Origin of the sequence: Campylobacter concisus, from assembly GCF_902460895.1 — a bacterium.
GTDB lineage: Bacteria > Campylobacterota > Campylobacteria > Campylobacterales > Campylobacteraceae > Campylobacter_A > Campylobacter_A concisus_BC.
On sequence record NZ_CABPVL010000002.1, the window covers coordinates 869,675 to 927,345 of the forward strand.

Genomic DNA, 57,671 nt, shown 5'->3' on the forward strand with positions numbered 1-57,671 from the left:
GGCGAAGAGACAAAAGTTGGTGAAATTTTACTAAAAAGTGGTGAAATTTTAAACACAAGAAGCGTGATGATGCTTGCAGCTCAGGGCATAAGCTTTATAGATGTAAAAAAGCAGCCAAGTATAGCAGTTTATTCAAGCGGAAACGAGATCATCGAGCCTTGGCAAAGAGCGAGCGAGGATGAAATTTACAATGCAAATGCCTTTGGCATCGCTGCACTTCTTAGCTCAATCGGTCAAAAAAGCTCATATCTTGGTATCATAAAAGATGAGCTAAATGCTGTAAAACAGGCATTTTTAAACGCTGCAAACTACGACATCGTTATCTGCTCTGGTGGAGCAAGCGCTGGTGAGGCTGATTTTATGAAGATAGCCCTAAGCGAGCTTGGATACAACGAAATTTTCTCGCACCTTGACATAAGACCTGGCAGACCTTGCAAGGCTTATGAAAAAGATGGCAGGCTTGTTTTTATCTTGCCTGGCAACCCTATGGCTGCTTATCTTTGCACGATGATGCTTGTTTTGCCACTTCTAAAAAGTGAGTGTTTTGTGACGCAAAAAGCTATAAATAGCGAAAATTTAAAGGTAAAATCGGGCAGAGCAAATGCGGTTTTTGGCAATGTAGCTGATGGCAAATTTATAGCAACTGACGGCGGAAAATATGGCTCAGGCATGATAAATCATATATTAAAGAGTGATTTTGTGTTGATAACTAGCCCTGATCAAGGTGAAATTTTACAAAATAGTGAAATTTCACTTATAAAACTTCCATAATCCTTGACAAATGAAAAACAATCTGATAAAATGCGGACTTCATTTTGGTTGCGGGAATAGCTCAGGGGTAGAGCACAACCTTGCCAAGGTTGGGGTCGCGAGTTCGAATCTCGTTTCCCGCTCCATCTTTTTTATACTCATTTTTTTATTTTCCACAAAACTTTTTGCAAATGAAGTCAGCATCTATCCGATGTATTGCGTCGTAAATGATCAAATTTCACTTAGCACTTTTGGCTTTGAAGGCGAAGACAATGAAATTTTAAACTTAGAGGGCAAAAGAGCTGCCAAGATAGATAGTAAAAAACTCTATGAAATTCTAACAGCAAATTTTAAAACATACAATGACAAAAGCGGCGGCAGCGTTGCTTTTGTGAAAAACTGCTCTATCATGGATGAAATTCAGATGCAATTTCTAAGAGAGATCAGCAACGAATATCCAGGCATCAGTGTGAGCGATCTTAGCATCAGTCCGCAAAACAAACTCCCTGCAAATTTTAAAGACTTAGTTTTTAAAAATATATTTTTAAGCGATCAAAATAGCCAAAAAGGCGTTTTTAGAGCCTCATTTGAGGACGTTGATCTAAGTCTTAAAAGCCTTTATTTTAAATTTAGCTTTAACGCCAAAATGCCAGTTTTTATCGCTATAAACTCAATGAATACAAACCACATTTTAAGCTTGCTTGACTACCAACCAACGATGATTGAGTTTAGCAAATGGCCACGTGACGCACTCTTTGGACTTAGCGCCTCAACTCTTGTCACAAAAGTGCAGATAAGAAGCGGAGAAATTTTAACAAAACGTCAGTTTAACGCCATTAGTTTAGTCAAAAAAGGTCAAATGCTAAACGCAGTTTTAAGCGAAGGTGGCGTTAAGATAATCGCCGAGGTAAAGGCGCTTGAAGATGGAAATTTAGGCGATATGATAAAGATAAGAACAAGAGAAAATAAAATTTTACAGGCCACAGTTTCAGGCAAAGATGAGGCAGTTATAAGATGAAAAAGGTAGTTTTTGCAGCCACTGGAGCAAGCGGGACTGGGCTTTTTCTAAAGCTAGTAAATGCCGCCAAAGATAGCTGTGAGGTGCACGTCATAGTTAGTAAAAATGCTATGAAAGTTTTAGAGGCTGAAGAAAATTTGAGGCTAAATTTAGATGATCTTGGCGTGAAAATTTATGATGATCAAGACCTTGGTGCAGGCCCAGCTTCTGGCTCGTTTGGCGTTGAAGCAATGATAATAGCGCCCTGCTCTACTAACACGCTAGCAAAAGTTGCAAACGGCATAAGTGATACGCTCATCACAAGGGCTGCAAGTGTCGCACTAAAAGAGAGGCGAACCTTAGTTTTAGGCGTTAGAGAGATGCCATTTTCTGCGATCGCGCTTTCACAGATGCAGCTACTCTCATCTCTTGGAGCTACCATCGCTCCGCCAGTTTTAGGCTACTACGCAGGCATAAAGAGCCTTCAGGATATGGAAAATTTTATCATCGGCAAGTGGCTTGATGCCTTAAAAATCGAAAATAATCTTTACAAAAGGTGGCAAATTTGAAAAAATCTTGCATCTATCCAGGGACCTTTGATCCCATAACAAACGGCCATTTAGACGTTATCATAAGGGCTACGAAAATTTTTAATAAGGTAATCGTCGCAGTTGCAAAAAGTGATAGCAAACAGCCGATGTTCGCACACGAAAAGCGCATAGAGATGGCAAAAGAGGCAGTTTGCGAGCTAAAAAACGTAAGCGTGCTTGGCTTTGATAACTTGCTTGTTGATTTTGCTAAATCGCATGGCATAAACACCGTTATCAGGGGGCTTCGCGCAGTTAGTGACTTCGAGTATGAGCTACAAATCGGCTACGCAAACGCTGCACTCTGGGACGAATTTGAGACGGTTTATCTTATGCCAAGCTTAAATAATGCCTTCATCTCAAGCTCGATCGTCCGCTCAGTTTTGCGCCATGACGGCGACGTGAGCAACCTAGTGCCAGCAAAAATTCTAAAAAATTTAAAGGCGTAAAATGTATGTTTTGTTTGAAGGCATTGACGGCGTTGGCAAGAGCACGCAGATAGAAATTTTAGCTTCTAAATTTAGTGATGCCATCGTCACAAAAGAGCCAGGCGGCACAAAGCTTGGTGAAAATTTACGTGAAATTTTACTAAATTCGAGCATAAAAATAGGCAAAAGAGCTGAAATTTTACTTTTTTTGGCTGATAGGGCTGAGCATTTTGAAAAGCTGGTTGCTCCAAATTTAGGCAAATTGATTTTAAGCGACAGAGGCTTTATCTCAGGCATCGCCTACGCTTTGGCAAATGATGAAAGCTTAGATGAAAACGTGCTTTTAGAACTTAATAAATTTGCACTAAATGATAAATTTGCAGATAAGATCATCTTTTTTGAAGCAAGCCATGAGCTTATAAGCTCGCGCTTAAAAAATAGAGGCACCAGCGATAAGATCGAGGCTAGAGGGCTAGAGTATCTTTTAAAAGTGCAAAGTCTGATGAAGCAAATTCTCATCAAAAATGGCTTTGAAACGCTTTTTATAGACGCATCTAAAAGCATAGAGCTAATTTCAAAAGAGATAGAAAATTTTATAAATTTTAAGTAAAATCACAAAAAAATAAAAAGGATAATGCGATGATAACGGCACTTCGTGGCATGAAAGATATGCTTCCAGCTCGCGCAAAACTTTATGCACAGATAATAAAAACCTGCGAGGAAGTCGCAAAAAACTACGGATATGAGCAAATTTTAACCCCGCACCTCGAGGAGACGGCGCTTTTTAAAAGAAGTGTCGGCGAGAGCAGCGACATCGTGGGCAAAGAGATGTATCAGTTTGAAGACAAAGGCGGAAACGACGTTTGCTTGCGTCCTGAGGGCACGGCTGGCGTGGTTAGAGCCTTTATCGAGGCAAAACTTGACAGGGCAAATGTGACAAAACGCTGCTTTTATCACGGCTCGATGTTTCGCTACGAGCGCCCACAAAAAGGCCGCTTAAGGGAGTTTCACCAGTTTGGCTGTGAGTGCTTTGGCGAGGGCAGCGTCTATGAAGATGCGAGCATTATCTTAATGGTGAGCGAAATTTTTAACAGACTAAATATCAAAACAACCCTAAAAATAAACTCGCTTGGCGACGAGAGCTCGATGAAGTCTTACAAAGCAAAGCTTGTCAAATTTCTAGATGAAAACGATGATAAAATTTGCGAAGACTGCAAAAGACGCAAACTTTTAAACCCTATCCGCGTGCTTGACTGCAAGATAGAAAGCTGTCAAGAAATTTACAAAAATGCTCCAGTTATCACTGATAGCCTAAGCGATGAGGCGCAGGCTGATTTTGCAAAACTGCAAGAAATTTTAACGGCAAATGGCGTTAAATTTGAGATAGACACTAAGCTAGTTCGTGGGCTAGACTACTACTGCAAGACGGCGTTTGAGTTTATAAGCAATGAGATCGGCTCACAAAGTGCAGTCGCAGGTGGCGGCAGATACGACAGGCTCGTTGAATATCTTGGCGGTAGAGCAAGTTATGGCGTTGGCTTTGCGATGGGCGTTGAGAGGATAATGGAAATTTTAGGAGAAGCCAAGGATGAGCGAGAGGGAGTTTATCTTTGCGCGCTTGATGCGGCGAATGTTGATTTTATCTATAATCTTGGCTCAAAGCTTCGCAAAAAATATCAGGTTGAAATTTCTTATGAAGCTAAAAAACTTCAAAAACATCTGCAAAATGCCGACAATAAAAATGCAAAAATTTTCCTTTGCGTGGGCGAAAACGAGATGAAAGAGAATAAAATTTGGTATAAAAATTTAGAAACCAAAGATGAAAAAACGATAAATTTAGATGAGCTTGAAAAGGAGCTGGGATGAATGATTTTGGACTTAGCATTTGGGGCAATTCAAATTTTGTGATAGAAGATGGCAAAGTCTGCATAAACGAAGCTAGTAAGCCAGCGATCATCGACATCGTGCGTGATATTAGGGACGACGGATATAGAGGGCCGCTACTACTTCGCTTTCCGCACCTTATCCAAAAGCAGATCGAGCAGATCCACGCAAGTTTTGCAAAGGCAAAGAAAGAGTTTGCCTACAAAGGCAGCTTTAACGCCGTTTTCCCGCTTAAAGTCAATCAATACCCTGGCTTTGTAAAAAACCTAGTACGCCTTGGCAAGCCCTATAACTACGGCCTTGAGGCTGGTAGCAAGGCTGAGCTACTTTTAACTATGGCTTATAACAACGACAAAGCGCCTATAACGGTAAATGGCTTTAAAGATAAAGAGATGATAAACATAGGCTTTATCGCCGCTGAAATGGGGCATAATATCACTCTAACGATCGAGGGCTTAAACGAGCTTGAAGCGATAATCGCCATCGCAAAAGAGCGCTTTAAACCAAAACCAAAGATCGGACTTAGGGTAAGACTGCACTCGACAGGCTCAGGACTCTGGGCAAAAAGTGGAGGCATACACTCTAAATTTGGCCTAACATCAACCGAGCTAATAGAAGCTGTAAAGATGCTAAAAAAGGCAAATTTACTTGAAAACTTCACGATGATACACTTTCACATCGGCTCTCAAATAAGCGAAATCCATCCGCTCAAAAAAGCACTCATCGAGGCTGGCAACATCTACGCTGAGCTTAGAAAAATGGGCGCAACAAATTTAAAAGCTATAAATTTAGGTGGTGGCCTTGCGATAGAATACTCGCAGTTTAAAGAAGAAAGCAGCAGAAACTACACACTAAACGAATATGCAAACGACGTTGTTTATATGCTCAAAACCATAAGCGAGCAAAAAAAGGAGATCGAGCCAGATATCTTCATAGAGTCAGGTCGCTACATCGCCGCTTCTCACGCGCTTTTAGTCGCTCCTGTGCTTGAGCTATTTTCTCAAGAATACACCGAAGAGAAGCTAAATTTAAAGAAAAACAATCCAAATTTAATAACCGAGCTAGTTGATCTTTACAAGTCAATCAAGCCTTCAAACGCCCTAGAGTACCTGCACGACGCCATCCACCACACAGAAAGCATCCTCACGCTCTTTGATCTAGGCTATGTCGATCTGCAAGATAGATCAAACGCAGAGGTGCTTTTAAGGCTCATTAGCAAAAAGGCTGTTGTGATGCTTGGCAACAAGAGCAACTCAAGCGATCTAACTAAAATTCAAAAAGAGGTTCAAGAGAGATACCTGCTAAATTTTTCGATCTTTCAAAGCTTACCAGACTTTTGGGGACTAAAGCAAAATTTCCCTATCATGCCGCTTGATAGGCTCGATGAGCGCCCTACCCTGCCAGCTTCGATCTGGGATATCACTTGCGATAGCGACGGTGAGATCAGCTATGATGACGAGAAAAACCCACTGCTTTTACACGACGTGGACGTGGAGAAGGAGGATTATTTCTTGGGGTTTTTCCTAGTTGGCGCATATCAAGAGGTGATCGGCATGAAGCACAACCTCTTCACTCATCCAACAGAAGCTACCGTGGAGATAACAAGCGATGACTACAAGATCACAAATTTACTAGAGAGCCAGTCGATCCTTGATATCATGGAGGACATGGACTACGATATCTACGAGATCCAAGACACTCTAAATGAGCGCTTGGAGAAATCAACTCTGATAAACGAAACACAAAAGAAGCAAATTTTGGGCGAACTTTATCTATTTTTAAATGATAATAGCTACTTAAAGACAATCAACTAAAAAGGACGAAAATGCAACTAGCAAACAGAATGCAAACATTAAGCGAATCAATCACAATCGCGATCAGCACAAAGGCCAAAGAGATGAAGGCTGCTGGCATCGACGTGATCTCGCTTTCAGCTGGTGAGCCTGACTTTATGACTCCAAAAAAGATAAGAGAAACTGTAAAAAACGCACTTGATAACGATAGCAAAAGCGGCAAATACACGCCAGTGCCGGGCCTGCCTGAGGTCATTGATGCCATTAGAGCAAAGCTAAAAAGAGATAACGGACTTGACTACAAAGCAAATCAAATCGTCACAAACATCGGCGCAAAACACTCACTTTTTAATGTATTTCAAGCGCTTATCAACCCAGGTGATGAAGTCATCATCCCATCTCCATACTGGGTGAGCTACCCTGAGATAGTTAAATTTTGTGGCGGCGTGCCTGTCTTTATCGAAGCAGACGAGAGTACAAATTTTAAAGTCACAGCCGAGCAGCTAAAAAAAGCGATCACGCCAAAAACGAAAGTCTTTTCACTAAATCACCCGACAAACCCAACTGGAGCTGTCTATACAAAAGATGAGATTGCGGCATTTGGCGAGGTTTTAAAGGGTACTGACATCATCATCACAAGCGATGAAATTTATGAAAAAGTGATCTACGGCAAAGAATTTCACGCAGTAGCCTCAGTGAGCGAAGATCTTTTTAAAAGAACGGTCACGATAAATGGACTAAGCAAGTGTGGAGCGATGCCTGGCTGGAGATTTGGCTACATAGCAAGCTCGATGGACTGGCTAATTGCTGGCATCAAAAAACTTCAAAGCCAAAGCACAAGTAACATCAGCTCGATCGTGCAAATAGGCGCTATCCCGTCACTTCTTGGCGAAACTGACGACGATATCGAAAACATGAGAAAAGAGTATGAAAAAAGACGCGACGTGGCAGTAGAAATGATAAATGCTATCCCTGGGCTAAGCGTAGTTAAGCCTGATGGCGCGTTTTATCTATTTGTAAAATGCAAAGAGGTAGATGGCGACTCACTTAGATTTTGCAAAAAGATGCTTGAAGAGGCAAATGTAGCGACCGTGCCAGGCGTGGGTTTTGGCATGGAGGGATATTTTAGAATTTCTTTTGCGACAGACATCGAGAGCATAAAAAAAGCGATCGAGAGGATCGCAAATTTTGTAAAAAGCTACAAAATTTAATGATCAAATTTAGAGTAAATGGCAAAATTTTCGAGCTTGAAAACGATATAAATGTTTATGATTTTTTAGCTCAAAATGGCTATGAGCTTAAATTTATAGCTCTTGAGCGAGACGGAGAAATTTTGCCAAAAAAGCTTTGGCGTGAGCGCTTCATGAGCGAGGGCAAAGCTTATGAGATCGTCACTTTAGTTGGCGGTGGATGAGGAGAAAATGATAGAGATTGTATTAAATGGCGCAAAATTTAAGGTGCCAGTAAAAAGCCTTAGCAAGCTAAAAGAGCTTGCGCTTGGCGATAAAGAGAGTGAAATTTATAAATTTTTAGAGAAATTTAACGCGACAAAGCCAGATATTTTTATCGTTGATGGCTTTGCTATAAAAGAAGATAGCGAGCTAAAAGATGGCTCAAACGTCGTATTTATAAGGCGCGGCGTGATGCCTGAGCGTGAAGTTTTACGCGCGATGATCGCTTCACGAAACAGCCCTGAGCTAAATTTAGCTCTAAGCAAAGCAGTAATCGGCGTGGCTGGACTTGGCGGTCTTGGCTCAAATATCGCGCTAAGCCTAGCAAGAGTTGGCGTAAAAAAGCTAGTGCTTGCTGACTTTGACGTCGTTGAGCCAAGTAATTTAAACCGCCAGCAGTATTTCGTCCGCCACATCGGCTTAAAAAAGACGCAGGCGCTTAAAGAGCTGATAAATGACGTCAATCCCTTTGTTGAGGTCGAAACTCACGATATATTTTTAGATGAAAAAAACGTGGCTAGCGTCTTTGGCGAGTGTGAAATTTTATGCGAAGCCTTTGATAACGTCGCTGGCAAGGCGATGATACTAAACGAAGCTGGTGCAAGCTTAAAAGAGAAAAAGATTATCGGCGCCTCTGGCATGGCAGGATGCTTTAGCTCAAATCTCATAAAAACCATAAAATTTGCCAAAAATGTCTATCTTTGTGGTGACCTCACAAACGAAGCAAAGATCGGTCAAGGGCTCATGGCGCCGCGCGTGGCGATTTGTGCAAACCACCAAGCAAATTTGGCCATTAGACTACTTATGGGCTTGGAGGCGTAAGTTGCAAAATGATAGTTTGATCCTTGGCGGCAAGGAGTTTCAAAGTCGCTTTATCCTTGGCTCTGGCAAGTACTCGCACGAGCTCATCGACTCAGCCATAAACGAGGCTGGCGCGCAGATCCTAACCCTTGCTCTTAGACGCATAAACGAGAGCAAAGAGCGCAATATACTTGACTTTATCCCAAAAGGCGTGACGCTCTTGCCAAACACAAGTGGCGCTAGGAACGCCAAAGAGGCTGTTCGTATCGCCCAGCTCGCACGTGAGCTTGGATGTGGCGAGCTTGTTAAGATAGAGATCATAACTGATTCTAAATTTCTCTTTCCAGACAACGCTGAAACCATAAAAGCCTGCGAAGCACTGGCAAATGACGGCTTTGTGCCGATGCCATATATGTTTCCTGATCTAAACGCCGCAAGAGCGATGCTAAGCGCAGGAGCTAGCTGCATAATGCCTCTAGCTGCGCCAATCGGCTCAAATCAGGGGCTAGTTTTTAAAGATATCATTGAAATTTTGATAAACGAGCTTGATACGCAGATCATAGTTGATGCTGGCATAGGCAGGCCATCACAAGCGTGCGAAGCGATGGAGATGGGAGCAGCTGCAATCATGGCAAACACAGCTATCGCCTCATCTAAAAATATCCCACTCATGGCAAGAGCCTTCAAAGAGGCTATCATCGCTGGTCGCAACGCCTATCTAGCAGGTCTTGGCGCAAAGAGCAAAAGCGCAAATGCCTCATCTCCACTCACTGGATTTTTAGACTGATGAAATTTACTAGAACCGACCACATGCAGCTACTGCCTCACATGCAGGATGTTGGCAGCGAGATAATGAATGAAATTTTAAAAGAGCGCGCGAGCTATAAGCCAGAAATTTACACCGAAGCTGACGTAAAAGCAGCTCTTAATGCAAAGCACTGCTCGCTTGAAAATCTAAAAGCCCTACTCTCGCCTGCTGCAGCGCCATTTTTAGAGCAGATCGCCCAGCTCGCTCAGGCAAAGACAAGGGCAAATTTTGGCTCAAACATCACGCTTTTTACCCCGCTTTACATAGCAAACTACTGCGACAATCTCTGCGTTTATTGCGGTTTTAACGCTAACAATAAAATAAAAAGGGCAAAACTAAGCGACGAGGAGATCACAAGGGAGCTAAGAGAAATTTCAAAGAGCGGCTTAGAAGAAATTTTGATCCTAACAGGCGAGAGCGAGACCAACTCAAGTGTGGCCTATATCGCAAACGCCTGCGCTTTGGCAAAGAAATTTTTTAAAGTCGTTGGCGTTGAAATTTATCCATTAAACTCAGACGGCTACGCCCTGCTTCACAAAAGTGGCGCAGACTACGTGACCGTCTTTCAAGAGACCTATAATCCCGCAAAATACGAGAAGATCCACCTTGGAGGCAACAAAAGGATCTTCCCATACCGCTTAAATGCGCAAGAGCGAGCACTTCTTGGAGGCATGAGAGGAGTTGGCTTTGCCGCACTTCTTGGCATAGACGACTTTAGACTTGATGCCTTTGCGACCGCACTGCACGCAAGCTTGGTTCAAAAAAAATATCCGCATGCCGAGATCGCATTTTCATGCCCAAGACTTCGCCCTATCATAAACAACGACCGTATAAATCCTCGTGACGTGGGCGAGCGCGAGCTTTTGCAAGTGATCTGCGCTTATAGAATTTTCATGCCAACAGCTAGTATAACGATATCAACTAGAGAAAAGGCGAAATTTCGCGACAACGCCGTAAAGATCGCCACAAACAAAATAAGTGCTGGCGTAAAAGTAAGCATCGGAGCTCACGGCGAAGAGAAAAAGGGTGACGAGCAGTTTGAGATAAGCGACGATAGAAGCGTGGATGAGATCAAGGCTATGATAAAAGCAAACGGACTAGAGCCCTTGATGAGCGAGTATGTCTATGTTTAAAATTCTCTGCGTGGCTGACTTTGAAAGCTATGAGGGCGATGACTTTTTAAAAAGGATTCAGCTACTTTGTAAGGCTGGCGTGGATGAAATTTTACTTCGTGCAAAGGGGCTAGACGAGGCTCAATTTTACGACCTTGCTAGGGTTGTGGCTCAAATTTGCGAAAACTATCGCAAGAAATTTATCATTAATCAATTTTTTGACGTAGCTTGCAAGCTAAATAGCGACTTTTGGCTCACTTCGGCACAGCTTGATTTTTTTAAAAATCACGCCGTTTTTTTAGATGAATTTAGAAAAACAGCTAAAATTTACGCCCCAGCTCACGACCTAGAGCAAGCTAAAATTTCAGCCTCTATCGCTGACGTGCTCGTTGCTTCTCATATATTTGCCACATCTTGCAAGGCGGGTTTAGAGCCAAAAGGGCTAAATTTTATAAGCGAGCTAAAAAGCTTTGATAGAGAAATTTACGCACTTGGCGGACTAGATAGTGGGAACTACAAAGAGGCCATAAAAGCTGGTGCAAGTGGCGTTTGCTTTATGGGCCTAGCGATGAGCGGCGATATAGAGCTTATAAAAAAGATAGCAGAGAGCAAAAACGAGCAAATTTAGCTCTTTTTGCATAAAATTTTACATATTAGTTTATATATAAAACTACATAAAATTAAATTTATAGACTATTCTTGCTCCTCTTGCGAGAACTAATATGAGTTTTACAACAGATCAACTTGCACGCCGTCTTGGATCTCGATAAAAACAGTGTGTGTTGATGGTATCAGTCTTCCATTGATAGTTTCTTGGCGATTAAAGGTTGCTTTATAGACTTGATTTACCGCGTCTCCATCGCTTGTGACATCTACTTTGTTATAAGTGTCGCCAACAACGCTATGTTTATTATTTAGCGTGGTGATATCTGCTTTTGTAGCTTTTACAAAATCATGCGTAAGCTGCACCAGGTCTTTACTATCGCCTATAACCTTTAGCACGGTATTTACGCTCTCGCTGGCTGCGCTATTGCTCGCATCTCTTGTATTTCTACTATCTACGATGTCAAATATACCATTTGGGCTAAATTTTATAGAAACAGCCTGATCTGCACTGCCAAGTTGTACTTTTTCAAAGTTATTTATCTTTTTAACATTGTCTAAATTTGAAAAATCCACATCATCAACCACTATAAGCGTATCTACTCCGCCCTTGCCGTCTATCGCCCTGCCCTTACTATAAACAAAAGCATCATCTAGGTTGCCGCCCTTTACGTCACCTTCTTGCTTTAGATATACAGGGTCGCCAAAATTTGCCTCGCTATATTTGCTAGTGTTTATCTCGTAAGAATTTGTAGTGCCTATCTTTTTTATAAAATCATTTTGAATGAGCGCTTCAACGTAGTTGTTGCTAAAGAGGCGAGTACCGCTATGCTCTGAACCCACTAAAGCATCTAGTGGATAAGGACCATTTGGCGCACTAGCTTTTGGCATTATGTATAAAGATAAATTCATCTCGCCAGTTCCGTCCATATACTCTAAATCAAATTTATAAAAACCTGCCTTATTAAAAGTATAATCAGTGCTATACCACTGACCATTTTTGCCATATGATACTTCTGTGGATGGTTGTATAAATGTTGTTGCACTTCCAAATTTTAGCGTATTGCCATTTATGGTAAGCTCTGCGTAGTTGTGTAGGTCGGCTGCTCTTACTGAGTATGTTCCAGGAGCATTTACATATATCCAACCATCCATTTTCATGACAAGATCAGAGCCAACAGGGTTTGACTCTCCAAGCGTGTAGTTGCCAGGCTTTCCTTTTAATGTGCCGTTTGCAAAGCTTATATTTTCTCCTGTACCAGCAGTCGTATCTACACCGTTTCTAAATTTCTTTGGTGCGTATGGGTTAGATGCGTCATATAAGGCATCACTGCCATATCTACCCACTCTTGCTAGATCTTCTGCATGCATGTTGCCTTGGTCACGTAATGTCTTGTAGTGCGTCCCAGAGGCAAACTGCACAACGTCATATGTAGTAGAGGCGCTTGGAGAGTAAATTTTGATATAGTCCTTATAGATAGACTTTCCACCTCGCTGTGTATAAACACCGGAGTTGCCACCAACTCTAGCCGTCCAAGATGGATCTACATAGTTATAAAACCACATATCAGCATCAAGACCGCTATTGCCGATAAAAGTTACTGTGCTAACAGAGACGTTTCCTGCGGTGTCGGCATTTTTTATCATGAAATTTGCTCCGGTGCTGTTTGCTGGCAGGGCAAAATTTTCAGAGTAGCTGTGCGTATCATCAAGGGCTGAGCTTTTGTGAACGGAATTTAGCAGATCATAAAGATCTACTTTGTTTATGGTGTTTTTATTTAGCGTGTTGTTGCCACTAGCATCGGTGCCAACACTGCCTGAGATATCTACACTAGTGACGTGAGAAGTTGCCGTTGGAGTGCCGATCGCATCAGGGGTGGCGTCTAGATCTACGTGAACTATCAGATCATCATCCTTTGTGTCATCGCTCTTTAAAACGGTCGCTCTTATGTTTGAATATCTCTCATCTAGCTTTATACCAAGGGCCTCAAAGTCCATATTTACACGCTTATCTGCACCGACTGTTAGATCTATATATGTTTGTCCGCTTGGTAAAATTTTGGCATTACCATGATCATCCTCAAGTGCTAAACGAAGCTTTGTACCAGGGTCGCGGTCCACGCCAAATATAATATTTGGCTGTTCGTCGTTAGTAAGTGAGATGTTGTACTCTTTTATGGTTTTTGTCTCATCATCAAAGTTATTTTTCTGGATAACCTTCTCGTAGTCCTCTACCCTAAGGTATTTAGCGATATTTATAGCTCCGCCATCTATCTGCGTGGCAAGCTTGACGTCATCTATGTAGCTTAAAATTCCAAAGTCAAATAGCCTACCGCGAACGCCATCAGTTGTAGTGACCTCGTTTGGTGTCGTGATAGTGGCTCTAACAGGCGTAGAGTGATCGACCGAGATAGGGACATTTGGTATGCTAAATTTACCATCCACGATAGGAAGTGGCGCTGAGCCGTCACTTGGCAAGGCAGTTAGTCCATCGTCGCTTATTGTGTATTTGACCGTTGTGGTTACAGCTGGTATGGTCGGAGTTGAGATAGTGACGCTTACATTGCTTCCTGGTTTTGCGTTGCTAGGCACGTAGATATCAAGGTCGCTTTGGGTTGAAGGTGAGCCAGAAGGGGTTGTGATGCTATCTATTAGCCCGTCTCCGTCATTATCTCTTGCAAACTGCACTTTTATGCTGTTATCTACGGTGATCTCGTCTGTGACCGGGTCTGCTTTGTTGCCAGCTTTGTCGGTAAATGTGGTCGTGAAATTTGTCGTAACGCCATAAAGTTTTGTCGTGGTCTCTATGGTGCCATTATTTACACTAATAGCTACACCATCATCTCTTGTGGCACTATATGTGCCGGATGCGTTTTGAGAAATTTTAATGGTTATCTTATCTGTCTTGCCGTCGCTTCCTGCGATATCTATCTCAAATTTATCGCCATCTCTTGCGTCGTTTGGAATTTTCATCTTTATAGAGGTTTTCGCACCATCAGGGCTAAAACCGCTCTCTTTACTAGTTAGCACGCCGTCTTTATCGCTATCTTTTGCAAACTGCACGTGCGGAGACCTAACAGGTGCGACCGTATCGCTTGAAATTTCACTCACACTTGAAGCTTTTGTAGCTCCAGTCGTGCCGTCAATGATCGTCGTGCTTAGCTTTTTTCTGCTTGGATCGGTTGAACTTGTAGGGTCAGTAACTGTGATCTTGCCGTTTTGGATAGAGATAGTCTCGCTACCTCCATCAAGCGTGGCAGTAAGTCCGTCAGGTGCGATAGTATAGGTCTTTGTAACGCTTGTTGGTGTGCTAGCTGGATCATCGACCTTTATGCGGATCTTGTCGCCAACTGCGGCATTGTTTGGTACGTAGATATCGATAAGCGACGCCGTGCCGCCACTTTTAGCTAGTTCGGCTGCATTTATAATGCCGTCTTTGTTCTCATCAAGGGTAAAAACAGCGATCGGATCGTTATTATTTGCGATAGTTACCATATCTGTCGCACCTGGGTTGCCCGACTTGCTTATCATTTGGATATTTACATTTGTTGGCGTTGATGATGAAATTTTAACAGCACTTGCCACGTTAAAGCCGACATTTCCGCCGCTCTCACTTGTGAGTGGATAGCTCTCGCCACTATCTTTATCTACAAGCGTGCCACTAGATGTTTTAACAAGCGTTTTTTCATGCAAAGTGCCGTCTGGATCGGTGGTGGTGAGCTTTATCTTATCGCCTATTTTCATATTTGGCGATAAAACGATCTTTGCATCGTCACTTGGCGTACTGCTAGCTGGATTAAAGCCATTTTCGCTAGCGTCTATCACGCCGTCGCTGTTTAGGTCTTTGCCTAAAAGCACCTTTGTAAAGCTAAGAGCTGGCGTAACGGTATCAACGCTTGCGGCTGCCTTTGCTGGAGCCGAGCTAGCACCATTTGCTAGCGTGATGCTAGAGCTTACATTAAACGGGGCATTTGGCGTTATAGCAACGCTTGGGATGATAAATTCTTTTTGATCTGGGTTTGTTGCATTTGGCGTGATAGGCAAAATTTCGCTTGGATTGTTTTCATTTATCACGCTTGTGCCTGCAGGATCTACTTTGTAAGAAAGTGTGGTCTTTACGCCGTTATTTACAACTTCTAGCGTCACTTTGTCGCCTGGCTTGAAGTCGTTGTTAAAAGCAACAGCCATGCTTGTGTGATTAGGATCGCCGCCTGCTTCTGCGATATTGATATAGCCATCGCCATCAAGGTCTTTTAAAAGTGCGATACTTGGCGCTGGTATAGCTGGAGCACTCTCTTTTTGTTCAGCCACCACTGGCGCTGCTCCGCTAATAGAACTAACCGGCATTGCTGGCTCGCTTGAGATGATAGCTGGTAGCTCTAGCGTACCACCATCAAACCAAACTACGTTTGAGATGTGCCCTTGCGTGTCAAAATTTGATCCATTTATGCTTGCTGTGTCGCTACCATGGCTTGAGCCATGAGAGTGGTGGCTGGAGCCTTGAGCGTTTTCGTCGCTGTTTTTGCTATTTGAGCCTTCGCTCTCACCAAAGATCCTTCTCTTGTCCTCTTCTATCTGCGCTTCATTGCCTTGGGTGTCAAATTTTGCATTTGATAGCTCTTTTGTGATAATGATAGTTTGTGGTTCAAGTAGCGTGATAGGTGCAGCGTGGTCAAAATTTATAACGATAGTGTCGTTGCTGCTTTGCGTGACGATCTCATCGCCTAGAAATATCTCGTCGCCCTGCTTTAGCAAGATCAACTTTCCGTTTCGTTTTACAAAAACTTTTCCACTTATCTTTGTAACAACACCAACGCTTTGCATCTTTCTTCCTTTAAATTTAAAACTAAAACATCCATTTAAAATTTCACGCGATTATAGCTAAAAGTATTACAAAATAAATAAAATAATTTTAGATAAAAAATTGTCATTTTGCAGCTCTTTTTTATATCGAAAATTTATTGCTATTATCTGATGGTACGCTATTTTTGCGATGATAAAAAAGAGCAAAATTTAAATAAATTTTAGTTGCAGGTAAATTTCTATGTCACAAAGTAAATTTTAAAACTATTTTGTTATCAAATTTTATTTATTTTGAAAAATTTATGTTTGAAATCTCCCACGCCAAAAGACGTGGGATAAAATTTACGCTATCTTGCTAGCGTCGATGATGTTTAGATCAAGACCTAGTTCTTCAACAGATAGACCAAGTGCGAGACCTACAAGCTGAGAGAGGTGGATGATAGGTTTTCTAACATCTGAGTGGTTCTCATCTTGATATCTCTCTTGATAGATGTCAAGTTGCATTTGGCAAAGTGGGCACGGAGTTACAACTACATCTGCGCCATTTTGATCAGCGTTATTTACGATCTGGCTTGACATTTTTCTTACTGATTTTCCAGCTGGATAGCTAGCGTGGAAGCCGCAGCAGTCAAGTCTTTTCTCAAATGGCACGATAGTAGCACCAAGTGCGCTTACGACGGTTTCAAAACTCTTTGGATTGACTGAACTTTCTCTATTGTGTAGATCTTTTTCAGGTCTTAAGCTGTGGCAGCCGTAAAATAGCGCTACTTTTAGGCCGCTAAGTGGCTTAACAACCTTTGCTTTTAGCGTATCGACATTTTGGTAAAGCTCCCAAAGAAGGCTTGTGATCTCGGTTGAGCCGTTATATTTCATATTGCCTTCAGCCAAAAAGGTATTGATACGATCTTTTGCGCCCTTATCAAGCGTGCTTTTTGCTCTTGTTAGAGTTAGCATACAGGTTGAACATGTCGTAAGCATCGGCATATTCATCTGCTCTGCAAGCGCTATATTTCTAGCATTTGCCACAAGTGCAGCGATGGGATCGACGTCTTGTGCTTGTTGGGCCCCACAGCAGCTCCAGCCCTTTATCTCGTGAAGCTTCCAGCCAAGTAATGGAGCGATGGCCTCAAGCGACATCTTAGCCTCTTTAGCTGCTTGAGAGAGTACGCATCCTGGGAAAAAAGCGAATTCGTTTTGCATAGTTACTCCTTACTAGCAGCTTTGCGAGCCGCGTTTATCATTTTTACTAGATCATCATGTCCTTCAATATCCTCTTCACCAAATACATGAAGTGGATTCATCTTACCAGCGAGCATTAAATTTGCTGCGATATCCATTTTGCCCATATTTTTGATAACGCCTTCTGAACGAAGTGCAAGTCTAACCTCATTTAGTCTGCCTGAGCCATCAACTAGATCAGTTAAGAATGCCTCAGCGTGATCTGGTCCCATGCCCTCGTTAAAGCCTTTTTGTATAGCCATGATACGAAGGTCTGTTATGTCGTTGCATGCGCTTATACCCTTTGGACAGCGGTCAGCACACTCTTGGCACTTTACACACATCCAAAGTCCGTTGTCAATAGCTGGTTTTAGGTGTGGCATAGGATCTTTGCTGCGTGAGTCAAAAGCGGCTCTATAAGCATGAACAAATACAAACGGCTGCATATAATCACTCGCATCTGCTTCAAGCTTATTGCATTCGCTAGCACACGCACCACAAAGTATGCAGTCCCATTCAAGCGCTACTTTGTCATACTCTTTTTGACTTTGCTTGCAGCCTTTTTCGGCGCTAAATTCTGGCTTAGCAGTAATGCTTGGTTTGATCTTGCGTAAATTTTCGATACTTGGCTCCCAATCCACCATAAGATCTGAGATAACCTTAAAATTTCCAAGTGGTGAAATTCTAATAGTATCTGGGTTGCCATACTCAGCCAAAAGCTCGTTCATCTTTGTATCACAAGCTAGATATGAGTGACCATTTACTCTAACAGCGCACGCACCGCATATCGCTGAGCGGCAAGATGCTGTGAAATTTAACGTCGCATCCTTTTTTTGTTTGATGTCAAAAAGCACTGTTAAAAGAGTTTTGCCTTTGACCTCTTCATTTGTTAGCTCATAAGTTGATTCATATTTTTTAGTTCCGTCAAAACGGTCGATAATAATTTTCATCCTAGCTCCTTACTCTGGCTTCTTGCCGTCAAGTGAAAATATGCCTGTCACAACATCTTTGTAGCCAAGCTCCAACTTGCCGTCTTTTAGTGTGACTATGCTGTGTTTTAAGAAATTTACATCATCTCTTTTTGGATAGTCCTCTCTTGTGTGAGCGCCACGGCTCTCAAGACGATTTTGCGCTGCAAGACATGCTGCACGAGAAAGAAGTATAAGGTTGCCAAGCTCGACATAGTCAGTAAATGCTGTGTTCATGACTGGGTTTTGATTTGGCACTTTAAGGGTGTCATATTTTGCTTGGATAGCTTCTAGGTTTTTAGAGAGTTGGTCTAGTTTAGCACCAGTTCTAAAGATACCCATTAGATCCCAGTTGTTTTTACCAAGCTCTTCACGAAGTGCGTACATATCATTTACGCCACCCTCGCCTGTTGCTATGGCTTTAAATTTATCTTGCCACATTTTTGCAAGCTCAGAAGTCTTTTTGCCGCTTGCAAATTTTGCATTTTGAGCGTAAGCACCAGCACCTTTGCCTGCTAGATCACCAGTTACAACTGCGTCAGTTAGGCTGTTTCCACCAAGGCGGTTTGCGCCGTGGATAGATACGCATGAGGCCTCGCCACCTACGTAAATTCCAGGGATTTTTGTGCTCATATCATCAAATTTAGCTACCTCTATACCACCCATTGAGTAGTGAGCTGTTGGGCGGATAGGAACTGGTTGCTCGATAAGGTCGATGTCTTGGAAAAGCATCGCTGTGTGGCGAATTTTAGGAAGCTTTTTCATGATAGTATCTTTGCCAAGGTGACGAACATCGCAAAGCACATAAGCGCTCATGCCCTCGCCAAAGCCTCTACCCTCGCGGATTTCTGTCTCGATCGCACGAGCGACGACGTCACGAGGAGCTAGCTCCATCTTTTCGTGATAGTTTTTCATAAAGCGCTCGCCCTTGTTGTTTAGCAAGTATCCACCCTCGCCGCGAGCAGCTTCTGTGATAAGCGTGCCGCCATTTTGAACGCCAGTTGGGTGAAACTGAAGCATCTCAGGGTCTTCAAAACCAAGACCTACTTTAAGCGCAGCAGCTATGCCATCGCCTGTTGCTATAAATGGAACTGATGTGCGGTTGTAGAAAATTCTAGTGTATCCGCCAGTTGCTATGACTAGAGATTTGCAAAGAACTGGGTAAATTTGACCATCTTGGATGTTGCGAAGAACGACGCCCTCTACTTTACCGTCCTCAAGACCGATCTCAAGTAGCTCGTGGTCCATTAGAAATTTAACCCCAGCTGTGATAGCGTCGTCAAGACAGGTGTGCATCAAAACGTGGCCAGTTTTATCGGCTGCGTAGTTACAGCGTTTTTTGCTAGCGCCACCCATGAAACGAAATGCCACGTCGCCATTATCTTTACGAGAAAAGAGCATGCCGTTGTAGTCTAGTTCGTGGATAACTGCGCCTGCTGCCTCGCAAAATTTCACAACTGCATCTTGATCAGCAAGATAGGCCGCACCTTTTACGGTGTCGTAGGCGTGAAGCTTGAAGCTGTCGCCATTGCTAAAGTCAGTAACGCCGTTTATACCGCCCTCTGCCATACAGGTCGCGTTGCGTGATGGCATCATTTTTGTAGCGACAACGACTGTTAAATTTGGGTTTTGTTTGCGAACGGCTGTTGCTGCACGAAGTCCTGCACCGCCAGAGCCGATTATTAGCACATCAACAGATGGCAAGCCATTTTCATTGCCCTTTGGCAACTTGCCAGCAAAAACATTGGTAGCACCAGCTGTTGTAGCTAGCGCACCTACGCTGATACAGGCGCTTTGTAGAAATTCTCTTCTGGTAAATTTTTCACTCATTGATAACTTCCTATTTTAATAAGTTTATTAGCGTTAAGACGCACCGCAAGTTTATTTCTTAATATTTTTTAAAATAAGTAGATTAATTAAAAAATTAATGATGTAACTTTACATAAAATTTGCTTAAAAGAAACATAAGAATTTATTTTAGGTTGTATAGTGAGATTTGATAGCTAAAATCATTTGGCAAAATACCATTTTATCGTATTTGTGGTTACTACTTATAAATTTATTATTTTGATAAAGATAAAAATAATATTATCTCGCAATATATATTAATGAAAATAGATAAAATGTTATAAAATAGCCAATTTTACGTATCTTTGAGGATATTTCTTAAAACAAAATAAATAATTAAAACTAATAAATTTAAATGAGATAAAAATCGTATGATTATCAAAAAACATATAAATTTGTAAATTTTTGATAGCTAGAAAGTAAAATAATAAATAGCCCCGTAGTGTCTGACTGAGAAAATAAAGCTTAAATTTATATCAAATATCTCAATATCATCAAAAGACGGATACCAGACATCGCTAAAAAATTTAGATAGATCATCAAAATGCAAAATATCAATGCTCTCAAATTTATTAAAATTTATGCAAATTTCATTTGGTGTGGCTATGCCAAGCTCGCTAAAAGCGGTCTTTATATCAAAATTTTCTTCGTCCGCATTAAAGCCATCAAGCTTGCTAAATTTATCTATCTTAAAAAACTCATCTATATCATCTAGGCTAAATTTATGAAGTAAATTTTCTCTTATCTTTATGCACTCACCAGCCGGCAAGCTCCTAATGATCGGCATCTCAAAGCCATATTCTTTGCGGAAATTTTCTAGTTTTATCTGATCCATTTTGGGAGGTTTTGGCTAAATTTAAATTTAGCCAAAAATTTATTTCAAAAGTTCTTTTGCGTATTTTAGGCCTAGCTCGTAAGCTTTTGCATTTGCTTCTTTGACCTTAGCTGGCACGCTTGCTAGCATCTCTTCACGCACTAAATTTTCATCCATGCACCTACTCATCGCCACAGCAACACCAAGAGCCACGACGCTTTGAGTGATGACGTTACCAACCTCGTCTTTTGCGATAGAGATGATAGGAATTTCATAAATTTTCCAGCGCTTTTTGTCTTCATCGCTCACTTTTACCAAATTTGGCTCGACAACGATCGCACCGCCCTCTTTCACGCCGCCTTTAAAGGCATCGTAGCTTATCTGCGCAGTTGCTAGCATGAAATCTATCTCGCCCTCATTTGCATAAGGATATAAAATTTCTTTTTCATCAAGTATGATATCGACCTTCGTTGGGCCACCACGCACCTGAGATGTGTAGGTAGATGCCTTCACGCCGTATCCGCCTGCCTTTATCTTGGCAGCTGAGAGGATCTCGCCTGCTAGTATGACGCCCTGTCCGCCAACGCCGACAAATCTTAATTGTGACTTCATGCTAGCTCCTCAAAATTTATCGCTTCATTACTCATTGCAGCCTTTCTTACCATGTCGTAAGCCTTGGTGTATTCGATCTTTTCTTCATCTTTGTGAAGCACGCCAAGTGGGAAAATGCCCTTTTTCTCTTCGTCACTTAGCATGTCAAATTTGACCTTGCTCGTCGTGCGGCCATTTATCCACTCTAAATTTTTCACCGCCTCGCCCATTTTATTTTTGCGGCCTAAATTTATGTGGCAGTTTGAAAATACATCAAAAAAGCTGTATCCATCGTGGCTAAAGCCCTCTACAAAGAGCTTTGTAAGCTTCTCTGGCTCGATGACGCTACCACGTGCGACAAAGCTAGCGCCTGCTGCAGTTGCGAGCTTACAGGCGTCAAAGCTAGGATCGATGTTGCCGTATTGCGCTGTGACCGTCCACATGCCCTTTGGCGTGGTTGGGCTGGTTTGCGAGTTGGTTAGCGCGTAGATAAAGTTGTTGATTAAGATGTGATTTAGCCCGATATTTCGGCGGCATCCGTGTATCGTGTGGTTGCCTCCGATCGCAAGTCCATCGCCATCGCCAGTTACCACGATAACGTGCTTGTCTGGGTTTGCCATCTTTACGCCAGTCGCGTAAGCTACGGCTCTACCGTGAGTTGTGTGGATGGTGTTGCAGTCAAGATATCCGCTAAAGCGACCAGAGCAGCCTATGCCTGAGACCACGCAAACGTCGTTCATATCCCAGCCCATGGTGTCGATAGCGCGGATGAGAGCCTTTAGTATGACGCCGTCGCCGCAGCCCCAGCACCAAAGAGTAGGCATTTTATCTGTTCGTAAATATTTATCATAATTAAAAGCCATAAATTTCTCCTATTTTCGCCTCGATCTCGCTTGGGCTTATCGGTCTGCCGTTTGCTTTTAGCAGTTTTGCAAAGTCATCTCTTAAGATGATCTTTGAAATTTCGCCACTATACTGGCCTAAATTTAGCTCGCAGACTAAAATTTTATTAAATTTATCTGATATCTCTTTTAGCTTTTTAGCTGGAGCTGGGAAAAGTGTGAGTGGCTTAAATAGCCCTACTTTTAGCCCTTTTTCACGTAAATTTAATATCGCTTGCTTAGCCGAAAGCGCCACGCTGCCAAAGGCGATGATGCAAATTTCAGCGTCTTCAAGCATAAACTCTTCAAATTTCTCGCACTCATCAGTGTGTAAATTTATCTTGTTAAACAGCCTATTCATCGAGTATTCAACAATCTTGCCATCTTCTGTTGGAAAGCCAGTTGAGCCGTGATGAAGCCCAGTTATGTGGTAGTGATAGCCTTTAAAGAAAGGATTTAGCGTAGCTGGCGCGTCTGGTGCCGCCTCATAAGGCTTATACTCTTTTGGCTCGCCACTAAATTCTCTTCTTTTATAAATTTCTAGCTCGCTAATCTCTGGCAGGCGCACTCTAGCTTGCATGTGGCCTATCGTTTCATCAAGTAGCAGCATAACTGGCGTCATAAACCTAGCTGCGAGATTAAATGCGCGAACCGTCTGCGTATAGCACTCCTCTAGGCTGCTAGGGGCCAAAACTATCATATTTACATCGCCGTGAGTTGGGTTTTTAGCCTGCAAGATATCGCCTTGTGCGACGCGGGTTGGTAGGCCAGTTGAAGGGCCACCGCGCATGACATTTACGATGACAAGCGGTATCTCAGCGATAAAGCCAAGGCCTATTTGCTCAGCCTTTAGTGAAATTCCAGGACCAGAACTTGCAGTCATCGCCTTAGCACCGCTCGCACTTGCGCCAAGAGCTACTGAAATTCCAGCTATCTCATCTTCCATCTGTATAAATGTGCCGCCATGTTTTGGCAAAAGCACGCTTAGCTCGTGTGCGATCTCACTACTTGGAGTGATGGGATATCCGCCAAAGAAGTTACAGCCGCACTCGACCGCAGCCCTTGCTACTAGGGCATTTCCAGTTGATACTACCTCTCTCATGCGCTCTCTCCAAGTTTTGCAAATTTATTTGCCTTTACGGCTGCAGCTCGCTCTTTGCTTTCAGGCGTTAGCTTTGCAAATTTAAAGCCTTTATCAGCAACATAAATGGCAAAATCAGGGCAGTGAAGCTCGCAGTCACGGCATCCTATGCATGAGTCGGCATAGACCACCTCTATCATCTTGCCAAGCACCGCCTTTGGCTCAAGCCTCATACCTAGCACGCCTGCTGGGCAGTAGCTCACGCAGACATCACAGGCCTTACACCTGCTCTCATCGACCCAAACTGGGACATTTTCTTTTACGATCATATATCTTCCTACTCTAAGTTTTCTTTTAAAAATTTGATATTTTTTCTAATCTCAGCTTCACTTTTGTTTAGTTGCTCTTGCTCGTCTTCGTCTAAATTTAGCTCTAAAATTTCTTTTAAGCCATCACGTCCGAGCCTTACTAGCCTGCCGCAACTTAGCTCATCGTCTATTAGCACGCTAGCGCTTATTATCTCATCGCTCTTGCCAACGATCATCTCGCACATCTTCACAGCCGCAGCCGCTGGCGCGTAGTAAGCTGAAGTGCCAAGCAGTTTAACGATCTTTGCGCCGCCAGTGCTTGTCTCTTTTTTGAGCGCTTTTAGCTCATTTTCATTTAAATTTTCGCTGATATTGCTAGCTGATACGATCATCTCGTCATTGTGAGCGCCGACGATCTTTGCTCTTAGCTTGCTGGCATCTTTATCTTTTAAAAGCGCTAGCTCATATCTGCACCTTGCGCTATCTAGCTCGCCAGCCATGCCGACTACCTTGTTTTTGCTAAAACCGCTAAATTTATGTGCCGTCCAGACCATCACGTCAAGCGGATTTGTAACGACTATTATCACTGCGTTTTTGGCAAATTCAGCTATCTTTTGCGCTGTTTGCTTTACGACAACGGCGTTTTTAAGTAGCAGATCTTCTCTAGTTTGACCCTCTTTTCTTGGGCTTCCAGCTGTGACTATGACAATGTCACTACCTTCAATTAGCACAAAATCATCGCCACCACAAACGCTAGTTTTAGCGTTAAAGACGCAGCTTGACTGCGCTAAATCGATCGCCTTTGCGCGCGCCACGTCGCCAAATATATCTACAAGCGCGATCTCATCGCAAAGCTCTCTCATACAAAGCGCATATGCTATGCTAGCACCGACGTTTCCAGCACCAACTACACTTATTTTCATCTCTTATCCTATTATTTGATTTAAAATTTCACTTGGTCTCATGACCTCATTTGCTCTTGCTTCATCTGGCAAATAATATCCGCCAAATTCCACGCTTGCACCATCTTTTTCTCTGATCTGCTTTAGAATTTCGCTCTCGTTTTTCTCTAGCTCGTCTGCTAAATTTTCAAAAATTACGCTTAAAACCCCGCCACTTTTTGCCATCTCTCTCGCCCAAAATAGCGCTAGATAGAAGTGTGACTCTCTGGTATCAAGAGTGGCATTTGGCGTTTTGTTTTCGTCTAAATAGCTAGCAACAGCTCTATTTAGCGCGTCACTTAGCTCTTTTGCCTCTTTTTTTTGCCTAAAAAACGATAGATGTTCAAGCGATGCACTAAGTGCTAAAAACTCGCCTAAGCTATCCCAAAGCAGGTGATTTTTCTCTTTTAGCTCTTTCACAAGCGTCGGAGCCGTCCCACCAGCACCAGTCTCAAACATCGCTCCACCAGCAAGTAGTGGCACTACTGAGAGCATTTTTGAGCTGCCACCTAGCTCAAATATCGGGAAAAGATCAGTTAAATAGTCTCTTAAAACGTTGCCAGTAACGCCTATGACATCTTTGCCAGCTCTTATCAAGCTAAGCGTTTTTATAGTTGCTTGCTCGTAGTTTAAAATTTCAAATTTAACTCCAGCCCTAGTAAATTTATCTCTAAATTTGTCAAATTTAGCTATCAAATTTCTATCGTGAGCACGGCTGCTATCTAGCCAAAATATAAGCTCATCTTTTGAAATTTCGCCTCTTTTTAAAGCAAGCTCAAACCACGCATTTATCGCATCTTCTTTTGCCTGCGTCATTCTAAAGATATCGCCGCTTTTAACGCTAAATTTAAAGACGCTCACGCCAGCTTCGTTACAAACAACAAATTCTCCGTCCTCTTTTGCGATGAAAGTCTTATCGTGACTGCCATACTCCTCGGCCTTTTTAGCCATTAGCCCCACGTTTGCCACGCTGCCAATGTTACTCACATCAATCGCGCCATACTCTTTAAAGTCCGCCACGCAGGCCTCATAAACCCTAGCGTAGGTTCTATCTGGGATCATGCAAAGTGAGAAATTTAGCTCGCCACTTCTATCTTTTACCTTGCCAGAGTTTCTAATGAGCGCAGGCACGGAGGCGTCGATAATGACGTCATTTGGCACGTCAAAGTTGCTAGCACTTTCATTTAGCGCCCAAATTTTTGCCTTTTTGCTCAAAATTTCATCAAATTTAGCCAAAATTTCATCTTTATTTTTAAGAGTTGAAATTTTAGAAAACATATCTTTTAAGCCATTTTTTGCCTCAACTCCGTGAGTTTTAAATTCATCGCCAAATAGCTCAAAAACCTCTTTAAAATAGCTCTTTATCGCATGCGCGAAAATGACTGGGTCGCTAACCTTCATCATCGTGCATTTTAGATGCAAGCTCAAGGTCAAATTCTCTTTTTTTGCCTCATCAAAACAGCTTTCATAAAATTTATCTAGCTCATCTACGCTTAAAAAGGTAGCATCTACGATCTCGCCACTTTGAATATTAAGCTCTTTTAAAAGTTCTTTTTTGCCCTCCAAGCTTATGAAATTTATATAAAATTTCTCATCTTTGCTAGCGATTATTGAACGCTCATTTTCATAAAAATCGCCCTTTTGCATGTAGCAAATTTTAGTTTTATTTGCCTTGTCCCAGTCGCCGTTGCTATGTGGATGCTTTTTGGCAAATTCTTTAACCGGAGGCAAAACTCTTCTGTCTGAGTTTCCTTGTCTTAGCACTGGATTTACCGCACTACCAAGCACTTTTGCATATTTTTTAGCGACCTCTTCGTCGTAGTCCGTGATGATCTCGTCTGGATAAAATGGCACGTTTATGCCCTTGTTTCTTAGCTCATCAATGACTGCTTTTAGCTGAACGAGTGTGGCTGAGATGTTTGGCAGTTTTATGATATTTGCCTCTTTGTGCGCGGTTAGCTCACCCAAAAGCTCTAGCTCATCAGCCTTATTTAGCCCAAGCTCTTTGCTAAAAAGAGATAAAATTCGCCCTGCTAGGCTTATGTCAGCCCTAGTTATGCTAATGCCAGCGCGTGATAAAAAGCTCTTAACGATAGGAAAGAGAGAGTAGCTTGCAAAAAGCGGTGCTTCGTCGGTTTTAGTCCAGATAATGTCACTCATTTTAGCCCTTTTGATTTTTTGAAATTTATCACGTTTTTTATTAAAGCTAGTTGTATTTTAGCCCTATTTTGCGATATTTTGATTGTGCTCACTTAAGGTTTTTGAAAAAATGTGTTTTTTCGCCTTTTTATCAAGCACAAAGTATAAATAATCGCTCTTTGCAGGGTTTATAGCTGCTTTTATCGCACTTATAGAGACGCAGCAGACTGGACTTGGCGGTATGCCGTCGTTTAGATAGGTGTTAAACTCGCTCATGTCGCTTCTTATGCGCTCAGCCGTGATCACATCGTGCGAGTAGATGCCATAGTTTAGCGTGCCATCCATCTGCAGCCTCATGCCCTTATCTAGGCGGTTGTAGATGACTGAGGCGACAAGTGGCATCTCAGCGTCGTTTGCGGCCTCTTTTTGGATGATTGAAGCGATGGTTAAAATTTTAAACCACTTTTTCTCGTTGTATTCGCCAAAAATTTTTCTGCTGATCTCGCTTTGTGCCTTTTTAGATGAATTTACAAGGTAATAAGCTAGGTGCCTTTCGCTGATGCCAACTGGGATCTTATAAGTATTTGGCATCAAAAAGCCATCAGCGACTGGCGCAAGGGCGTTATACTCGCTATTTAGTTTAGCTCCGTCAAGTCCAAGCTGGGCTGCTATCTGGTTTAAAAAAACGATAGTAGTTTCGCCAGGGATGAGCGTGATCTCGGTCATCGCAGCTTTTGCCTTGGCTAATTTTTTTAAAAAATCAACCCTTGAAATTTTATCTTTACCTATCTCGATCCAGCCAGACTGAGGCGAGCCGATGAAGCGCATGGCGTACTTGTCGATCACACTTAAGTTAAAGTTGCGATTAGCTAAATAAGATATAATTTCGCCCACACTTCCCTTTGGCACAAAAACGACTTTGCTCGTGTTTATGGGGCGTGCCAAATAGACAAATACACTTAGGACGACGATGAGTACGATATCAAAGAAAATATCTAGGTATGGCTTTTTTATAAAATTTTTTATCATTTTGATTCTTTCGATTGTTTTGCTTTTAAAATACGGCATAAAAATTAACGATTTCGAGTTTTACGGCGTAAAATTGGAGCAATTATATATAAAGTTAGATAAAAAATTAATTGTAAGAGCAAAGCAGATCAAGCTACCAAGCTTTAAAAAAGACGTGGCGCAAAAAGCTAGCGATGAGAGACTTTTAAACCTTAGTCAGGGCGTTGATTATCTTGAGACCTTTTTTCAAGAAATTTCACTTGAGAGCGTGCAAATCGGCGATGATTTTAAGATCAAAATTTTATTTTTAGATGATATATTTTTCGTTGATAGCCCTTATCTAAACATCGATATCAAATTTCAAAATAAGCAGAAAGATGGCATAGATCGCTTCATAGTAAGAAATTTGAGTTTTAAAGACTTTAATGTCAGTATTAGCGGCGAGGGAAGTGCAAATTTTGACAAAGATGACTATAAATTTGATGGAAATTTCACCTCACACGAGCTAAATGGCAAACTTAGCTTTGCCTTAAAAGATACATTTTTAACCTACAAAGCCTACGATGTAAACGCTGGCAGCATCAAGGACTTTATAGACGAGCTTGATAGGCGCATAGAGCTAAACAGCGAGGTTAAAAACTGGATATATGGCTACATCGTGGCAAACGACTATCATCTAAATGAGATAAACGGCAAGGTCGATATTGCCAAAAATGACTTTTATCTAAACGAGCTAAATGCGACTGCCTATGCTAAAAATTTACTTGTTAAATTTGAAAAAGGCTTGCCAGCAGTAAATGTCGCTGAGGCAAACATCACGCTTAATAACTCAAAGCTTAAATTTGACCTTACAGCTCCCGTTTATAAAGGCAAAAAGCTTGATGGCTCAAACGTAGCGATAAACAACATCTTTGATGAAAAAAGTGCAAATTTAGAGCTATTTATAAAGACAAATTCCATTTATGATGAGGCGATAAATGATATATTAAGAGCCTACAAGATCATCGTGCCAGTCAAGCAACTAAGCGGTAAAATGGACGCTGGCTTAAAAATTTTAATAAAACTTGACGAAAAGAGTTTGGAAAATTTTGACGAAAAGAGCGTTATTGCAAATGGCGATTTTAAGATAAGTGACGCAGTTTTAGATATCGCTGGGAGTAAATTTAACGCTAAAAGTGCCCTTGTAAAGCTCATAAATACGACAAATTTAAGCGTTGATGCAAGCGGCTTTGGGCTTGACTTTTTCAGAGCAAATGCAAAAGTAGATATAAATTTACAAAAAAGCACCGGCGAGATAAAAGGCGTCATAGAAAGCTTTGACCTAAAAGAGAAAAATGATGAAATTTTAGCCTTTAAAAAAGAGCCATTTACTGCACTTCTTGACTTTAGTAAGCCAAATGAGACCACGCTTAGTATTGAGCCTTTTGGGCTAAATTTAAGCTTTGGCGATGAAAGCGTGATAACTACAAAAAACAGCAACTTCATCATGCAAAACTCCCCAGTTTTAAAGCAAAATGGCGTGCTTGGCTTTGAAGACGTGAGCATAAAGAGTAAGGACTTTACTAATCTTGAAATTTTGGCAAAAGGGCTTAAATTTGACCTGCCGTTTTTGGATAAAAATGGCTCAAAATATGATAGTGACGACTTTTTGATCACGGTCTCAAAGGCTGGCGTAAAGATGCAAAGTGCGAGTAAGAAACTCGCTTTAAGCATCGCCGAAAAAGGCATAGAAGCTAAGAGCAACGACCTAAATTTGCTTGTCCTTGATGACAACAGTACAAAAGAGCAAAGCACGCCACTTGAGCTCTTTGCAAAAAATGGCGACATCATCTTGCAAGATCTAAACAAAACCTTGCCATTTACTAGCTTTAGCGCCGAGAAAAAAGGCAAAAGCACCTCGCTAAACGGGCTAGCAAAGCAAGGCAGGGTTGGATATTTTAGCGATGAGAAAAGCATAAATTTAGACGCAACTGATATAAGTGGCGAATTTATCAACGACCTTTTTGGCGTCAAGAGCTTTGAGGGCGGTAAATTTCGCCTAAAAATGCTTGGAGAGAGCTCGAAAAATTTCAAGGCCGAGGTGAGATTTTTTGGCACGTATCTAAAAGACTACATCTTTTATCAAAGGCTTTTAAGCTTTTTAAACTCGGTGCCGTCGCTTCTTAGCTTTAAAACGCCTGACTTTAACGACAAGGGTTTTACTGTTAAAAACGGCAAAATTTTACTTACTAGAAAGGGCGACGTGATCGAGTTTTTAGCGATTGAGATGATAGGCACGAGCGCAGATATCGGCGGACGCGGCACGATCGATCTAAAGAGCAAAAAGATAAACATCGACCTTGAGCTAAAGATACTAAAAGACGCAAGCGGCATCATCGACAAGATCCCACTTATCAACCAAATCATCCTTGGCAAAGACCGCTCGCTCTCAACCGTCATCGCCATACGTGGCACAACCGAAAAGCCAGAATACTCGACGCAGATCTTGCAAGATGCCCTGCTCTCACCACTAAAAATAATAAGAAACGTTCTGCAGGCTCCGTTTTTGATATTTGAGTAAAAAGCGTTAAGCAAAAAATAATTATTGTTTAGTATAATTTCGGTGAAGTTCACGGCGGAGCTTATTATCCGCCACTCATTCTAAGTATCTTGCCAGATCCTCATCAAAACAAAACAACGCATCATTAATCAAATCTTCTAACATTTGCGGGTCAATGCCTACTAAAGTTTTACCAACACGAGTTGAAATTCTCGGCGTTTGATCGTCATTTAGCTTATAAAGATTTTCAAAATGAAAATGCTCGGTTTCGAATTTTAACAGCAAGGTCATATAAAATCTTTACTTTTTGATAGTTTAAAAGTTTATTTTTGCGGTTAAATTTAGAATACTTTTTAAAATCAAGCTTATCAAGATTGACGATATCATTGTGGATTTTGGCTTCATCGATGATTTTCGCCCAAAATCCAAAAGTTTGCTTTGAGACAAAGAGATCATCTAGCTTGAAGTAGCCACCAAAAGAGCTTAAAATATCTACCTTGTTATTATCCACTAAAGCCTTAAAAGCCAAATTTCTAGTGGCAATTTCTAAAATACCAAGCTTTTAAGCCAATCTGCACTAGCAAAATTTCTTTTATGCTCTTGCTCGTTTTTATAGCTCTTTAAACGTTTGATTGAGAAAAAATTTAACACTATCCATAAAAAATCAATAAATTCATAAAATTTTACGCATTATAATACGTAAAATTTTACTTCATCTCAAGGCGCATGAGATACATATCTTCGCCGTCAGTTACCTTTAAATTTTGGCTTTTGCACTTTGGACAGGTAAAGTCATTTTCGCTAAGCTCCCCGCCAAATCCACAATCCAAACATTCTACAACAATGCCTTGTAAATTTATGACAAGCTCGGCGTTTTCGCAGATCGTGCCAGTCTTATAAACATCAAATGCACTCTCCAGATAGTGTGGCTCCACTCCGCTTAAGCGGCCAACTTTTATCTCGATCTTGCTTATCTCTTTTGCGTTTCCTTTGGCAGCATTTTTCTCGCAAAGGCTGACTAAATTTTGAACGATACTAAGCTCGTGCATTAGCAGATCCTTGGTAGTAGCTCGCCCTTTGGCGGCTCGAGAAATCTTCTTGATTTATAGGCGTTTTCGATGATGACACGCTCGTTTTTGGCTTCCAATATCTCGCCTATTATCATCGCGTTTTTATCAAATTCTCTTAAAATTTTAAGTGCCTCTTCAGCCTGGCTCTCATCAACAGCCATCACAAAAGTGCCCTCATTTGCAAGCTCATAAGGCTCAAAACCAAATAGCTCACAAACGCCCATCACTTCATCTGCTACCTTGATATTTTCTTCAAAGACCAAGATATCAAATTTACTAAATTTAGCCCACTCGTTTAGCACGGCACTTAGTCCGCCCCTTGTCGCATCACGCATGGTTTGTGGTTTTATGCCAGAGCTAAATAGCTTTAAGACAACCTCTTTTAGGCTCTTGCAGTCACTTTTTAGATCAAGCCCAAGCTCAAATTCCTCTCTTGCTGCAAGCACCACACCGCCGTGTCTACCAACATCTCCAGAGATTAAAATTTTTGCTCCTGCTTTTAAATTTTTAAGCTCCACACCCTCGCAAACTATCTCGCCGATGCCTGCTGTGTTTATGAAAATTTTATCGCATTTGCCCTTTGGCACGACCTTTGTATCGCCGCAAACTACGCTCACGCCGCTATCTTTGCAAGTTTTCGCAAGCGAGCCAAGCACGCGCTCGAGCTCTTCTATACTAAGCCCCTCTTCGATGATGAGCGAGCAGCTTAGGTATTTTGCACTTGCTCCAACCATCGCTAGGTCGTTTATCGTGCCGCAAGCTGCGATCTTACCGATGTCGCCGCCGTTAAAAAAAATGGGAGTTACCACAAAGCTATCGGAGCTAAATGCGATCTTTCCGTTTAAATTTAGTATCGCTGAGTCGTTGCTCTGTCTTAAAATTTCGTTATCAAAAATTTTAAATATCGTCTCGTTTATAAGCGAGTTCATCTCCTCGCCGCCGCCGCCGTGGCTTAGCATTATCTTTTTCATTAAATTCCTTAACCAACTCTTGCGTATTTAAAATATGCCGCACAAGCGCCCTCACTTGAGACCATGCACGATCCTATCGGATTTTGTGGGTTGCAGACCTTGCCAAAGACCTTGCACTCTGTCGGCTTTGCTAGCCCTCTTAAAATTTGCCCACAAATGCAAGCTTTGCTCTCGCCAGCGCTCTCTACGCTGCAGTCAAACTGCACTCTAGCGTCAAGATAGGCAAACTCGTCTTTTAGTTTCATGCCACTTTGCGCTATCTCGCCAAGGCCTCTCCAGACAAAGTCGCACGGCTCAAAGTACTTAGCTATGAGCTCTTTTGCCTTGACGTTGCCCTCTTCTTTGACCGCCCTTGCATACTCGTTATAGACTTCATAAGTGCCTGCGTTTTGCTGACGGACTAAATTTAGCACACTTGCCATGATATCAAGCGGCTCAAAACCGCTAATGGCGATCGGTCTTTTAAACTCATCTGCTAACTCTTTGTAAATTTTACTTCCAGTGATGACGCTCACGTGGCTTGGCCCTAAAAATGCATCTATCCTTACGTTTTCATCGCTCATTATAGCTCTAACTGGAGCTGGGACGGTTACGTGATTTATATGAAAGTATAAATTTTTAATGCCCTCTTGCACCACTTTTTCAACTAAATTTGCACTCATCGGCGTTGTTGTCTCAAAGCCAATGGCAAAAAATATGACCTTTTTGTCTGGATTTTGCTGGGCTAAATTTAGCGCATCAAGTGGCGTATAAAGTGCCCTTATATCATGCCCCTCGCCGCGAAGCTTTTGCAAGCTGGTCTTTGAGCCAGGCACTCTTAGCATATCAGCTAGCGTGCAAAAGATCACATTATCCATGCTAGCTAGCTTACAGGCCTCATCTATGCGGCTCTTTGGCATGACGCAAACCGGACAGCCTGGGCCATGGACGAAATTTATATGCTCTCCAACTAAGCTTGGCAGTGCAAATTTCATAATGCTATGCGTGTGGCCACCGCAAATTTCCATGATATTTAGCGGTTTTACGCTCTCTTTTTGTATCAGTTTTGAAAGGGCTAGGATTAAGTTTTTATCACGAAAGTCATTGATAAGATCCATCAAATTTTCCCCGCGTCCATATCTTCAGCGATCTTTTGATAGACCTCCAAGCTCTCCAGCGCAAACTGTGTATCGATCTTTTGCATGGCATATCCAACGTGTATTAGCACGTATTCGCCAACCTTTACCTCTTCAGATATGAGATCTAGGCTTACCTTTCTAGTAACACCCAGAGTCTCGACGGTAGCAACGTTATTTTCATCTATTTCTATTACTTTTGAAGGGATCGAAAGACACATTATCTTAGCTCTTTTTTAAATTCCAAATAACTTATCCACTTATCGATGCCCTCCCCTGTTTTGCTATCTACTACAAAGATATCAATCTTTGGATTTAGCTTTCTAGCGTCATTTTTCACTCGCTCGATATCAAAGTCAAAGTGCGGTGCAAGCGAAGCTTTTGTGATCAAAAGCACGTCAGCTGCCCTAAACATCACTGGATATTTGCTCACCTTATCATCGCCCTCTGGCACCGAAAGAAGCACAGCGTTAAAGTGTGAGCCAACGTCGTAGCTTGCAGGACAGACTAAATTTCCAACATTTTCTATAAAGACTAGATCAAGCTCGTTTAGTGGTAGGTGATGAAGCCCCTCATGCACCATAAAAGCGTCTAAATGGCAGGTCTGACCTGTGCTTATCTGATGAGCTTTTGCGCCAGCTTTTACTATGCGGTCGGCGTCTTGGTTGGTCTCTAAATCGCCCTCTACAACGCCTATCTTAAATTTACCAGCCTTTATCGTAGCCTCTAAAAGCGTAGTCTTGCCAGCGCCTGGACTACTCATCAAATTTACACAAAGTATCTTTTTCTCATCAAGATGCGCTCTGTTGTGAGCGGCCTCTTTGTCGTTTTCAGATAGAATTTTCTCTATCACGTCTATGGTTTTGCTCTCGTTTAGCACAGGGTGTGCGTGAGCCTCGTGACTATGCTCGTGTGCGTCATGAGCGTGATCCGTATGCCCGTCGTGAGTGTGTGGGTGTGAGTGAGTAGTGCCATCAGCGTGAGTGTGAGTGTGGGCGTGATTACCCATTGAACAACCGCAATCTTTACACATTTTATTATCCTTTTTTATTAATTTTTAGAGATTTTAACGCTTAAATTTAAAAATAAAATTAAAATTTAAGAGCATTTTATGCAAATGAGATAAATTAACCCGTTTTTTAATTACCCTTTAAATTTACCTTTGATCTTGCAAACGAATGTTCTTATCTAGCTCTTCAAGGCTCTCGTTATCATCTGTGTAGCCATTTTCATCAAAATTTTCATCATTGCTTCTTTTTTTGCCATTTGGTGTGATGATGAGATCTTTTAGCCTTGCCCTACCATCATCCATCACCATCAAAACAGCAACAGCATCCACATCTTGATCCATCATCTCTCGCTCAGTTTGCTTTGCCTTTTTAGTTGGCATGTAAAACTCTTCGATGCCGTATTTTACAAATGAGTATCCATCAAATTTACCAGCCAAGAAAAGAGCATCTTTTGGCTTAGTAAAGCTAAATTTATCAAAAGCGTAAGTTGCATTAGCATCTTGCTTTAAAATGGCGTAAATTTCATCATTTTTTGAGATATTTCTATCATATATATATATCTCAACGCCAGTTTTTTCATCAAATTTAGACTGCTGCAGATTTGAAAAATCATAGCTTAAGCTCACGTAGTTTCCCCGAAAGAGATCCCTTGGATCGTAAAGATTTACCCTCACTTTTATCTCTTTTCCAAGATAAAGTGGCATGAGCGCGTATGCGAGCATCGCAATTATTAGCAAAATTTGAAAGATTATGGCTAGTATTAGTGATCTTATCTTCATTTTGTACGTCCTTTTTTAGCAGCGACTGCGAGCACGACGAAGGCAAAGACGATAAATAGCGCCGTAGCCCCCAAATAATCGCCTATTAGCTCAAAGTATCTAACCACCGCAACTAAGAATATCATGCATAGTCCAAGCGTTAGCTCGCCATTTTTGATAAGCACTGCTGCGACGATGATGTTTGCTAGCGAGAAGAAGATATTTGCATATCCCACGCCCAAGCTAAAGACAAATGGCAACGCAAAGAGTATCAAGCCAAGAAGCAAGCCGCTTTTGTTTTTCTCTTTGAAAAATAGCGCAATGCTAGCGATGCTAAATACGGCAAAAACCTTGCCAAAACTGCTATAAAAAAATGCTTTTGCAAACCAAAATTTATCTTCTTCTAGCTCGTAGATATCGCCATTTGCATAAGCTATCAGGCAAATGATCAAGATAATGATGCCAAGATACTTGCCAAAACCTTTCACAAGGTGCGCCAGTCTATCTCTAAAGCCAGCTAACACGCTAAAGAGCGCGACAAGTAAAAGCGCGTATGAGAGCGATAAAGTAGCAGCCATCGGCGCTCTAAACATAAGATCATCATAGCCATAAAATTCATCAAACCCACTGATCTTAGCGCAAAGCGAAATGATATAGAAAAATATATCCGCTAGAAGCACAATGGCAAGAAATGCCGAGTCACTTTTATAAAGCGTGTAGGCACCAAGAGCTATAAAGACGATAAATTCATAAGCAAACTCGCCACCCATGCCTTTTAAAACAAACCAGATCGTCGCAAAAACAAGGCTTTGAGCCACCAGCAAGGCCTTTTTGCTAGCAAAAGAGAGCGCCATAGCTCCAACGCTCCAGAGCAAAACTCCACCGCTTGGCTCGTCGCTAATGTTATAAATTTGAGCGATAAGCGCTATGGCTGCTCCGTAGCAGAAATTTCCCAAAAAGAGCGTGGCTGTGCCAAGCTTATCTTTGCCCTTTTTGAGATAATAAACTCCGCCAAAATTTAAAAGAGTAAGCACTCCAAAGATGATAACAAGGCGCCCCATCCTTGGTATCTCCTCCCAGTAGGCTCCAACTAGCGTAAAAAATGCCAGCGCGAAAAAGAGATAGGCAACCAACTTTAATATAAAACTAGTCTTTTCGCTATGAGCGTTTATATCTATATCATATAAATTTGCTATCTTTAAAGCGGTGGCCTTATCGACCACATCCTCTTTTTGCCAGCGATCTAGCTCTTTGGCTAGAAAATTTCTATTGTAAAAATTCATCTTTCATTCTCTTTAAATGACATTTTTTTGTGGCTAATGATAGCATACAAGCGCCAAAAATGCTAGAACAAAAATAAAGTAAAAAAAGGGAGAAATTTACAAAGCCAAAAAACTTGGGCGGGCTTTTGCAAATTTAGCTTTAGCCAAAGCCCAAGCAAAAAGAAACGGTCATCAAACTTTCGCCACAAAAAAGATATCAGGCAAGCAAGAAATAGCAAAACCCGCTATCAATTTGCAAAAATGGATCACAAAAACTGCTAAAAACTACCAAAAAGACAAAATAAGACAAGCTCTGCAGCCAAGAAAGCGCTGCTAGCTATTTACAAAAAACCTAAATTTAAGAGCCAAAAAAGCTTTTAGCTTAAAATTTAGGCACAGCGGCCTTTGTAAGTTTAGAAAACTTAACACCCTTTAAGCCAGCAATCCTATCAGCAAAGCGCTCTATCTTGCTAGCCTCACCTCTTATCGAGATCGTTTCTAAGCAGTTGTGGTGATCGACATGAACGTGATTTGTGCAGATGATCTTCACATCAGAGTCATGCTCGATATCCATTTTTTTATTCACCAAATCGTTGTGATGATGCACATAAATGAGCGTCAAAACCCCAATCAACTCCTCGTCAGCGTCCTTCCAGCTATCGTTTACGATCTTTTCACGGATCAAATCCCTTGTAAATTCACTTCTAGAAGCGTAGCCTTGTTCGCTAACTTTTCTATCTAGTTCGTCTAGTAATTGACTAGGCAAAGAGACACTAAAACGTATAACACTATCCATTTTTTGCTCCTTTCTCGTTTGATTACCGTTTATAATCATTATACATCACTTATTAGAAAATGTGGATAAATAATAATAAATTTGCCCTAAATTTACGTTAGAATCGTTACTGCAGAATTTTTTATTGATATAAAATTTCAAATTTGCTTCAGTAAATTTTTTGTAAATAAGCTCAAGCAAAGTCTTATTTTGAAAAACTCCGCCACTTAATAAAATCTCTTTTTTCTCATTTTTAGAAATTTCAAAAATAATATCAGCCATGCCATTTATAAATGCCGTTGCCGCCACTCTTGGCTCATCTTTTAGGGCACTTTTAAAAGCATCTTTAAAGCCGATAACTCCGTCATTTAGGCTAAATTTATAACACGCATCTAAATTTTTATCATAAAGCGCCTCAAGCCTCATGCCACTCTCACCCTCAAAACTTGAGTGAGATATGCCACATATTATCGCACCAAACGCGTCAAATATCCTACCAACGGAGCTAGTTTTTACTAAATTTAGCCCCTTTTGCTCCATCATCTTGAAATTTCTAAGCATCTTTTCATCAAAATTTACTAAAAATTTACGCCCCTCATCCTCAAGCTCGTACTTTAAAATAATAGAATAAGCGATGAGATAGATATTTTTTATGCTATTTTCGCCGCCAAATAAGCTAAATTCATCAAAGTGATAAATTCGCTCATAGCTCTTGCTATCCAGCCTAAAAACCTCGCCACCCCAAATTTTACCGTCCTCGCCGTATCCAGTGCCGTCAAAACAAAAGCCAAGATACTCTTTGTCAGGCAAATCATTTTCAAAGATGACACTTAGCAAATGTGCGTAGTGATGCTGCAGATGAATTAGCTCAAAGCCCTGATCCTTCGCCCATTTTGTATTTAAAAAATTTGGATGCAGATCGGCTATGACCTTGTCTATTTTTAGATCATAAGTTGTTTCAAAAAGGGTGAAAATGTCCTTAAACCTATCAAAAGTCGCCACGTTTTTTAGATCGCCGATATATGGACTAACCATCAAAAGTCCATCTTTGTAGATACAAAATGAGCTTTTTAGCTCCGCTCCAAGGGCTAAAAATGTCCCTTTTTGTTTGAAATTTGTATGGATAAAATTTGGATTTAGCCCACGGCTTGTTCTTGTAAAAATTGTCTCATCGCCAACGCAAAATGCGATACTATCGTCACTTGGCGAGTAAATTTCTCGGTCGTGATCAAGATAAAAGTCTATAACATCACCTAGTTTCTCTCTTAGCTCGCTCTCATCTTTTATCACGACTTCGCCTGAGATGTTTGCGCTAGTTGCGATGATGTCGTGCTCTAAATAATCAAAAAGCAAAAGATGTATGCCGCTAAATGCGAGCATGACGCCAAGCTTATTTAAATTTGGAGCGACGCTTTTTGCGATATTTGAGCCATTTTTTGCTTCAAGCAAGACGATTGGCTTTAAATTTGAGCTAAGAAGCTTCGCCTCAGCCTCTGAAATTTGCGCTATTTTTCTGGCGTTTTGCAAATTTTTACTCATCAGAGCAAATGGCTTACTTGGGCGGTGCTTTCTGGCTCTTAGCTCGCAAACTGCAGCTTCATTTGTCGCGTCGCAAACTAGATGAAAGCCACCAAGACCTTTAATGGCTAAAATTTTGCCCTCGTTTATGAGCCTAGCCGCCTCTTTGGCTGCTTCATTCTCGCTAGCCAAGACTTTGCCAAATTTATCTTTTAGATAGAGTTTTGGCCCGCAGTTTGGGCAAGAGATCGGCTCTGCGTGGTAGCGGCGATTAAGCGGGTCTTTGTACTCGCTCTCACAAAACTCGCACATCTTAAACTCATTCATCGTCGTATTTACCCTGTCATAAGGCAATGCTTTGATGATGGAAAATCTCGGCCCGCAGTTGGTGCAGTTTATAAATGGGTATTTGTAGCGTGGATTTGTAGGGTCATAAAACTCGCGCAAGCAGTCATCGCAAAGCGCGTAATCAGGCAAAATAGGCGCTTGTTTGGTAGCCGACTTTGAGGCTACGATCTCAAGCTTTTTATAAATTTTATCTATCTTAAATTTATGCAGTTCATCGATCCTAGCAAGGGCTGGTAGCTTCTCATAAAGCTCTTTTTCAAAAGCTAAAAAGCTGGCCTCTTCGCCGCTAAAATTTAGCTTCACGCCCTCATCATCGTTGTAAATTTCGCCAACTAGCTTAAATTTGTCCGCCAAAGTATAGACAAAAGGTCTAAAACCAACGCCTTGAACTAAGCCTTTGATCTCATATCTAAAGCTTGATCTCAACGCCAAATCCGGGGTCAAAATTTGTTTTTATATTTGGGTTTAGGTGCTTTTTTATCAAGTTGCTAACTACCTTATTATAAAATAAATCCCCGCTTAAAGTAACATTTTTAATGTTAAATTTATCTCGTTTTTCATAGCTAAAATCGCTCAAAAAATGCGCCAAAGACTCGGTGCAACCAAAGCTGATATTCTTCTCTCCAGCGCCAGCAAGGATAAATGAAATAATACTTTTTACAAACTTAACCCCGTCTAAACCAAAGTCATCTTTCATCTTATAATCTATCCTAACGCCCTTTTGACCGCTAAAATCGCTTGCCATAAGGAGCAAATTCTCCCCTGCTTTTTTAAAGTCACTGCTTAAGCCGAGCAAGCGTCCAGCTATGCAAAATAGCGAGAAAAAGCTAGCGTTTGAGCTAAATTTACCACTTGGCAAGGCGCGCTCTTTACTAAAGTTTTCAAGTAGTCTTTCGCCGCCCTCATCAGCTCTTATGAGCTCATAAATTTCTTCAAAGCTGCTAAATTTTGGTAAAAATAGAAGTTGCGTTTTGCTTGATTTTGAAAGCAGGCAAATTTCATCATCGCTAAATTTGCTAAATTTAAGCCCCAAAGCCACTTCGCCAAAACTCTCAAGCTCAAATTCCTCATCTTTTGTATAAAAAAATGGGCTTAAAAGCGCGCTATTTTCAAGCAAAATTAGCCTTGAAAGAGCGCTTTTTTGCTCCTTTACAGAAACGCTTAAAAAACTAAAGTCCTCTTTATTTAGCTGCTCGCAAAGGGCGTAAAGAAAAAGATCATTTGGCGCCATCACGTCAAAAAATATCGGTGCATCCTCGTGGTTTTGCCTGTAAATGGCTGTCGTTTTTAGTGCCAAAAGTGGCTTTTCAAAGCTAGCAAGCGCGATCTGCACCCTATCATCGGCGATAAAAATTTTTGGTAGCTGCTTTAAATTTACAGGCATCAAGAAATTTGCATCAAATTTTACCCCAAGAGAAATTTCATATAAATTTTCATCTTGCTCTACGCAAACGCCCTTGCCGTTTTTTAATAAATTTATGCAGGTTTTTAGCTTTTCATTAAAATTTTCAAGCGTTATCTCGCCATCAAATTTACTCAAAGAGAGCGCACCACTTTCATTTAAAATAGCCTTGCCATTAGCCAAAAATGCCGCCGCTTGAGATGGGCTAAGCGTGCCAAATTTTACTTTCTTAATTTCGCCCGCCATGTCAAGCTCATCTGCCACATCAACCTCGCTATGCTTTATAAAAAGGCTATAAGGCAAGATGATGCTAGCTCTGTCTGCTAGGGCGCTAAGCTCCTCGACAGAGCCACTTACTTTTAGGCAAATTTGATCATTTTTGCAGCTTATAGAGTGTCTAAGCTCTTTAGCCAATGAGCGTAAAAATGGCGCCAAAAAGGCTGGGTCTTTAAAGCAGTCAAATTTAAAAGCAAGTATCATTTTAAACCTTTTTTGGCGTAGTCATCGAGGGTATCATTTAAGGTGAAATTTGCCACCTTTTCGAACTTAAAATCAAGCTCTTTTAAGTGATCAAGTAGCGTTTTTTCTAGGATGCTAGAAGCTTTTATCACTTCATCTGAGAGGCTAAAATTTGATGACTCTATGCGGCTAGGCACGATGCCTAGGATTTTGGTTGTCGGCCTATCGCCTGCAAGCTCCATTAGATGAAGGGTTTGAAGCATCTCGATCTCGTGAGCCGAGCCGTCCCAGCTGATAAAATTTGGTACGTTTAGAAAATCAAAAAAATAAACATCGCCCACGCTTGCGCCATTTGCGCTAATGCAATCAACGACGATAAGATAGTCAAATTCGCTTATTATGTGAGTTAGAGCGAGGGCTAAAGTGCCCCCGTCCATTAGAGTAAGCTCGTTTTTAGAACTTGTAAATTTATAGTTTTTAGCCATCAAATTTACAAAATGAACACCTATGCCCTCATCAGCAAACATAACGTTGCCAATGCCAAGAACAAGCACTCTCATCAGTGTTCTTTTACAAATTTATAGCCACTAACGATGGCGTCCATCGCTCCATTTTTGCCTTTAACGGCGTTAAATATCGCCATATAAACGTGAATAGGCACAAATATCATGATGATCCACATGCAAATTCTATGTATCGTTCTAACATTTGCTAGTCCGCCCATAAGCTCTTCAAAGTATCTCGCTGGCTCGTAGATCGCTCCGCCAAGTCCCTCGTGATAAACGTGAGCGTAAAGCACTAAGCCAGTTAGGCAGATGAGTGCCAAGATGACGTAAAAGAAAAAGTATGAGGCAAACTGCAATGGGTTATAAACGCCCCTTAAATGCGGGTGTGGCCCCATAAAGATGTAGTATTTTATCTGCGCTATCCAAACTTTTGGACTTAAAAAGTCAAGCACGCTCATCCACTCTTTTTTGCTGTGCTTATCAAAGACAAATAGATAGAATTTAAAGATAAATACCGCTATTAGCACAAAGCCAGCGACCTGGTGCGCCAAACGCCACTTTGCTTGCATGAAATTTGTAGGCTCGCTCGTGATCTCTGGACTCATAAAGACATAAGAGATGTAGTAGCCGCTCACAATCAAAAGCGTGATAGCTATAAATCTAATCCAGTGTGTCAGCCTAACGCCGATGGAGAATTCGTATTCGCTGATCCTGTCAGGATTTTTATGTGACATCTTTTCTCCTTACAAATTTGGATTTATCTTATAAGTACTCAAATCATTTCCCTTCGTGTCCATAACATGCACGGCACACGCGATGCAAGGGTCGTAAGAGTGAATTTTTCGTATTATCTCAAGTGGTTTTGAAAGATCAGCGATCTTCATACCAACTAAGCACGCCTCGTAGCTTCCCATTTGACCTTTAGCGTCTTTTGGTGAGGCATTCCAAGTGCTTGGCACAACTGCTTGCCAGTTTGATATGACGCCATCTTTTATGCGGCACCAGTGGCTTAGCGCGCCTCGTGGAGCGTTGCCTTGAAAATTTCCTTTGTACTCCTTTTTGTTATCGATTACATATTTTGCGCAGGTCTCTTGATCTGTCTTTAAATTTTCGATCAAGGCATTAAATGCGTCCATTGTGTGCTCTGCGACCACTTTTGCCTCAAGCATACGAGCAGCGGTTCTGCCTAGAGTTGAAAAGACTGCACTTAGTGGCAAGCCACTCTTTGCTAAAAACTCATCAACTACCTTTTTAACTCTCTCGTTGCCTTTAGCGTAGTTTATGACGATGCTTGCGATCGGTCCTACTTGCATAGGCATGCCATCATATCTTGGTGCTTTGATCCAGCTATATTTGCCCTTTGTGTCAAAAAGCTTGCTGTGAGCCAGCTTGCCCTCGCCGTCTATGCTCTCGCCATCAACAAGGCCAGTGTAGTTTGCCTCAGTCTCGCCGTCATATGGGTGAAGTGCTTTGTCATTTTTATACCAAGATCTTGTCGCCTCTTCTGTAATTTTGTTTTCGTCGATATCATAAACCTTGCTAATATCACCATTTAAGATAATGCCGCCTTTAAATAGATGGTCACTTTTGCCGATCAAAAACTCATCGTAGCAAAGTAAATTTGATACGCCAACGTCGTTTAGAACGCTTGGCTCGTTTGCATAAGCCTTAGCAGCCATCAAAATATCTGGATAGTAAGCTCTATCTACAAATTCTTTGATCTCAGCAAATTTACTCATATATTCGCCCATTCTAGCTGGATCAAGCAGGTCCATCACGCAAGTCACGCCACCAACTGTTAGGCTTTGTGGATGTGGGTTTTTTGCACCAAAGATAGCCATCATCTGAGCTGCTGTTCTTTGGATTCTAAGGCACTCTAAGTAGTGAGAGAGGACGATTAAATTTTGCTCAGGAGTAAATTTATATGTGCTATGTCCCCAGTATGCGTTAGCAAATGGTCCAAGGTTGCCCTTTTTAACAAAGGCTTCAACCCTCTCTTTTACCTCTTTTAGCTTGTCAGCTCCCGTGGCAAAAGGGGTGCTTGTATATTTAAACGCCTCTTCGCTAGCCTTATGCACGTCTGCGCTTAGTGCAGAGACGACGTCTGCCCAGTCCATGCCGTGAAGCTGATAAAAGTGCACGATGTGATCGTGAAGATATAAAGCTGCGTTCATAAGCGTTCTAGTTAGCTCAGCATTTAGCGGAGGCTTGATGCCAAGGGCGTCCTCAACTGCGACTATACCTGCTCTGTAGTGTGAGTATGTGCAAACACCGCAAATTCTTTGCATGAAAAAGCCAGCATCTCTTGGGTCTCTGTTTTTTACTATCTGCTCTAAGCCTCTCCAAAGAGTTGAGCCAGAGTAAGCCTCTTTGACAATGTTGTTTTCATCGACTACGACTTCTATTCTTAAGTGCCCTTCGATACGTGTTATAGGGTCTATTACTATTCTTTTTTCGCTCATTTTTTCGCCTTATTCTTTATCTTTACTCATACAAGCTAGTGCAGCGTGAGCCGCTATGCCAACACCAGCAAGTGCTAAAATTCCAATGCCTATTTTATCACTTACATTATCAGCACCAAGCCCCAAAACAGTGTCAAATAGCCTATCAGCCATCGGCTCTTCAAACGGCCCCATCGTATCCCAGAAGTCTGGCTCTGAGCAGCCTATACAGCCGTGACCTGCTTGAACTGGCCATGATGTGTGTTGATTAAATCTCTCGCGCGAGCAGTTATTAAATGTATATGGACCTTTACAGCCTACTTTGTATAAGCAGTAGCCATTTTTTGCGCCCTCGTCGCCAAAGCTTTGGACAAACTCGCCTGCATCAAAGTGACCACGTCTCTCGCAAAGATCGTGAATTCTTAAGCCATAAGCCCATTTTGGTCTGTTATAAACATCAAGCGCAGGAAGTGTGCCAAATAGCAAAAAGTGAAGCACGTTGCCAACGATGTTCTTCTCGCTTGGAGGACAGCCTGGCACGTTTATGACTGGCTTATCAGTCACCTTTGAAAGTCCGACTGCATTTGTTGGATTTGGCTTAGCTGCTTGAACACCGCCAAAGCTAGAACAGGTACCAATAGCAAAGATGGCAGCCGCATTAGCAGAGGCATTTACAGCGTGAGTTTTGCCTGTTGTGCCGTGAGGTCCGACTGTTAAAAAGTGCTCAGTAGCTCCCGTTGGGACGCCACCCTCAACTAGCAGGATGTATCTGCCCTTATATTTTTCTATCGCATGCTCTAAATTTTCTTCAGCCTGCCAGCCAGCAGCCGCCATGATAGTTTCGTGGTATTCAAGGCTTATGTAGTCAAATATAAGGCTATCTATGCTTGGAGCGTCAGTTCTTAGCAAGCCCTCGCTACAGCCAGTGCATTCTGCCATGTGAAGCCATATCACTGGGAGCCTATCGCTTAGCTCAGCAGCGCGAGCAACCATCGGCGTCATCGCACTTGGCAATGCCATAAAAGCTGTCATCGCACCAGCCCACTTCATAAAATCACGCCTAGTAAAGCCCTTATCTTTTAAAAGCTGCGCAATACTAGTGTCATTTTTCATCTTAGGCAATGCACTAAGTTCGCTTAAGCGTCTATCTATCTTTTGACGCAAGTCATTATTCATATAAGCTCCTTCATTTGAAATTTGTTTATTTTGTATCTTATCTTTTTTTAAAAAAAACATATATTATTTTGTTATATTAATAATTATATTTAAACAAATTTTAAAATAAAATTTAAATGCCTTGAAATCAATAATCTTAAAATATGTTAAAAAATAATATTTAGTGAGAATTTATCCTATTTTGAGAAATGATATGGCAAGAATTCTATTTTTCTGAAAGTAAATATCAATTAAATTTTTAATAATTTTAAAAAATAATTTAGTGTTTTTAAGAAGAGTAAAATTTAAGGTAAAAATTACAAAAGCCTAAACGGGTTAAATTTAGGCTTTTAAATTTGTATTAAAATGGCCAGATAGCCTCCATAAGTCTTGTGCCCCAAGGCTTTTTGGTAGATTTGTCTAGCTCGCCCTCAGTTTTATACAAAATTTTGGCATCAGCTATGTATTTTGAGTCGATCTCGTTGTTTTGTGAGATGTCGTAAGGTCTGATGACGCCACTTACTTGCATGATCTGCTTTTCACCATTTATTAGTAGCTCGCGGCTGCCTTCGATGAAGTAGTTGCCGTTATTTAGGATCTTGATGATCCTAGCTGAGATGGTCGCGGTAAATTTCTCGCTTCTGTTGCTCGTGCCACTACCTGTAAATTTATTGCCACCACCTGCTTTAAAGCCGATGTCGCCGTATTTGTTTAGATTATCAGCCACGGTTGAGAGCGGCGCGGCTCCAGCTGTGAAAACGCCGCCACCAAGCGAAATGGTGCTATCTTTGTTGGTACTTTTGCTGCCACTTGAAATTTGACTTGCGTTTTCAGAGATGACGATGGTTACGATGTCATTTACATTCATCGCCTTTCTATCTGAAAATAGCGGGTTGTCGCCCTTGCCAAAGAGACTGCCAGCGTTGCTTTGACCGCTACCACTGTCTTTTGAAGGGAGTTGCTCGACATAAACTGGAGGTTTCATATTGATGTGAGGATCTGCACTTGGGGTACAACCTGTGTAAAAAATGCCCGCAAATGTGACGAGCCAAATCTTTTTATAGTTCATAAAATGCCTTAAAATAAGTATCTTTGTGCTAAGATTAAGCAATTTAAGTTCCCAAAAAGGTCACAAATGAAAAGTTGTTACATTTTTTCAGACAAAAATCTAGCATATTTGCAGGAAATTATAGCTACAAAATTCAAAAAAGTTGAGATCTTTAAGATAACTCCAGACGAAAACGACAAAAAAAATCTAATAAATTTAAATGAAAAGGAGTTTTTTTTAAAATTTATAGATAAATTTGAAGAGTTAAAGACTAAGAGCGACTTCGTCATAGTCATTGGCTGTGAGGGCTTTAGCGTCTTTGGCAAGAGCGAGCTAAATTTAAAGCTAGCTAGAAATTTAAACGCTCCAATCTTTGATGAAAATGCAAACGAGCTAAGGGCGCTAAATTTAAACTCAAAACTTCTAATAACTGATAAATTTGATGAAATTTTAAACTATGAGCACGACATCATCACGCCATTTAAATTTCAAAGCTTGCTTCTAAAAAGAGCCAAAACGGCAAACAAGACCGTTGTTTTGCCAGAGAGTGATGATGAGAGAATTTTAAAAGCAGCCCACATCGTGCTAGAAAAAGGTGCGGCAAACATCATCTTGCTAGGGCTTGAGAGCGAAATTTCAAAAAAGGCAGCCACTTTGGGGCTAAATTTAAGCAAAGCAAAGGTACTAAACCCAGCGCAAAATAAGCTGAGCGAAGAGTTTGCAAAGAAAATTTATGAGCTAAGAAAGCATAAAGGCGTGGACGAAGCCAAGGCAAATGCGCTTGCAAAAGATAAAATTTACTTTGCCACGATGCTAATACATGAAGGCATAGCAGATGCTTTGGTGAGTGGCGCTACGATGAGCACGGCTGATACTATCCGCCCAGCCCTTCAGATCATAAAAACAAAACCAAATGTAAGTGTGGTAAGCGGGGCATTTTTCATGGCGCTTGATGAGGAAATTTTACTATTTGCAGACTGCGCCGTCACGCCAAATCCAAGCAGCGATGAGCTAGCAAGCATAACGCTAAGCAGTGCTCAGACGGCAAGTGCCTTTGGTCTTAGCCCAAAGATCGCCATGCTAAGCTACTCTACGGCTGATAGTGGTAGCGGGGCTGATGTGGAGTTTGTAAAAGAGGCTGCCAAAAAGGCGAGCGAGCTTGATGTGAATTTAAAGATCGCAGCGCCAATTCAGTTTGACGCAGCGGTTGATCTAAGCGTGGCTAGTAAAAAGATGCCAAATTCTGATGTCGCTGGGCAGGCAAATGTATTTATATTTCCAAATTTAAACTGCGGAAACATCTGCTACAAGGCCGTTCAGCGAAGCGCAAATGCCCTAGCAGTGGGGCCGATACTTCAAGGGCTAAAAAAGCCAGTAAATGACCTAAGCCGCGGCTGTCTCGTCGAAGACGTCGTAAATACCATCTTAATAAGCGCGATACAAGCAGGAGAGTGACATGAGAATTTTAGTTTTAAACTCAGGTAGCAGCTCGATAAAATTTCAACTTTTTGAAATGCAGACAAAAACAAGTCTAGCAAGCGGCCTAGTCGAGCAAATCGGCAGCTCTAGCTCAAGGGCGGTGCTAAAAGCAAATGGCGAAATTTATGAGATAAAACGCTTCATAAAAGACCACCACGACGGACTTGAGGCGATGAACGAGCTCTTTACCACATCGCATACACTGCACGATCTAAGCGAGCTTGACGGCATCGGACACAGGATAGTTCATGGCGGCGAGAGCTTTTTTAGCTCGATGATCGTTGATGAAAGCGTCATCAAAAAGATCGAGGAGATAAGCCCACTTGCTCCACTTCACAACCCAGGTCACCTTGCTGGCATCAAAAATGCGATGAAAGAGAGCAAAAATGTGCCTCACGTAGTCGTTTTTGACACTGTGTTTCATCAAAGCATGCCAGAGTACGCCTACCGCTACGCCCTACCCTACGACGTTTGCAAGACCCATCACATCAGAAAATATGGCTTTCACGGCACTTCACACAGATATGTCTGCAAGCAAGCGGCAAAAATGCTTGGCATAGAGTTTAATAAATTTAACGCTATCTCACTTCACTTAGGCAACGGCGCCTCAGCTTGTGCTGTGCAAAATGGCAAAAGCATCGACACCTCGATGGGTCTTAGCCCACTTGAAGGGCTCATAATGGGCACAAGAAGCGGTGACATGGACCCAGCCGTGGTCATCTATCTGCTAAATATCGGCGTTTTAAAGTGGAACGAGATCGATAACTTCTTAAACAAAAAGAGCGGACTTTTTGGAATTTGTGGCTCAAGCGACATGAGAGAGGTCGTAGCTAAGATGCAAAACGACGAGCGCGCAAAGCTTGCGTTTGAGATGTTTTGCTACCGAGTGAAAAAGTATATCGGCTCATACTACGCTATTTTAGGGCGTGTTGATGCGCTCATATTTACTGGCGGTATCGGCGAAAATGCGCCAAATACAAGGCAAAAAATTTGTGATGATCTAAAGCATCTTGGTATCCACATCAACCACGAGCTAAATTTCTCAAACGAGCGAGGCGAGAGGTGCATAGATGAAGAAGGCGCTAAGATAAAAACTCTCATCATACCAACCAACGAAGAGCTTGAGATCGCCATAGAGACAGCCAGAGTGATAAAAGAGAGAACGCTTTAAGCATGAAATTTCCACTTGACTGCAAAGATAGTTTTGAGAGCTCATTTATCTTTTGGCTAACTCGTTATGTCAAATTTAAACTTAGCTCGCTTTCAAACAAGGAGCTAAGAGACCCAAAGGCACTTGCAAGTGTAAATTTCGCCCTAAGCCGCGAGATAAAAAACATAGAGCAGCTTGATGGGCTGGTAAAAAGCGCTAGAAATGCAGGGCTAACTGGCATAAACACCTACTTCAACCCGCTTAAAAAGATATATGAGACGATGAAATTTTATGAGCTTAGCAGCCTAAAACAGATCGATGAAGAGCTGCTAAGTGAAATTCTAGCAAGTACTACTGGCGGACTAAGTGATGCGAGCAAGAAAAACTACAGAATTTCAGTGATAAATTTCTTTGCATTTTTAGATAAACAAAACGAAGAGGATGGCAAGGCTCATGTTTTTGATATAAATTTAAAAAACTGGGGCGGCGTTAGTGGCAATAAAGGTCAAAAGCTGCCTGAGTTTATGGGTGAAGAGGAGGTCAAGAAATTTCTTGAGGCGATCGAGGAGAGCGACTTTAAGCAAAACTCAAACCGCAACAAGCTCATCATCAAGGTCATTATCTTTACTGGCATCCGTGTGAGTGAGGCGCTAAATTTAAAGAGAAAAGATATCACTGAAGATGGCGATCTTTTTATCATTAGGATCCGTGGCAAAGGCAACAAATACCGCATCGTAATGATAAAGCGCCACCTAATCGAAGCTCATCTAAACGCGATCGCGATAAACTACATCAACAAAGAGGGCTATCTTTTTATAAATAAAAAAGGCACAAGGCTCACACAGGCTTATGTTAGCCGCATAGTTGAGCAAATTTTATTTAAAGCTGGCATCAGAAAAGAGAAAAATGGCGCTCATATGCTGCGCCACACCTTTGCAACGATGCTTTATAAAAAGCAAAAAGACCTTGTACTAGTGCAAGAAGCTCTTGGGCATGCAAGCCTAAATACCTCGCGAATTTACACGCACTTTGATAGCGACAAGCTAAAACTCGCCGCAAAAGTGGCTGAGGATCTGGCAAATGAGCAAATTTAAATCAAATTTCATACATTAATAGCAAAAAAACGCAAATTTATCATTTTGTTATTGCAAAGCAAGTTGCCAAGGGACTTTGATTCTCTCAAAAATGCTAGAAATTTGATGCTAAAAAGCTTGATAAGCTGGTGGATAGCTATCTTAAATTTAAAGTTGCCTATCTTTGTCTTTTGGGTGAGAAGCTTCATCTTTGCTGCGCTTGACATGAACTGCTTTATGACGAGACAAATTTAGCTTAAAGCCCAAGCAATCCAAAGGCAAACGCCTATACACTCTCAACTTTATAATGAGGCAAATTTGGCTTGGAGCGCTAAAACTAGCCATTTTTCTAGCCCACGCCGTCCTTTTTATAGTCATAACCATTGCGACTGCAAACGCCGCTACAAATGAAGATCTGCAAAATGCCTTTAAACTAATCGGAGTAAATACCTTTATAGCTGGTATCTTGGGCATTGTCATAACCATTTGGTGGTTTGTCGATCTTTTTATAACCAGCAGTGCCGTAAGAAAGCAAAATTTAGAAAAAATTTTAAAAGCCGTAGACGAGCAAGCCAAAAAACTACTTTACCTCACGGCATAAATTTAACCCTGCTTATATAAAAAGTGCGTAGTTTTATAACGCAAGATGCGACTTGTCTTTACAACTTATTTTAAATGGGTCACCTTCATAAAGAAAGCAAAATATTAGGCATTTTGAGACTATTTTTGCATAGACTGTAAATTAAAATTAAATTTTATAAAAATAGCCTGCAAGCTTGCTAGTAAGATAGTTTTTGCTGCATTTGATAGTGGGGCTGATTTTTTACTAGCTAGCAATGAAGCGGAGTTTCGTATCTTTGACACGCTAGCAAAAAAGCTTGAAAAAAGTGCCAACAGAAGCTTGCAAGACTTTTATGTCTTAAGAGTGAGCGAGCTAATGGCGCTTGAAAATGACGAGATACCAAGTGGGCTAAAAGAGCATGTTTTGAAGGTAGCCATTATTTAGACTTGCCTAAATTTAACATTACAAAGCCAAATTTAAAAGCCTTAAATTTTACTTTTTAGCCCTCTCTTTTGACTCCTCATCTTCTACCGTTTTATTTGCCTCTTGCTCTTTAAACTCTTCAAAAAGCTCATCATACCTAGCCTTAGCGTTTTCATAGACACCAGATGGCAAGGTGATGTTTAGATCGTCCTTTAGGCTTATGACATCATCGCAGGCATTTTGATAGCCAAGGTCGCAACTTTTCATAAAATAACTCACGCCAAGCTCGATATTTGAGTGCTTTTTAAGATCTCCATCCATCTGCTCGTTTATCTCTTCATTTACAAACATATCGCCCAAAGCCTCGCACGAAAGCACATCTTTTTGCTCGCAACCATCGTAAAAAATTTCATACGCAGTTGCGTAGTCTCCGGCGCTTCTAGCCTCATTGCCCCTGTCATAGTCATCGATGTCAAAGCCTGAGGCCAAGCTTAAGATTAGAGCTAAAAAAACTATCTTTTTCATATAAAACTCGGTGCGTCGTTTGAAAATAGTATAAGATCGCCAGCATGCGTGTTTTGGGCTAAAATTTCTTGCATTTTGTTCTTGTCCTTTAGGATGATGATCTTTGGCTTTACGATGTGTTTTAGCAGAGTTTGGGCGTTTAGCGAGCTTGTGATGATGACGAGGTCAAAAATTTCATTTATCACCTTGGCCAAATTTGCATTTTGCTCAGCATCGCTCTCAACAATACCAGGTGTTAGCAACACTTTTCTACCAGCATAGCTGCTTACAAGCTCGTAGCTTGCGCTCATGCCCGAGAAATTTCCATTGAAGCTATCATCGATTATCAGCTTGCCGCCAGCCTCGATCTTGCTTAGACGGTGTTCGACGTTTTTCATCTTAGATAGCGCACCATTTATCGCTTCATCGCTCATTTTTAGGTATCTTGCCACCTTGATGCAAACGGCTAAATTTGTAGCGTTAAATTTGCCAAGTAGCGGCGAAGCATAGTTTTTGCCATCAAGCGTAAATGAAATTCCATCTAAATTTGCGTTTATATCTTTTAGGTTCTCATCGTAAATTTCTATATTTTGGCTTGGCTCTTTTTTTGTTGAGCTATGTAAAAATGCCATTTGCAATCGAGCGCTTTGAAGTGCTTCAAGCTTTGTCGCGCGAATGTTATCAAGCGTTTTAAAGTACTCAATATGTTGCGCGCCGATCTCGCCAACGATGACGATTTGTGGATTTAGAAATTTAGTGATCTCTAGGATGTCGCCCTTTAGCCTAGCGCCTGCTTCAGCGATGTAAATTTGCGTTTGCTCGCTTAAGTTTTCGTTGATATCTTTGATGATACCAGCCATTGTATTTACGCTGCGTGGCGTTTTGTAGCAGACAAAACTATCTTTTAAAATTTCAAAAAGGAAATTTTTTATGCTTGTTTTGCCGTAGCTTGCGGTGATCAAAATGATCTTTAGCTCTTTGTTTGCGCCCAGTTTTTTAAGCGCCTTGTTTTTAAAGCCTTGAAATTTGATCTTTTCTAAAATTTCACTAAAAAATAGGCTCACGACCAAGACAAAAAGTGGCATAGGAGCCAAAAACGCCTTGTGGATGATGAAATTTAAAGCGTAGTTTAAGATGATGGCGCAAGCAAGGATCACAAAAAAGTGCTTGATCCTACCAGTAAAGACTAGCTTTTTATCAAGTTTTTTATGCCACAGATAAAGAGCTGGCAAAAGCGCAAAGTAAAAGTAGATGAAAAACCACTTGCCAGTCGTGTAAAACAGCACCAAAGGCACTATAAAGAAAAAGACGTGCCAAGCGGGCTTTGTGAAGTGAAAGAGCACGCGCTCAGGCCTATAAGAAAACCACTGAAAGCAAGTGATCACATAAAAAGCAAGGGCAAAGATAAATAAAACTGTGCTTAGACTTAAAAATATACTCATCTTATCTCCTCGATCCCGCTCTCATCGTCATCTAATACGACATTTTTTGCTTCGTTTGGCTCAAAATTTATCCCTTTTTCTATCTCGTCACATATAAATTTAGCGTGGAGCAAAAAGAAAAAATGATCGCCACTAAGTGGGAAAAATGAGCTATTTTTTATGAGCTTATGTATCGTTTCGCCGCTTGTTACGGGCGTTGCCTTGTCATTTTCACCCCAAAATATAAAAGCCCTGCCGCCAAAGTCGGCAAAATGTTTTGTAAAATCCTCATCAACGACGTTTTTTAGGGTCTCATACATAACTCTACTCATGCCGCTCACATCTTTTGTAGCAAAGAGTTTATAAAATTTACCAAAGCCAAATATCTTTAAAATTTTAAATATCGCTATCTTTGCTCGCACGCTAAAAGGCTTTTGCACGACGATACCGGCTGAGCTTAAAAGGACTAAATTTCGTGGTGCAAGCAAGGTTGCGACCTTGCCGCCAAAGCTGTGTCCTGCGATGATGTCTGGTTTTATGCCAAGCTCGTCACAGAAATTTGCAACGATTTTTGCGTAGTCGCTTGTTTTTAAAGGCTTAAAAATGGAGCTTTTGCCAAAGCCTGGCATGTCGATATAGATATGACAAAAGTCATTTAGATAGTGCCCAAAAGCCTTTTTCATTATCTCTTTGTTTGCGCCCCAGCCGTGCAAGAAGAGCACTGTTTTTGTTGATTTTGGATTTACTACCTCGTAGCTGATCTCATACTCGTCTGAGCCGTATTTGACTGCCCTACTCGCCATTTTCGTCTCTTTTTTTAGCCGCGTAAATGCTCTCTAGCACGCTTACAGCCTCGCAAAGGCGCTCATACTCTTCCATATTTAAAAGGACCGCTTCAAATTTATTGTTTTTAACGATGACAGCGCGCTTTAGCTCGCTAGCTCCCACGCGTGAAAGCACTGAGCTAAAATTTCTAACCACCTCAGTCGCTGTATAAATTTCATCTTTTGTAAAAGTTACCATTTTCACTCTTTATGTAAAATTTTACGTAAAATATCACAAACTACTTTATATATCGCTAAATAGCCTAGAGCTTGCCGCTACCTTTTACCGAAGTGATAGAGTTTATAAATTTATAATCAATCTTTATCTCACGCTCTTTTGGAAGTGAGTTTGCAAGGGCATTTAGCGTGCTCTCAAAGTCCTCAAACAGATAGTTTGCAAGGCTTCCTGGGTTTGGATTGACCTCGTTTAGATAGACTTCGCCATCTATCACGAAAAAGTCGCATCTTATGATCGCTCCGTCAAATCCACAATCATAAATTTTAAAAAAATTGCTCTTTAGCTCTTGCTTTAGCTCTTCTGAAATTTCCGCCTCTTTTACCTTGTTTTCATTTGAAAAACTAAGATATTTTTGCTCGTAGTCTAGAAATTCTTTCTTTTTTGGCTCTTCGATGATAGAAAATTTGATCTTTCCGTCGATCCTGCAGCCAGCAAGGTTATACTCTTTGACACCTTTTATAAAAGGCTCAACTAAAACATCTTTGTCAAATTCAAACGCCACGTCTTTTGCGTAGGCAAGCTCGCTATCATCATGCACGACGCTCACACCGATACTGCTGCCTAACCTTGCTGGCTTTAATATAATAGGATAGTGAAATTTTGGCTCATTTTGACGAGTTAGCATCTCATAGTCAAGCGCCTTTACACCAGCCTTTTGCGCTAGGAATTTAGTAAGCTCTTTGTTGTAGCTAAGCGCGCTTGCTTCAAGCCTTGGACCTATGTATTTGACTCCGTAAAAGTCAAAAAGTGCCGCTATCTTGCCATCTTCGCCGTCCATGCCGTGGATCAAATTTATAATGACATCGCATTCAACTTTGTTTGCGCCAAAAAGCGAGTGCGCGTAAAAGCCGCCCTTTGCTAAAGATAGCTTCTTTGAGTTTTTGTATTTGCCAGAGCTAAAGAAATTTGCCCTCATATCTTTTTGCTCGATCAAGTAAAAGTCCCTATTTGCATCGCAAAATATAAATTTCAGCTCCTGTTTTAGGACGTTTTTTAAAACTATCGCGCTTACTATGCTTATCTCATGCTCAAAACTCTTTGCCCCAAATATCACGCCTAAATTCATCTTTTTTATCCTTATCCTAGTTTTTTAAGTGCCTCTTTTATAAGATCGCTCGTGTTTTCACTTTTGCAATCAGGCAAAATTTTCACTATCTTCTCACGCTTAAAGCCAAGCGCCTCAAGTGCCAAAAGTGCCTCATTTTGGTAGCTTAGCACGCTCTCATCGCTTATAAGCTTAGCATCGCTTAGCTCGGCTATTATGCGCCTAGCCGTCTTTGGTCCGATGCCTGGCACGCTTTTAAAAGTGTCCGCATCGCCGCTTATTATAGCGTTTGTAAATGCCTGAGAGCTAAGGCTTGAGCAAACCGCCATCGCTGTGCTAGCTCCGATGCCATTTAGCTTTATAAGCATCTCAAACATCTTTTGCTCGTTTGCGTCTAAAAAGCCGTAGAGCAAATTTGCGTCCTCTCTTATGATCTGCGTTATGGCGAGTTCGGCCTTTTCGCCTTTGCTAAGTTTTGCTGAGCAAAAAAGCGAGATGAAAACCCCATAACTTACGCCGCTATTTGTCTTAAGTATGGCAAATGCGGGCTCTTTTTTTGTAACGATGCCTTCGATTGCTTTTATCATCATTTAACCTTTTGTTCCATGAAATTTATATCCGCGTAGTCTTCAAGTTTGTTTGACTTTTTGATCTTGTATTCGACCTCGCCGCCGTTATCAAATTTATCTAGCGTGATGACGTGAGCGGTCTCGTTTTGTTTTGAGACGTAGGTGACATTTTGCGGAGGATCGACGATGACAAATCTTATCTCATTTAGCTCGATCCAGTTGCCTCTGTTTATCACTTTGGCTGAGAATATGCCATTTTGCATGATCTCAAGCTCATCTTTTAGATCAGCCAAAAGCTCTTTTTTCTCTTTAAATATCCTAAGCAAGGTGTTGTACTCATTAACGAGCCCTTGATACTCTTTTAGCTTTTTCATAAACGTAACTGGCGGTATTACCTTGGCTTTTGATAGCTCCTCGATCTTAGCTTTTATCGTATAGATCGAGTCTTTGTTCTCGTTGATGACATTTTTCTTGCTCTCTATGTTTTTTAGAAGCGTAGCTAGCTCAGACTTGGTGCTTTCGATCTTGCTTAGCTGATCTTGCGTAGCCTCCGCACTCTCAGGCATCTTGCTGGCGTCAATGATAAATTTATTATCAGTGCCTCTTAGATATCTAACGTCGATTAGGTGCGAGGCTGTGATGGTGCAGTTTGAGCCAAGCGTGTCTATCTGGATATTTTGAGCTGTTATAGAGCCACCAACTACGCTATTTATCTTCACTCTTTTTGCTATGACAGTGCCACCTTCAAGCCTATCTATCTCGACGCTTTCAGCCTCTACCTTGCCGATGTGGATAGAAATTTTGGCGTGTTTGGCATAAATTTTAGCCTTTTGGTGAGTTTGACCGCCGATATTTACATCATTTGCCTTGACCATCGCGTTTGCACCGACGTTTCCCTTTACCTCGATCTCATCAGCCTCCACGATGATGCCAGTGCCGATAGCGTCTTTTATCGTGTCAGTCTCACGAACTACTAAAGTGACGTTTGTGTCGGTGCCTGCTTGGATAGAGCCAGTTGTTTTAAAATTTGCTTCATTTATCTCTATGCGCTCTTCTATGTCAAAAGAGCCGTTTTTCTCGACCACGTAGCCTGCTTTTTTAGCGATATATTTTATACTTTCATCATTTTCTACGCGCTCGATATTTTCGCTTATGCTTATCTCTTTTTCGCTCTCTTCTTTTGGCTTTGCAACCTCTATAAGCTTGCCTCTTACATCGCGTCCATTTGCGCCCTCGTGAGACTTTTTCTCCTCCATTATCACTTCATCTTTTGCCACGCCAAAGACAAAGCCCCTATCAGCGTAATCAACCTTATCCTCGTCTTTTAACCCATCAAGCTTATCTTTGTAGTAGTAGATGATCTTTGCGTCAATCGCTTTTTTAGGGTTGATGCCTTGGGTTAAATTTAGCGTGTAGTCCTTGTCAAGCTCGCCTTTTACGTGGATTATCGAGGCGATTTGCTTTAGCTCCTCTTTTAGCTTGCCGATCCTTATGCCTATTAAAATTTGAGCCTTCATAAGCTGCTTTGCGATGTATTCATAAAGCTTATCTTCGTAGTGCTGCTCATATTCGCACTCTTTGCTCGCTCTAATCTTTGCGATGACCTTTGTGATGGTTGAATTTACGCCTATATCGATCTTTGGCAGCTTTGGCATGGCATTTAGTCTAACGTCAAAAAACTCCACGTCATAGACCTGCTCGATCTCTAGCGTCTCGTCAAGATAAAATGTGTTGTCATCAAAAAAGCTTAAATTTTCTTCAGGGACAAAAACTGGCTCGACGTTGTCTTTATTTTTATAGTAAGTTAAGATATTTGAGAGTTTGTAATCTATAAATTCCACCGGCACGCTGTATTGTTTGCTTAGCTCTTTAAGCGATAGATAAGGTGTTGAAGTTTGAATTTGCGTTGGCGGTAAAAATCTCTCGTTTTCTTGCACGTTTTCGCTCAAATTTGATCCATTTCACATAAAATTTTGGCTCTTATTATCTCTAAAACTTTATTAAATTTGGGTTATGTAAGCTTTAAAGCATCTTTTGTTACTATTGCGTTTTAAATTTACTAGGTGGGCGATGTTTATAAAAGGCTTTTTTTCAAACTCAGTTGGCATCATGACTTCAAGGATTTTAGGGCTTATAAGAGACCTTCTTACGGCTTCTATCCTTGGTGCTGGCATATTTAGCGACCTCTTTTT

General features: G+C 41.3%; 56 protein-coding genes and 1 tRNA gene (2 of these 57 running past the window's edge). 21 read left to right on the top strand and 36 right to left on the bottom strand.

The genetic code is table 11. From position 1 onward, the window contains the following. From F3G98_RS05465 to F3G98_RS05530, 14 genes are all read left to right on the top strand, one after another. On the top strand, positions 1 to 771 hold the 3' portion of the coding sequence (locus tag F3G98_RS05465) for a molybdopterin molybdotransferase MoeA (protein WP_103607814.1). The gene continues 390 nt to the left of window position 1, outside the view; the window shows 771 of its 1,161 coding nt (coding positions 391-1,161); the start codon falls outside the window, past its left edge; the stop codon is at positions 769 to 771. 50 nt (positions 772 to 821) lie between these two features. Beyond that, positions 822 to 896, top strand: a tRNA-Gly gene (locus F3G98_RS05470). 65 nt (positions 897 to 961) lie between these two features. Continuing rightward, positions 962 to 1,768, top strand: a complete 807-nt coding sequence (gene flgA, locus F3G98_RS05475) for a flagellar basal body P-ring formation chaperone FlgA (RefSeq protein ID WP_103607815.1) — start codon at positions 962 to 964, stop codon at positions 1,766 to 1,768. Further along, positions 1,765 to 2,316, top strand: a complete 552-nt coding sequence (locus F3G98_RS05480; RefSeq protein ID WP_103607816.1) for a UbiX family flavin prenyltransferase — start codon at positions 1,765 to 1,767, stop codon at positions 2,314 to 2,316. The genes flgA and F3G98_RS05480 overlap by 4 nt, the downstream gene beginning before the upstream one ends. Next, positions 2,313 to 2,783 carry a pantetheine-phosphate adenylyltransferase gene (gene coaD / locus F3G98_RS05485; protein ID WP_103607817.1) on the top strand — a complete coding sequence of 157 codons (471 nt, stop codon included), beginning with the start codon at positions 2,313 to 2,315 and terminating at the stop codon, positions 2,781 to 2,783. Before F3G98_RS05480 ends, coaD begins: the two co-directional genes overlap by 4 nt. Before the next feature lies 1 nt (position 2,784). Further along, positions 2,785 to 3,372 carry a dTMP kinase gene (gene tmk, locus F3G98_RS05490; RefSeq protein WP_103607818.1) on the top strand — a complete coding sequence of 196 codons (588 nt, stop codon included), beginning with the start codon at positions 2,785 to 2,787 and terminating at the stop codon, positions 3,370 to 3,372. A gap of 29 nt (positions 3,373 to 3,401) precedes the next feature. Continuing rightward, complete coding sequence (hisS, locus tag F3G98_RS05495) at positions 3,402 to 4,628, top strand: histidine--tRNA ligase (RefSeq protein ID WP_103598730.1); 1,227 nt, start codon at positions 3,402 to 3,404, stop codon at positions 4,626 to 4,628. Then, positions 4,625 to 6,460, top strand: coding sequence for a biosynthetic arginine decarboxylase (gene speA, locus F3G98_RS05500; protein WP_149725843.1), 1,836 nt, complete (start codon positions 4,625 to 4,627; stop codon positions 6,458 to 6,460). The genes hisS and speA overlap by 4 nt, the downstream gene beginning before the upstream one ends. 11 nt (positions 6,461 to 6,471) lie before the next feature. Continuing rightward, positions 6,472 to 7,650, top strand: a complete 1,179-nt coding sequence (locus F3G98_RS05505) for a pyridoxal phosphate-dependent aminotransferase (protein ID WP_103611457.1) — start codon at positions 6,472 to 6,474, stop codon at positions 7,648 to 7,650. Further along, on the top strand, positions 7,650 to 7,853 hold the full coding sequence (thiS, locus tag F3G98_RS05510; RefSeq protein WP_021092363.1) for a sulfur carrier protein ThiS: 204 nt from the start codon (positions 7,650 to 7,652) through the stop codon (positions 7,851 to 7,853). The genes F3G98_RS05505 and thiS overlap by 1 nt, the downstream gene beginning before the upstream one ends. Before the next feature lie 7 nt (positions 7,854 to 7,860). Continuing rightward, a complete protein-coding gene (thiF, locus tag F3G98_RS05515) occupies positions 7,861 to 8,712 on the top strand; it encodes a sulfur carrier protein ThiS adenylyltransferase ThiF (RefSeq protein ID WP_149725844.1) in 852 nt (283 codons plus the stop codon). 1 nt (position 8,713) lies between these two features. After that, positions 8,714 to 9,478 carry a thiazole synthase gene (locus F3G98_RS05520; RefSeq protein ID WP_103568848.1) on the top strand — a complete coding sequence of 255 codons (765 nt, stop codon included), beginning with the start codon at positions 8,714 to 8,716 and terminating at the stop codon, positions 9,476 to 9,478. Then, positions 9,478 to 10,632, top strand: a complete 1,155-nt coding sequence (gene thiH / locus F3G98_RS05525; protein ID WP_103611455.1) for a 2-iminoacetate synthase ThiH — start codon at positions 9,478 to 9,480, stop codon at positions 10,630 to 10,632. Before F3G98_RS05520 ends, thiH begins: the two co-directional genes overlap by 1 nt. Beyond that, positions 10,625 to 11,239 carry a thiamine phosphate synthase gene (locus F3G98_RS05530; RefSeq protein ID WP_103611454.1) on the top strand — a complete coding sequence of 205 codons (615 nt, stop codon included), beginning with the start codon at positions 10,625 to 10,627 and terminating at the stop codon, positions 11,237 to 11,239. Before thiH ends, F3G98_RS05530 begins: the two co-directional genes overlap by 8 nt. A 101-nt stretch (positions 11,240 to 11,340) precedes the next feature. Here the strand turns inward: F3G98_RS05530 and F3G98_RS05535 are convergent, their stop codons facing one another. The 12 genes from F3G98_RS05535 to mltG form a co-directional block, all read right to left on the bottom strand. Continuing rightward, positions 11,341 to 16,038 carry a hypothetical protein gene (locus F3G98_RS05535; protein WP_149725845.1) on the bottom strand — a complete coding sequence of 1,566 codons (4,698 nt, stop codon included), beginning with the start codon at positions 16,036 to 16,038 and terminating at the stop codon, positions 11,341 to 11,343. A 321-nt stretch (positions 16,039 to 16,359) separates the two neighbouring features. After that, positions 16,360 to 17,217, bottom strand: a complete 858-nt coding sequence (gene sdhE, locus F3G98_RS05540) for an 8-methylmenaquinol:fumarate reductase membrane anchor subunit (RefSeq protein WP_103617203.1) — start codon at positions 17,215 to 17,217, stop codon at positions 16,360 to 16,362. Between the two features lie 2 nt (positions 17,218 to 17,219). Next, on the bottom strand, positions 17,220 to 18,185 hold the full coding sequence (gene sdhB / locus F3G98_RS05545) for an 8-methylmenaquinol:fumarate reductase iron-sulfur subunit (RefSeq protein ID WP_149725846.1): 966 nt from the start codon (positions 18,183 to 18,185) through the stop codon (positions 17,220 to 17,222). A gap of 9 nt (positions 18,186 to 18,194) precedes the next feature. Next, a complete protein-coding gene (sdhA, locus tag F3G98_RS05550) occupies positions 18,195 to 20,033 on the bottom strand; it encodes an 8-methylmenaquinol:fumarate reductase flavoprotein subunit (protein WP_103607827.1) in 1,839 nt (612 codons plus the stop codon). 430 nt (positions 20,034 to 20,463) lie between these two features. Continuing rightward, a complete protein-coding gene (locus F3G98_RS05555) occupies positions 20,464 to 20,886 on the bottom strand; it encodes a heat-shock protein (protein ID WP_149725847.1) in 423 nt (140 codons plus the stop codon). A gap of 39 nt (positions 20,887 to 20,925) precedes the next feature. Continuing rightward, positions 20,926 to 21,477 carry a 2-oxoglutarate:acceptor oxidoreductase subunit OorC gene (locus F3G98_RS05560; protein ID WP_103645512.1) on the bottom strand — a complete coding sequence of 184 codons (552 nt, stop codon included), beginning with the start codon at positions 21,475 to 21,477 and terminating at the stop codon, positions 20,926 to 20,928. Further along, positions 21,474 to 22,319 carry a 2-oxoglutarate ferredoxin oxidoreductase subunit beta gene (locus tag F3G98_RS05565; protein WP_149725848.1) on the bottom strand — a complete coding sequence of 282 codons (846 nt, stop codon included), beginning with the start codon at positions 22,317 to 22,319 and terminating at the stop codon, positions 21,474 to 21,476. The genes F3G98_RS05560 and F3G98_RS05565 overlap by 4 nt, the downstream gene beginning before the upstream one ends. Continuing rightward, positions 22,309 to 23,439 carry a 2-oxoglutarate synthase subunit alpha gene (locus F3G98_RS05570; protein WP_149725849.1) on the bottom strand — a complete coding sequence of 377 codons (1,131 nt, stop codon included), beginning with the start codon at positions 23,437 to 23,439 and terminating at the stop codon, positions 22,309 to 22,311. Before F3G98_RS05570 ends, F3G98_RS05565 begins: the two co-directional genes overlap by 11 nt. Then, positions 23,436 to 23,747, bottom strand: coding sequence for a 4Fe-4S dicluster domain-containing protein (locus tag F3G98_RS05575; protein WP_009293870.1), 312 nt, complete (start codon positions 23,745 to 23,747; stop codon positions 23,436 to 23,438). Before F3G98_RS05575 ends, F3G98_RS05570 begins: the two co-directional genes overlap by 4 nt. A gap of 8 nt (positions 23,748 to 23,755) precedes the next feature. Then, positions 23,756 to 24,649 carry a lactate/malate family dehydrogenase gene (locus tag F3G98_RS05580; RefSeq protein ID WP_103637286.1) on the bottom strand — a complete coding sequence of 298 codons (894 nt, stop codon included), beginning with the start codon at positions 24,647 to 24,649 and terminating at the stop codon, positions 23,756 to 23,758. Between the two features lie 3 nt (positions 24,650 to 24,652). Then, positions 24,653 to 26,827 (bottom strand): NADP-dependent isocitrate dehydrogenase, encoded by a 2,175-nt coding sequence (locus tag F3G98_RS05585; protein WP_149725850.1) that lies wholly within the window; start codon positions 26,825 to 26,827, stop codon positions 24,653 to 24,655. A gap of 63 nt (positions 26,828 to 26,890) precedes the next feature. Continuing rightward, a complete protein-coding gene (gene mltG, locus F3G98_RS05590; protein WP_149711558.1) occupies positions 26,891 to 27,835 on the bottom strand; it encodes an endolytic transglycosylase MltG in 945 nt (314 codons plus the stop codon). A gap of 73 nt (positions 27,836 to 27,908) precedes the next feature. On the opposite strand from mltG, the gene F3G98_RS05595 reads away from it, so the two are divergent. Then, the gene (locus tag F3G98_RS05595; RefSeq protein ID WP_149725851.1) at positions 27,909 to 30,374 is read left to right on the top strand and encodes a YhdP family protein; all 2,466 of its coding nucleotides are present in this window, start codon (positions 27,909 to 27,911) and stop codon (positions 30,372 to 30,374) included. A gap of 226 nt (positions 30,375 to 30,600) precedes the next feature. Here F3G98_RS05595 and F3G98_RS10780 read toward each other — a convergent pair whose 3' ends face one another. The 16 genes from F3G98_RS10780 to flgH all read right to left on the bottom strand — a co-directional run bounded on the left by F3G98_RS10780 (position 30,601) and on the right by flgH (position 46,212). Further along, on the bottom strand, positions 30,601 to 30,864 hold the full coding sequence (locus F3G98_RS10780; RefSeq protein WP_223231308.1) for a hypothetical protein: 264 nt from the start codon (positions 30,862 to 30,864) through the stop codon (positions 30,601 to 30,603). A gap of 196 nt (positions 30,865 to 31,060) precedes the next feature. Beyond that, positions 31,061 to 31,402 (bottom strand): hydrogenase maturation nickel metallochaperone HypA, encoded by a 342-nt coding sequence (gene hypA / locus F3G98_RS05605; protein ID WP_149725852.1) that lies wholly within the window; start codon positions 31,400 to 31,402, stop codon positions 31,061 to 31,063. Beyond that, entirely contained in the window at positions 31,402 to 32,394 is a 993-nt protein-coding gene (gene hypE / locus F3G98_RS05610) for a hydrogenase expression/formation protein HypE (RefSeq protein ID WP_149725853.1), read from the bottom strand. The genes hypA and hypE overlap by 1 nt, the downstream gene beginning before the upstream one ends. A gap of 8 nt (positions 32,395 to 32,402) precedes the next feature. Next, positions 32,403 to 33,491, bottom strand: coding sequence for a hydrogenase formation protein HypD (hypD, locus tag F3G98_RS05615; RefSeq protein WP_149725854.1), 1,089 nt, complete (start codon positions 33,489 to 33,491; stop codon positions 32,403 to 32,405). Further along, positions 33,491 to 33,730: a HypC/HybG/HupF family hydrogenase formation chaperone gene (locus tag F3G98_RS05620; RefSeq protein ID WP_009293878.1), complete on the bottom strand. Its 240-nt coding sequence runs from the start codon at positions 33,728 to 33,730 to the stop codon at positions 33,491 to 33,493. The genes hypD and F3G98_RS05620 overlap by 1 nt, the downstream gene beginning before the upstream one ends. Next, entirely contained in the window at positions 33,730 to 34,542 is an 813-nt protein-coding gene (hypB, locus tag F3G98_RS05625; protein WP_103608504.1) for a hydrogenase nickel incorporation protein HypB, read from the bottom strand. Before hypB ends, F3G98_RS05620 begins: the two co-directional genes overlap by 1 nt. A gap of 123 nt (positions 34,543 to 34,665) precedes the next feature. Further along, complete coding sequence (locus F3G98_RS05630) at positions 34,666 to 35,298, bottom strand: GDYXXLXY domain-containing protein (protein ID WP_103617213.1); 633 nt, start codon at positions 35,296 to 35,298, stop codon at positions 34,666 to 34,668. Beyond that, complete coding sequence (locus F3G98_RS05635) at positions 35,295 to 36,560, bottom strand: DUF2157 domain-containing protein (RefSeq protein WP_149725855.1); 1,266 nt, start codon at positions 36,558 to 36,560, stop codon at positions 35,295 to 35,297. Before F3G98_RS05635 ends, F3G98_RS05630 begins: the two co-directional genes overlap by 4 nt. 361 nt (positions 36,561 to 36,921) lie before the next feature. Next, complete coding sequence (nikR, locus tag F3G98_RS05640) at positions 36,922 to 37,335, bottom strand: nickel-responsive transcriptional regulator NikR (protein WP_012001817.1); 414 nt, start codon at positions 37,333 to 37,335, stop codon at positions 36,922 to 36,924. A gap of 45 nt (positions 37,336 to 37,380) precedes the next feature. Further along, positions 37,381 to 39,606, bottom strand: coding sequence for a carbamoyltransferase HypF (gene hypF, locus F3G98_RS05645; protein WP_149725856.1), 2,226 nt, complete (start codon positions 39,604 to 39,606; stop codon positions 37,381 to 37,383). Continuing rightward, a complete protein-coding gene (locus F3G98_RS05650) occupies positions 39,590 to 41,062 on the bottom strand; it encodes a hypothetical protein (RefSeq protein WP_149725857.1) in 1,473 nt (490 codons plus the stop codon). The genes hypF and F3G98_RS05650 overlap by 17 nt, the downstream gene beginning before the upstream one ends. Further along, positions 41,059 to 41,601: a HyaD/HybD family hydrogenase maturation endopeptidase gene (locus F3G98_RS05655; protein WP_103606751.1), complete on the bottom strand. Its 543-nt coding sequence runs from the start codon at positions 41,599 to 41,601 to the stop codon at positions 41,059 to 41,061. The genes F3G98_RS05650 and F3G98_RS05655 overlap by 4 nt, the downstream gene beginning before the upstream one ends. Then, complete coding sequence (gene cybH / locus F3G98_RS05660) at positions 41,601 to 42,281, bottom strand: Ni/Fe-hydrogenase, b-type cytochrome subunit (RefSeq protein ID WP_103597678.1); 681 nt, start codon at positions 42,279 to 42,281, stop codon at positions 41,601 to 41,603. The genes F3G98_RS05655 and cybH overlap by 1 nt, the downstream gene beginning before the upstream one ends. 9 nt (positions 42,282 to 42,290) lie before the next feature. After that, complete coding sequence (locus F3G98_RS05665; RefSeq protein WP_103608036.1) at positions 42,291 to 44,009, bottom strand: nickel-dependent hydrogenase large subunit; 1,719 nt, start codon at positions 44,007 to 44,009, stop codon at positions 42,291 to 42,293. Positions 44,010 to 44,018: 9 nt separating this feature from the next. Further along, the gene (locus F3G98_RS05670; RefSeq protein ID WP_103608037.1) at positions 44,019 to 45,164 is read right to left on the bottom strand and encodes a hydrogenase small subunit; all 1,146 of its coding nucleotides are present in this window, start codon (positions 45,162 to 45,164) and stop codon (positions 44,019 to 44,021) included. 340 nt (positions 45,165 to 45,504) lie between these two features. After that, positions 45,505 to 46,212, bottom strand: a complete 708-nt coding sequence (flgH, locus tag F3G98_RS05675; protein ID WP_012001823.1) for a flagellar basal body L-ring protein FlgH — start codon at positions 46,210 to 46,212, stop codon at positions 45,505 to 45,507. Positions 46,213 to 46,278: 66 nt separating this feature from the next. Between flgH and pta the strand changes: the two genes are divergently transcribed. The 3 genes from pta to F3G98_RS05690 are packed head-to-tail and all read left to right on the top strand — an operon-like array spanning position 46,279 to position 49,914. Next, positions 46,279 to 47,646: a phosphate acetyltransferase gene (gene pta, locus F3G98_RS05680; RefSeq protein ID WP_149725858.1), complete on the top strand. Its 1,368-nt coding sequence runs from the start codon at positions 46,279 to 46,281 to the stop codon at positions 47,644 to 47,646. 1 nt (position 47,647) lies between these two features. Further along, positions 47,648 to 48,841: an acetate kinase gene (locus F3G98_RS05685; RefSeq protein ID WP_149725859.1), complete on the top strand. Its 1,194-nt coding sequence runs from the start codon at positions 47,648 to 47,650 to the stop codon at positions 48,839 to 48,841. A gap of 2 nt (positions 48,842 to 48,843) precedes the next feature. Beyond that, positions 48,844 to 49,914, top strand: coding sequence for a tyrosine-type recombinase/integrase (locus F3G98_RS05690; protein ID WP_103610710.1), 1,071 nt, complete (start codon positions 48,844 to 48,846; stop codon positions 49,912 to 49,914). 8 nt (positions 49,915 to 49,922) lie between these two features. On the opposite strand, the gene F3G98_RS05695 is transcribed toward F3G98_RS05690, so the two are convergent. Further along, on the bottom strand, positions 49,923 to 50,120 hold the full coding sequence (locus tag F3G98_RS05695; RefSeq protein ID WP_149725860.1) for a hypothetical protein: 198 nt from the start codon (positions 50,118 to 50,120) through the stop codon (positions 49,923 to 49,925). An 80-nt stretch (positions 50,121 to 50,200) separates the two neighbouring features. Between F3G98_RS05695 and F3G98_RS05700 the strand changes: the two genes are divergently transcribed. Next, complete coding sequence (locus tag F3G98_RS05700; RefSeq protein WP_149725861.1) at positions 50,201 to 50,494, top strand: hypothetical protein; 294 nt, start codon at positions 50,201 to 50,203, stop codon at positions 50,492 to 50,494. A 162-nt stretch (positions 50,495 to 50,656) separates the two neighbouring features. Continuing rightward, entirely contained in the window at positions 50,657 to 50,899 is a 243-nt protein-coding gene (locus tag F3G98_RS11090) for an HdrB C-terminal domain-containing protein (RefSeq protein WP_411160831.1), read from the top strand. A 48-nt stretch (positions 50,900 to 50,947) separates the two neighbouring features. On the opposite strand, the gene F3G98_RS05710 is transcribed toward F3G98_RS11090, so the two are convergent. The 7 genes from F3G98_RS05710 to F3G98_RS05740 form a co-directional block, all read right to left on the bottom strand. Beyond that, positions 50,948 to 51,403 (bottom strand): hypothetical protein, encoded by a 456-nt coding sequence (locus F3G98_RS05710; protein WP_149725862.1) that lies wholly within the window; start codon positions 51,401 to 51,403, stop codon positions 50,948 to 50,950. Next, entirely contained in the window at positions 51,400 to 52,824 is a 1,425-nt protein-coding gene (locus tag F3G98_RS05715; protein WP_149725863.1) for a Mur ligase family protein, read from the bottom strand. The genes F3G98_RS05710 and F3G98_RS05715 overlap by 4 nt, the downstream gene beginning before the upstream one ends. After that, entirely contained in the window at positions 52,821 to 53,606 is a 786-nt protein-coding gene (gene estV, locus F3G98_RS05720) for an EstV family lipase (RefSeq protein WP_149725864.1), read from the bottom strand. Before estV ends, F3G98_RS05715 begins: the two co-directional genes overlap by 4 nt. Then, a complete protein-coding gene (locus F3G98_RS05725) occupies positions 53,596 to 53,826 on the bottom strand; it encodes a type II toxin-antitoxin system Phd/YefM family antitoxin (protein WP_103607899.1) in 231 nt (76 codons plus the stop codon). The genes estV and F3G98_RS05725 overlap by 11 nt, the downstream gene beginning before the upstream one ends. A 64-nt stretch (positions 53,827 to 53,890) precedes the next feature. Beyond that, entirely contained in the window at positions 53,891 to 54,931 is a 1,041-nt protein-coding gene (locus tag F3G98_RS05730; protein WP_103607898.1) for a D-alanine--D-alanine ligase, read from the bottom strand. 11 nt (positions 54,932 to 54,942) lie between these two features. Next, entirely contained in the window at positions 54,943 to 55,497 is a 555-nt protein-coding gene (gene ruvA / locus F3G98_RS05735) for a Holliday junction branch migration protein RuvA (protein WP_149725865.1), read from the bottom strand. Beyond that, complete coding sequence (locus F3G98_RS05740; RefSeq protein WP_149725866.1) at positions 55,497 to 57,428, bottom strand: flagellar assembly protein A; 1,932 nt, start codon at positions 57,426 to 57,428, stop codon at positions 55,497 to 55,499. Before F3G98_RS05740 ends, ruvA begins: the two co-directional genes overlap by 1 nt. 121 nt (positions 57,429 to 57,549) lie before the next feature. Between F3G98_RS05740 and murJ the strand changes: the two genes are divergently transcribed. Continuing rightward, on the top strand, positions 57,550 to 57,671 hold the beginning of the coding sequence (gene murJ / locus F3G98_RS05745; RefSeq protein ID WP_149725867.1) for a murein biosynthesis integral membrane protein MurJ. It continues 1,279 nt past the right edge of the window; the window shows 122 of its 1,401 coding nt (coding positions 1-122); its start codon is at positions 57,550 to 57,552; its stop codon lies off the right edge, out of view.

Bases quoted from the DNA above. Each gene is read 5' to 3' on its own strand.
- pta (WP_149725858.1), top strand. From the start codon at position 46,279: ATGAAAAGTTGTTACATTTTTTCAGACAAAAATCTAGCATATTTGCAG.
- F3G98_RS05585 (WP_149725850.1), bottom strand. From the start codon at position 26,827: ATGAGTGACATTATCTGGACTAAAACCGACGAAGCACCGCTTTTTGCA.
- hypA (WP_149725852.1), bottom strand. From the start codon at position 31,402: ATGCACGAGCTTAGTATCGTTCAAAATTTAGTCAGCCTTTGCGAGAAA.
- F3G98_RS05630 (WP_103617213.1), bottom strand. From the start codon at position 35,298: ATGAAGATAAGATCACTAATACTAGCCATAATCTTTCAAATTTTGCTA.
- F3G98_RS05650 (WP_149725857.1), bottom strand. From the start codon at position 41,062: ATGATACTTGCTTTTAAATTTGACTGCTTTAAAGACCCAGCCTTTTTG.
- F3G98_RS05685 (WP_149725859.1), top strand. From the start codon at position 47,648: ATGAGAATTTTAGTTTTAAACTCAGGTAGCAGCTCGATAAAATTTCAA.
- flgH (WP_012001823.1), bottom strand. From the start codon at position 46,212: ATGAACTATAAAAAGATTTGGCTCGTCACATTTGCGGGCATTTTTTAC.
- speA (WP_149725843.1), top strand. From the start codon at position 4,625: ATGAATGATTTTGGACTTAGCATTTGGGGCAATTCAAATTTTGTGATA.
- thiS (WP_021092363.1), top strand. From the start codon at position 7,650: ATGATCAAATTTAGAGTAAATGGCAAAATTTTCGAGCTTGAAAACGAT.
- estV (WP_149725864.1), bottom strand. From the start codon at position 53,606: ATGGCGAGTAGGGCAGTCAAATACGGCTCAGACGAGTATGAGATCAGC.
- hypE (WP_149725853.1), bottom strand. From the start codon at position 32,394: ATGAAAAAGATAATGCTAAGCCACGGCGGCGGCGGCGAGGAGATGAAC.
- sdhA (WP_103607827.1), bottom strand. From the start codon at position 20,033: ATGAGTGAAAAATTTACCAGAAGAGAATTTCTACAAAGCGCCTGTATC.
- F3G98_RS05655 (WP_103606751.1), bottom strand. From the start codon at position 41,601: ATGAGAGTGCTTGTTCTTGGCATTGGCAACGTTATGTTTGCTGATGAG.
- hisS (WP_103598730.1), top strand. From the start codon at position 3,402: ATGATAACGGCACTTCGTGGCATGAAAGATATGCTTCCAGCTCGCGCA.
- flgA (WP_103607815.1), top strand. From the start codon at position 962: ATGTATTGCGTCGTAAATGATCAAATTTCACTTAGCACTTTTGGCTTT.
- F3G98_RS05565 (WP_149725848.1), bottom strand. From the start codon at position 22,319: ATGGCTTTTAATTATGATAAATATTTACGAACAGATAAAATGCCTACT.
- F3G98_RS05670 (WP_103608037.1), bottom strand. From the start codon at position 45,164: ATGAATAATGACTTGCGTCAAAAGATAGATAGACGCTTAAGCGAACTT.
- F3G98_RS05710 (WP_149725862.1), bottom strand. From the start codon at position 51,403: ATGAAAAAGATAGTTTTTTTAGCTCTAATCTTAAGCTTGGCCTCAGGC.
- F3G98_RS05665 (WP_103608036.1), bottom strand. From the start codon at position 44,009: ATGAGCGAAAAAAGAATAGTAATAGACCCTATAACACGTATCGAAGGG.
- F3G98_RS05695 (WP_149725860.1), bottom strand. From the start codon at position 50,120: ATGTCAAGCGCAGCAAAGATGAAGCTTCTCACCCAAAAGACAAAGATA.
- F3G98_RS05555 (WP_149725847.1), bottom strand. From the start codon at position 20,886: ATGGATCAGATAAAACTAGAAAATTTCCGCAAAGAATATGGCTTTGAG.
- F3G98_RS05580 (WP_103637286.1), bottom strand. From the start codon at position 24,649: ATGAAAATAAGTGTAGTTGGTGCTGGAAACGTCGGTGCTAGCATAGCA.
- hypD (WP_149725854.1), bottom strand. From the start codon at position 33,491: ATGGATCTTATCAATGACTTTCGTGATAAAAACTTAATCCTAGCCCTT.
- F3G98_RS05620 (WP_009293878.1), bottom strand. From the start codon at position 33,730: ATGTGTCTTTCGATCCCTTCAAAAGTAATAGAAATAGATGAAAATAAC.
- F3G98_RS05700 (WP_149725861.1), top strand. From the start codon at position 50,201: ATGAGGCAAATTTGGCTTGGAGCGCTAAAACTAGCCATTTTTCTAGCC.
- ruvA (WP_149725865.1), bottom strand. From the start codon at position 55,497: ATGATAAAAGCAATCGAAGGCATCGTTACAAAAAAAGAGCCCGCATTT.
- thiF (WP_149725844.1), top strand. From the start codon at position 7,861: ATGATAGAGATTGTATTAAATGGCGCAAAATTTAAGGTGCCAGTAAAA.
- F3G98_RS05715 (WP_149725863.1), bottom strand. From the start codon at position 52,824: ATGAGTATATTTTTAAGTCTAAGCACAGTTTTATTTATCTTTGCCCTT.
- F3G98_RS05505 (WP_103611457.1), top strand. From the start codon at position 6,472: ATGCAACTAGCAAACAGAATGCAAACATTAAGCGAATCAATCACAATC.
- F3G98_RS05530 (WP_103611454.1), top strand. From the start codon at position 10,625: ATGTTTAAAATTCTCTGCGTGGCTGACTTTGAAAGCTATGAGGGCGAT.
- thiH (WP_103611455.1), top strand. From the start codon at position 9,478: ATGAAATTTACTAGAACCGACCACATGCAGCTACTGCCTCACATGCAG.
- hypB (WP_103608504.1), bottom strand. From the start codon at position 34,542: ATGTGTAAAGATTGCGGTTGTTCAATGGGTAATCACGCCCACACTCAC.
- F3G98_RS05480 (WP_103607816.1), top strand. From the start codon at position 1,765: ATGAAAAAGGTAGTTTTTGCAGCCACTGGAGCAAGCGGGACTGGGCTT.
- sdhB (WP_149725846.1), bottom strand. From the start codon at position 18,185: ATGAAAATTATTATCGACCGTTTTGACGGAACTAAAAAATATGAATCA.
- F3G98_RS05725 (WP_103607899.1), bottom strand. From the start codon at position 53,826: ATGGTAACTTTTACAAAAGATGAAATTTATACAGCGACTGAGGTGGTT.
- sdhE (WP_103617203.1), bottom strand. From the start codon at position 17,217: ATGCAAAACGAATTCGCTTTTTTCCCAGGATGCGTACTCTCTCAAGCA.
- F3G98_RS05535 (WP_149725845.1), bottom strand. From the start codon at position 16,038: ATGCAAAGCGTTGGTGTTGTTACAAAGATAAGTGGAAAAGTTTTTGTA.
- F3G98_RS05635 (WP_149725855.1), bottom strand. From the start codon at position 36,560: ATGAATTTTTACAATAGAAATTTTCTAGCCAAAGAGCTAGATCGCTGG.
- nikR (WP_012001817.1), bottom strand. From the start codon at position 37,335: ATGGATAGTGTTATACGTTTTAGTGTCTCTTTGCCTAGTCAATTACTA.
- F3G98_RS05570 (WP_149725849.1), bottom strand. From the start codon at position 23,439: ATGAGAGAGGTAGTATCAACTGGAAATGCCCTAGTAGCAAGGGCTGCG.
- tmk (WP_103607818.1), top strand. From the start codon at position 2,785: ATGTATGTTTTGTTTGAAGGCATTGACGGCGTTGGCAAGAGCACGCAG.
- mltG (WP_149711558.1), bottom strand. From the start codon at position 27,835: ATGATAAAAAATTTTATAAAAAAGCCATACCTAGATATTTTCTTTGAT.
- cybH (WP_103597678.1), bottom strand. From the start codon at position 42,281: ATGTCACATAAAAATCCTGACAGGATCAGCGAATACGAATTCTCCATC.
- F3G98_RS05575 (WP_009293870.1), bottom strand. From the start codon at position 23,747: ATGATCGTAAAAGAAAATGTCCCAGTTTGGGTCGATGAGAGCAGGTGT.
- F3G98_RS05690 (WP_103610710.1), top strand. From the start codon at position 48,844: ATGAAATTTCCACTTGACTGCAAAGATAGTTTTGAGAGCTCATTTATC.
- F3G98_RS05730 (WP_103607898.1), bottom strand. From the start codon at position 54,931: ATGAATTTAGGCGTGATATTTGGGGCAAAGAGTTTTGAGCATGAGATA.
- F3G98_RS05560 (WP_103645512.1), bottom strand. From the start codon at position 21,477: ATGAAGTCACAATTAAGATTTGTCGGCGTTGGCGGACAGGGCGTCATA.